Below are 56,585 nucleotides of genomic sequence, written 5' to 3'. Positions count from 1 at the left end.
CAATCGTCTCCAATCATCCGCGCGAGGTCTATGCCGGGCTCGATTTCGGCGGGGTCCCGTTCCACTATCTGCCTGTCACGAAAGAGACCAAGCGCGAGCAGGAGGCGCAGATACTGGACCTCGTCGCCAAGACCGGGGCCGATCTCGTCGTGCTCGCCCGCTACATGCAGATATTGTCCGACGATCTCTCGGCGAATCTGTCGGGACGCTGCATCAACATCCATCACTCGTTCCTGCCGGGTTTCAAGGGCGCAAAACCCTATCACCAAGCCCATGAGCGCGGCGTCAAGCTGATCGGTGCCACCGCGCATTACGTCACGCGCGACCTCGACGAAGGCCCGATCATCGACCAGGACGTCGAGCGCATCAGCCATCGCGACACGCCCGAGGATCTCGTCCGTAAGGGCCGCGACATCGAGCGCCGCGTGCTGGCGCGTGCGATCCGCCACCACCTCGACGACCGCGTCATCCTCAACGGCCGCAAGACCGTGGTGTTCATGGATTGATGTTGCTTCACCTCTCCCCGCAGGCGGCGGGGGACGCGACCTAACGCACCGCGGTGCCGGACGCCGAGCCCGTTGCGCCCTTCTGCGCCTGCTCTTCCTTTTCGCGATCGGCCGCCGGCAACAGCCGCTTGCGCTCGCGCTCCTTCATGTAGGCATCGTATTGCGGCGTGCCGGCCCGCGGCGGGGCGTCCGACGGCAAGCCCCCAGCCCATTGCGGGACATAGTCGCCCATTCCGGATGAGAGCTTTTCGTTGACGGTGCCGCAGCCGGACAGCCCCGCGGAGAGCGCGAGGAGGATCAGGAGGGAACGGAAGGATTTGGGCATTGTACGGGCGCGCGCGAGGTCAGTCGTGTTGGACGCCGGGTCAGGCTGGCGCCGGGAGAGTAGCCTTCAACAGGGTAAAATAGACTTATTCGAGGTAGGTAATTAGCTACCGAGTCGTGCCGGCCCAGGCCTCTCCGATGTTCAAAATCTGCAAATGAAAGACGAAATCCTCCATCCACTCCGCTGGCCGCGTTTCTAGACTGTGGTGAGGGCTCGCGACAAAGCGGCTTGGTCGCGAGCGGGCTTTTTCGTTGACAGGTCCATTTTATTTGTACAATCGTACAAATGACGGTGACCGCGATCGTGATGCCCGGGTTACCCCGCCGTAACCCCGACATCGCTTCCTGCTGTCGGCAATCGGAACGCTCGGCTTGCGCCGAATGGTCGCCAAACGTCCGATTGACAATAAGGGCGCGAAAGACGCCATGTGGCGCGCGACATCACGCGTGCGTGAGCTAGTATTAAGGCAAGGACCGGGCACTCGGTCCGGCGCACAAGAGATCAGGAATGAAGGGGAGGGACGTCTGATGTTCGAACGCAACCAACTGTCTCATAAGGCTGCTTGGGCCGCTGCCGTTGCGGCGGTCGCGGGCCTTGCGGCCGTCGTGCCGGCCAAGGCCGAAGACAGTGTCAAGGTCGGTCTGATCCTGCCGATGACCGGCGGCCAGGCCTCGACTGGCAAGCAGATCGAGAACGCGATCAAGCTCTACATGCAGCAGAAGGGCGACACCGTCGCCGGCAAGAAGATCGAGATCATCCTCAAGGACGACGGCGCGGTGCCGGACAAGACCAAGACGGCCGCGCAGGAGCTGATCGTCAACGACAAGGTCAATTTCATCGCCGGCTTTGGCGTGACGCCGGCCGCCCTCGCGGCCGCGCCGCTCGCCACGCAGGCCAAGATCCCGGAAGTCGTGATGGCGGCCGGCACCTCCATCATCACCGAGCGCTCGCCCTATATCGTGCGCACCAGCTTCACGCTGGCGCAGTCCTCCACCATCATCGCCGACTGGGCGGTGAAAAACGGCATCAAGAAGGTGGCGACGCTGACCTCGGACTATGCGCCGGGCAATGATGCGCTCAACTTCTTCAAGCAGAACTTCACCGCCGGCGGCGGCGAGGTGGTCGAGGAGGTGAAGACGCCGCTCGCCAATCCCGATTTCGCACCGTTCCTCCAGCGCATGAAGGACGCAAAACCCGACGCGATCTTCGTGTTCGTACCGGCTGGCCAGGGCGGCAACTTCATGAAACAATATGCCGAGCGTGGCCTCGACAAGGCCGGCATCAAGGTGATCGGACCCGGCGACGTCACCGACGACGACCTCCTCAACAACATGGGCGACGCCGTGCTCGGCACGGTCACCGCTCACCTCTATTCCGCGGCGCATCCCTCGCAGATGAACAAGGATTTTGTCGCGGCTTACAAGAAGGCCTTCGGCACCCGTCCGGGCTTCATGGCGGTGAGCGGTTATGATGGCATTCACCTCATCTACGAAGCCCTGAAGAAGACCAATGGCGACACCGACGGCACCAAGCTGGTCGAGGCCATGAAGGGCCAGAAGTGGGAGAGCCCGCGCGGCCCGATCTCGATCGATCCCGAGACCCGCGACATCGTGCAGAACATCTACATCCGCAAGGTCGAGAAGGTCGACGGCGAGCTCTACAATGTCGAGTTCGCGACTTTCGAGGCCGTCAAGGATCTCGGCAAGACCAAGAAGTGACGCGCGAAAGCGCGTCATCCCCCGAGCGCGCATTAGCGCGCATCGGGGATCTCGCCCGCCACTCTCGTCATGCCCGGGCTTGACCGGGGCATCCACGCGAGGGCCGAACCAAGAACGTGGATGGCCGGGACAAGTCCGGCCATGACGATAACTCTAAGCTGAGACGATGACCTCAATCCTCACCAACCTGTTCGATGGCGTTGCCTACGGCATGCTGCTGTTCGTGCTGGCCTGCGGGCTCGCGGTCACGCTCGGCCTGATGAACTTCGTCAACCTCGCCCATGGCGCCTTCGCAATGGCGGGCGGCTATGTCTGCATGGTGCTGGTCAATCGGATGGGCTGGCCATTCTTCGCCGCACTGCCGCTTGCCTTCGTCTCCTCTGCTGCGATCGGCATCGTGCTCGAGCGCACGCTGTACCGACACCTCTATGCGCGAAGTCATCTCGACCAGGTGCTGTTCACCATCGGCCTGACGTTCATGTCGGTCGCGGCCGTCGATTACATCCAGGGTTCGTCGCGGGTCTTCATCAACCTGCCGGCTGCGCTCCAGGGCCAGTTCGACGTGTTCGGCGTCGGCATCGGCCGCTATCGGCTGATGATCATCGTGATCTGCGGGCTGCTCACCATCGGTCTCCAGATGGTGCTGGCCAAGACGCGGTTCGGCAGCCGCCTGCGCGCCGCGGTCGATGATCCCCGTGCCGCGAGCGGCCTCGGCATCAACGTGCCGCAGGTGTTCGCCTTTACATTTGCCTTCGGTTGCGGGCTCGCCGGCCTTGGTGGCGCGCTGAGCGCCGAGATCCTCGGCCTCGACCCGTACTTTCCGCTGAAGTTCATGATCTACTTCCTGATCGTGGTCACCGTCGGCGGCTCGTCCTCGATCACTGGGCCATTTCTGGCCTCGCTTCTGCTCGGCATCGGCGACGTCGCCGGCAAATATTACGTGCCGAAGATGGGACCTTTTGTGATCTACACCATGATGATCGTGATCCTGATCTGGCGCCCGAACGGCCTGTTCGGCCGCACGGCCGCGCGTTGAGTTCGCTGATGAGCGCTTCCTCCGACGTCGGCTACCACGCCCAGCGCCAGGCACGTTGGCACTATGGCGAGGCCGCTTTCTGGCTGATCGTACTGGCCTGCGGCTTCGCATTTCCCACGCGCTACCTGATCATGACCGACATCCTGCGGCTGGCGCTGTTTGCGATGTCGCTCGATCTCGTCCTCGGCTATGCCGGCATCGTCTCGCTCGGCCATGCCGCCTTCTTCGGCGTCGGCGCCTACGCGGCGGGGCTTCTTGCGCTGCACGGGATCATCAACGAGCCCGTGCTGGCGCTTGTCGTCGCCGGCCTTGTCGCGATGGTGCTCGGCTTTGCCACCAGCTTCCTGGTGATCCGCGGCGTCGATCTGACGCGGCTGATGGTGACGCTCGGCATCGCGTTGCTGCTGGAAGCGCTGGCCGAACGCTTCTCCAACATCACCGGCGGCACCGACGGGCTGCAAGGCATCGAGATGCAGCCGATCTTTGGTGAGATCCCGTTCGACATGTTCGGCAAGACCGGCTTCTTCTATTCGCTCGCCGTGCTGTTCCTGTTGTTCCTGTTCGCCCGCCGCGTCGTGCATTCCCCGTTCGGGCTGTCATTGCGCGCGATCAAGAACAATCCGCTGCGCGCGGCCGCGATCGGCATCCCCGTCAACCGCCGCCTGATCGCGATCTACACGCTCGCGGCGTTCTATGCCGGCATCGCAGGCGCGCTATTCACCCAAACCACCGCGATCGCCTCGCTCGACGTGTTCGCCTTCGAGCGCTCGGCGGATCTGATGCTGGTGCTCGTCATCGGCGGCACCGGCTATCTCTATGGCGGGCTGGTCGGCGCGGTGCTGTTTCGCATGCTCCAGGAGTTATTCTCCACCATCACCCCGCAATACTGGCAGTTCTGGATCGGCCTCGTGCTGGTCGTGATCGTGCTGGTCGGCCGCCAGCGCCTGCATCGCTGGGTGCTGTATGTGCCCAATCTGGTCATCAGGCAGATAGCCGGGCGCAAGGCCGTCGTCGCCGTGCCGGAGAACGACGCATGACCATCGCGCTCGAAACCCAAAACCTCGAAAAGCAGTTCGGCGGTCTGCGCGTCACCCGTGATCTGTCCTTGAAGATCGAGCAGGGCGCCCGCCACGCGCTGATCGGTCCGAACGGCGCCGGCAAGACCACGGTGATCAACCAGCTCACCGGCGTGCTGAAGCCGAACTCTGGCCGCATCCTGCTCGAAGGCCAGGACATCACGGATCTGCCCGTGCACAAGCGCGTGTTGCGCGGCCTGTCGCGCACCTTCCAGATCAACCAGCTCTATCCCGACCTGACCCCGCTCGAGACCATCGGTCTCGCGGTTTCCGAGCGCCTCGGCCATGGCGGCGACTGGTGGCGGCGGATGGGCACGCGCAGCGACGTCAACGGCGAGATCGCCGACCTCCTGACGCGTTTCCACCTGCTCGACGTCATAAACGAACAGACCGTGACGCTGCCTTACGGCAAGCAGCGCCTGCTCGAGATCGCGGTCGCGATCGCCGCCAAGCCGCGCGTGCTGCTGCTGGACGAGCCCGCCGCCGGCGTGCCCGAGAGCGAACGCCACGACATTCTCGCCGTCGTCGGCAGCCTGCCGCGCGACGTCACGGTGCTGCTGATCGAGCACGACATGGACCTCGTGTTCTCCTTCGCCGACCGCATCTCTGTCCTGGTCTCCGGCGCGCTGCTCACCGAAGGCCCGCCCGAGCAGGTCGCGCGCGATCCGCAGGTCAAGGCGGTCTATCTCGGCGAGGAGGCGGTCAATGTCTGACCTGCTCGCGATCGACTCGCTTCGCGCCGGCTACGGCGAGGCAGTGGTGCTGCCGAATATCAGCCTGCGCCTCGCCGAGGGGCAGGTGCTGGCACTGTTGGGGCGCAATGGCACCGGCAAGACCACGCTGATCAACTCGATCGTCGGCGTGACCCGCCGCTTCTCCGGCACTGTCGGGCTGGCCGGTACCGACGTCACGACCTTGCGGCCCGACCAGCGCGCGCGCGCCGGCATCGGCTGGGTGCCGCAGGAGCGCAACATCTTCCGCTCGCTCACGGTGGAAGAGAACATGACCGCGGTGGCCCAGTCCGGTCCCTGGACCGTCGAGAGGGTCTACGAGATGTTCCCGCGGCTGAAGGAGCGGCGGAGCAACTTTGGCAACCAGCTCTCCGGCGGTGAGCAGCAGATGCTGGCGATCGGCCGCGCGCTGACCCTCAACCCGAAAGTGCTTCTCCTGGACGAGCCGACCGAGGGCCTTGCCCCCATCATCGTCGAGGAGCTCTTGAAGGCGATCGGGACCATCACCCGGGCGGGCGGGATCTGCTCGATCATCGTCGAGCAGAATGCCCAAAAGATTCTGGGGCTGGCCGACCGTGTTGTGATATTGGAGCGCGGAACGATCGTCCACGACGCCCCGAGCGCCGCGCTGAAGGCCGACCCGTCGGTCCTGGAGCGCCATCTTGGCGTCGCCGGAGCGGCCGCCCACTAGAAACTCCCGGGAGTTAAAAGAAATGCAGCGAACCAAAGCCCCCTTCCGCGCCGACGAGGTCGGCAGCCTCCTGCGCCCCGCCAAGATCAAGGAAGCCCGCGCCAGGCTGGAGAAGGGCGAGATCTCGGCCGACGATCTGCGCAAGATCGAGGACATGGAGATCGAGAAGGTCGTGCACAAGCAGGCCTCGATCGGCCTGAAGCTCGCAACCGACGGTGAATTCCGCCGCTCCTGGTGGCATTTCGACTTCCTGGCCAAGCTCACCGGTTGCGAAATGTTCCACCCCGACACGGGCATCCAGTTTGCGGGCGTCGAGACACGGCATGACGCGGTGCGGGTGATCGGCAAGCTCGACTTTCCCGACGACCATCCGATGCTGGATCACTTCCGCTTCCTGAAGAAGGTCACCGACCAGGCCCACGTCACCGCCAAGATGACGATCCCGTCGCCGGCGGTGCTGCACTTCCGCGGTGGCCGCAAGGCGATCTCCAAGGACGTCTATCCCGATCTCGACGCCTTCTACGAGGACCTTGGCAAGACCTATCGCAAGGCCGTGAAGGCGTTCTACGACGCCGGCTGCCGCTATCTCCAGTTCGACGACACCGTGTGGGCCTATCTCTGCTCGCCGGACGAATTGCAGAAGGCGCGCGAGCGCGGCGACAATCCCGAGGGCCTCCAGCAGATCTACGCGCGCGTCATCAACTACGCGCTGGCCGAGAAGCCCGCCGACATGGTGGTGACGACGCATGTCTGCCGCGGCAATTTCCGTTCGACCTGGATTTCTTCAGGCGGCTACGAGCCCGTGGCCGAGACCATGCTCGCCGGCACCAATTACGACGGCTATTTCCTCGAATACGACAGCGACCGCGCCGGTGGCTTCGAGCCGCTGCGCTTCCTGCCCAAGGGCAACAAGGTCATCGTGGTCGGGGTCATCACCTCGAAGTTCGGCGAGCTCGAGAACAAGGACGCGATCAAGCGCCGTCTCGAAGAAGCCGCCAAGTTCGCCCCGCTGGAGCAGCTTGCACTCTCCCCGCAGTGCGGTTTTGCTTCGACGGAGGAGGGCAACGTCCTCTCCGAAGAGGAGCAGTGGGCCAAGCTCAGCCTTGCGGTCGAGATCGCGAAGGAAGTGTGGGGCAACTAAGTTGCCACGTGGCTGCTGTCATGCCCCGCGAAGGCGGGGCATCCAGTACGCCGTGGCTTCTCGGTGAATCACTGACGTCTTGGAGTGCTGGATCGCCCGGTCAAGCCGGGCGATGACACCTGTGGGCGTCGAGCACCAAGCGCGGCGAGCTTAACTACGGCGCCGACCGCATCATCGGCCCCAGCATCTCGTGGACGTCATAGGTCATGACCGCGAGCAGGGCTGCGAGTGCCAGATACGCGCCGCCATATTCGAGCTTGGTCTGGAGCGGCACGCCGTAATAGGCGACGTTTTCCGGCGCGTGAGGATCGTAGCGCCACGCGCTGATCAGTTGCGGGGCCGCCAGGATCGCCACGATGAGGAGCATCGGGCTTGGCCTATAAAGCATCAGTGCAACCAGGATCGGCACGCCGACGAACCAGATCCGCGGGCTGAGGACGGCCGTCACCCGGCCGCCGTCGAGCGGCGAGATCGGCAGCAGGTTGAAGAGATTTAGGAACAGCCCGGCATAGGAGATCGCGAGCAAGAGCCCGCTGTCTTCCGATCTCGCCCAGAGATACACCGCCAGCGCGGCGACGGTGCCGACCACCGGGCCCGCGATCGCCACATAGGCTTCCGTCTCGACGTCGATCGGCCTATCCTTGAGCGCAATCCACGCACCGACGAACGGAATGAAGGCCGGCGCGCCGACATCGAGGCCGCGCTGCCGCGCGGCGACGTAGTGCCCCATCTCGTGCGCGAACAGCAGCGCGATGAATCCCGCCGCATAGCGCCAGCCCCATATCGTCGCGTAGACCGCGAGCGACAGCAGCATGGTGCCGCCGCTGGTGGCGAGCTTTCCCCATTTCAGGCCGGAGAACAGCAGCAGAAAGAGAGTCTTCATGCCGCGCCGCCGGCCGAATCGTCCCGCGGCTTACGACGGAAGAATTTCATAGCGCCGGCACCGAACACGGCCGCGCCGATGAAAATCGCCTTGGCGAATTTGAGCACGAAGGCGAGCAGCACGGCAAGCAGGCCGAGCTTCTTCGCCGCGACGCCGCCGACCAGCGCGAGCAATCCGTATTCGGCGATGCGATCGGTCGAGGCGCTGAAGTCCTCGTAGCGCTTGCCGGATTGATAGGAGAGGTTGGCGAGCAGCTCGTGGGCCGCCGCCTTGTCGGTCGCGATCCGCGTGGAGTCGGAAAGAAGATTCAGGCTGAAATAGCCTTCGCGTCCCAGCGCGTAGGTGTTGTAGTTGACGTCTTTGCGGACGTCATCCGGTGCGCCCTTGTCCTTGCCGAGAACCGACCACACCAGGCGGTGCGACACGGCATCATATTTCGGCGGCTCGATCCAGCCGATCACTTCCATCTCGGGAAATCCGCGCGCGGCACGATCCTTGTTAGACTCGTCGACGCCCTCCTTGAGATTCTTCAGCAGGTCATCGGCATTCCAATCCTTGGCGGCGTCATCCTTGATGTAACCTTCCTTGATGTAGTTGACGACGACCAGCCACCGATCGTTCTGCCGGGTGCCGAGGACAAGACCGACAAAATTCGCATCGTGAGCCGTGTTGCCGAGTGCGCGCATGACCCGCGCCCCTTCGGCCTTCGGCACGAAGAAGTCGCCGGCCGGGATTTTCAAACTTGCCTGGTCGATCAGGGGAACGTCAGCGGGACCGGCGGTGCCAGCATTGCCGGCCGCCTGCCACGCAGCGGCCAGTTCGGCCTTCCGCGCCGCTTCGCTGGACGGAGCCCCTTGAGAAAAGCCGGGTTGCGCCCCGAATATGGCAAGCAGGATCACGCCAACGGCGGCAATGAACTTTCTCACGAAATCCCCCAGCAACCAGTCCACTGATGTTCGATGTTACCGGGCATCTTAAGATAACGATATCCAGTGGGACAGAGCAGCCGCAGGTTGTGTTTGACTATCTAGCTGGCTGTTGCAATTTTAGCGCGTTCGCCGGTGCCTCACTTCTCCGCCAGATAAACCTCGCCCAGCAACGACGAGTTCGACCACGGCACCTGCTTGTTCTTCGTGCTCGAGACCACTTCGGCCCGCACCCGTGTCAGCATCTGCTGCACTTCCAGGCCGGGCGTGCCGAGATGGCGCGAGAGGGCGGCGGAGAACGGCGAGTTGGCGCCTTCGCCGTCGAGTGCGACCTGCCCCGGCGCAGTGGCGAAGGCGATCAGCGTGCCGGCGCCGAGCGTCACGCCGGCTCCCAGGCTCGTTGGCGCTGCGAGGCCCGAGGCACCCTCGATGGCGCGGCTGGCGCCGGCTGATGCAACCTGCTGTGCCATCGGATTATTGCGGCAGGCATCGAAGATCAAAATATTGGTGCGGACCTGGTCGTCGAGGCCAGCCATGATCGTGTCCATGTCGATCATCGCGTCCGTCATGCTCGCGCCCGGCTTGAGTTCGACGTCGACGGGAATGAGATAGTTGCGGCCGTCGACCTGCACACCGTGGCCGGCATAGTAGACCACCACGACCTGCGCCCGCGCCGCCTCCCGCAAGAAGTCACGCGTAATCTTCTGCATCGCCGCGCGGTCGAGATCGACGCCTTCGGACACAGTGAAGCCGATGTCGCGCAGGCTCCTGGCCACGGCGCGCGCGTCATTGGGCGGATTGGGCAGTGCCTTGACATGCGCATAGGCGCCGTTGCCGATGATCAACGCCATGCGCGTGCCGCGCGCGGCCGGAGCAGGTGAGGGGAGCGGCGCCGCACCCGTCTGCTGCGGAGAAGGCGCCTGCGCCGGCTGCGTCACTGGTGACGGGGCATCGCGCGGGATCGACACGCTTGCGTCCGTGACCAGCGACAGCCGCACCTTTGCGGTGGCCTGGTTGGCCTTGCTGCCGGCATCGGAAGCCACGATCGCCAGCGTCGCCTTGTAGTCGTCCCTCGCGTGCGCGTAGTCGCCTTTCGCCTCATAGGCCAGCCCGCGATGGGTGTAGCCCGAGACCAGCACGCTGTTCGGCGGCGTCATGATGTTGGCGGGCGGCTTCTCCTTCGCGAGCCGGATCGCCTCGCTGCCGTCGGCAATCGCGCGATCGTAATCGCCTCTGACACGCCAGATCGCGGTCCGGTTGATCAGTGGCTGCGGCAGCGTCGGGTCGAGCCGGATCGCCTGGTTGATGTCGGCCAGCGCGCCGTCGAGATCGCCAAGTGCCTCCTTCGCGATGCCGCGGTTCTGGAACGAGAACGCCGATCTGGGATCGGCCTTGATCGACATATCGTAATCGGCAATGGCTTTGGCGTAGTCGCCCTTGCCGCGCCAGGCATTGCCGCGATTGTGGAAGATGATGCCGCTCGGCGGGCCCAGCTTCAGCGCGTCGTCGAAATCGGTGATCGCGATCTCGTACTCGCCTCTGTCGTAGTAGGCCGATCCCCTGAGGTTATAGGCCGCCTGGTTCGGCTGGAGCCGGATCGTTTCCGTGGCGTCAGTGATGACCTTGGCGTAATCGCCCTTCTTGTTCCAGCCCACCGCGCGCCAGAAGTAGACAGTCGCGAGCTGCTCGCCTTTGAACACCTTCAGCGCAATGATCTTGGTGCAGGCGTCGATCATCTGGTCCGCCGGCGTGGTGTCGGTGGTGCAGAGCGGCCCAAGCTGGCTGCGCGCCTGCGCAAAAGCGGGCGCCGACCACAGGGTTGCAGCGAGCAGGCAGAGCGCGACGAGGAGGCGGCGCATGGCGGTGGTTCCGTAGAGGAGAGGAACCTGTTTGTTGCCCGGCAAGGGAGGGTGGTTCACGGCCTCGCTGTTGTGCACAACGGCGAACCCGGGCACCTCGATCCCCTATTCCCTCAGTGGGCAGATTTTGCTAGGAGGCTGTACCCAACCACTCTGCCCACCGCGTCCCATTGATGAAAAACGACGAAATCCTGAGCCAAATCACCGAGTTCTGCCGCAAGGCGGACATGGCGGAATCGACGTTTGGCCGGCGCGCGGTGAACGATGGGAAGCTCGTGCACCGCCTGCGCGAGGGCAAGCGCATCACCATCGATACGCTGGACCGGATCCAGGCCTACATGGCGGCATCGATGGCCGGCGGCGTGCCGCCACCGCGGGGACTTCAGGTGCCGCCGGAAAAGCGCGATCCGCGCGGCAATTTCCGCTTTTTCGAGAACCGCCAGAAGTACCTGCTGTTCGTCCACACTTGCAGTGAGAAGCGGGTGATCGCCGAGCGCGTGGCGCTGGAGCTTGCCAGCATCCATCCCCGGCCCCCGGCGTTGCGCGTGTTCGACGCCGGCGTCGGCGACGGCACGGTGCTGGCGCGCGTGCTGCGCTCGATGCACCAGCGCTTTCCGCACATGCCGTTCTATGTCGCCGGCAAGGAGCTCAGCCTCGAGGACCTCCGCCTGACGCTGGAGAAGGTGCCGGATCGCATTTTCGAGCATCCGGCTTCGGTGTTCGTCTTTACCAACATGTTCTACTCGGAGGCGCCCTGGCTCACGCCGGCATCGCCCGCGGCGGCCGCCGCGACCGTCTGGCACGACGTTCCCCTGCGGGGCGCTTCCTCGGGCGAGTTCGAGACGCAGATCGCGGAGCTGAAGCCGTTTTTGGAGCAGAACTGGCGCGCCGCGGTCAGCCCGCGCACGGGCATGCCGCTGTATGAGCGGCCCGTCGTGCTGGTGCTCTACCGCGAAGACCAGCGGTTTCTGCTCGATTCGACCATTCCGCGGCCGGGCCAGACCGAGGCTAATTTCGACCTCGTTATTGCATCCCAGCCATACCGAGCGCTGTCGTCGGTCAATTTTCGGGCAAAACGGATCATTGCGCCCCTGGCTCGGGCCTTGCGGGCAGGCGGCCGCCTGATCGGTATTCACTCCCACGGGCAGGATCCGGGCATGGAAATGATCCAGGCGATCTGGCCTGGAGAAAATCCTTTCTCAGTGAGCCGTCATGAGCTATTGCGCGCAGTGAAGTACGAGCTCGGCTCGGTGGGCCGCGACTTAAATTTTAATGCATATGCGGATAACCGTTCGATCTTCAGGTATGATATGGAAGCTCTGCCCAACGAGGTGACGGGCACTATCGGAACCTCGACGGCCTTTGCAGCGTGGAATGCGGCGGTGTACGTCGCCCAGATCGAGGACGACCGGTTGACAGAAATGACTCAAAACGGCCGGACTCTGGATGCCGCCAGGGACGTGTTGCGCAAGTACAACGGGCTCTGGTTCTACGACGAATCCTACGTGATCTCGCGCCGGCGAGATTGACATAATTCACGGGTAAACATCGCAAACGACCGCCGGCTAGTGGCGGAACTAAGGGGTTACTGATGCGCGCGTCCTATCTCTTCACCAGCGAGTCCGTGTCCGAAGGCCATCCGGACAAGGTTTGCGACCGGATCTCCGATGAGATCGTCGATCTGTTCTACCGCGAAGGGCCGAAAGCCGGCATCGATCCCTGGCAAATTCGTGCCGCCTGCGAAACGCTCGCGACCACCAACAAGGTCGTGATCGCCGGCGAGACCCGCGGTCCCGCATCCGTCACCAACGAGCAGATCGAAGGTGTCGTTCGCGCCGCAATCAAGGACATCGGCTACGAGCAGGAAGGTTTCCACTGGCAGAAGGCCGACATCGAGATCCTGCTGCATCCGCAGTCGGCCGACATCGCGCAGGGCGTCGATGCGCTCCAGCCGGGTGAGGTCAAGGAAGAAGGCGCTGGCGACCAGGGCATCATGTTCGGTTACGCCACCAACGAGACGCCCGATCTGATGCCTGCGCCGATCTTCTACGCCCACAAGATCCTGCGCCTTATCTCCGAAGCGCGCCACTCCGGCCGCGAGAAGGTGCTGGGCCCGGACTCCAAGAGCCAGGTCACTGTGCAGTACGAGAACGGCAAGCCGGTCGGCGTGCGCGAGATCGTGGTGTCGCATCAGCATCTGGTCGAGGACATCTCGTCCAAGCAAATTCGCGACATCGTCGAGCCCTATGTGCGCGAGGCGCTGCCGAAGGACTGGATCACACCGAAGACGATCTGGCACATCAACCCGACCGGCAAGTTCTACATCGGCGGTCCCGACGGCGATTCCGGCCTGACCGGCCGCAAGATCATCGTCGACACCTATGGTGGCGCGGCCCCGCATGGCGGCGGTGCGTTCTCCGGCAAGGATCCGACCAAGGTCGACCGCTCGGCCGCCTATGCGGCGCGCTATGTCGCCAAGAACATCGTCGCGGCCGGTCTCGCCGATCGCTGCACGCTGCAGCTCGCCTACGCCATCGGCGTGGCGCGACCGCTGTCGATCTACATCGATACCCACGGCACCGGTAAGGTGCCGGAGGACCAGCTCGAGAAGGCCGCCGCAGAGGCGATGGATTTGACGCCGCGCGGCATCCGCAGTCATCTCGACCTCAACCGCCCGATCTACGCGCGCACCTCGGCCTACGGCCATTTCGGCCGCACGCCCGACAACGAGGGTGGCTTCTCCTGGGAGAAGACCGATCTCGTCGAGCCGCTCAAGCGCGCGCTCTAGTTTCCGTGCGACACTCCGGGGCGCTCGCGCAAGCGAGCGAGCCCGGGATCCTTAGTCATCACATCGAGATTCCGGGTACGGCTCTTCGGGCCGTCCCGGAATGACCAATTTCAACAACAGGACGCCCGCAATGAACGCGAAGCCCGGCTTCACCGACTATATCGTCAAGGACATTTCGCTCGCCGATTTCGGTCGCAAGGAACTCTCGCTGGCCGAGACCGAGATGCCCGGCCTGATGGCCACGCGCGAAGAATACGGCCCGAAGCAGCCGCTGAAGGGCGCGCGCATCGCCGGCTCGCTGCATATGACGATCCAGACTGGCGTGCTGATCGAGACGCTGGCCGCGCTCGGCGCCGACATCCGCTGGGTCTCCTGCAACATCTATTCGACGCAGGACCACGCTGCGGCTGCGATCGCCGCCGCCGGCATTCCGGTGTTCGCGGTCAAGGGCGAGAGCCTTACCGAATACTGGGACTACACCGCCAAGCTGTTCGACTGGCACGGCGGCGGTCATCCGAACATGATCCTCGACGACGGCGGCGACGCCACCATGTACGTTCATCTCGGTCTGCGCGCCGAGAACGGCGACACCAAGTTCCTGGACAAGCCGGGTTCGGAAGAAGAGGAAGTATTCTTCGCGCTTCTGAAGAAGCAGCTCAAGGAAAAGCCGAAGGGCTACTTCGCCGAGATCGCCAAGAGCATCAAGGGCGTTTCCGAAGAGACCACCACGGGCGTGCATCGTCTCTATGACATGCAGAAGGCCGGCACACTGCTGTGGCCGGCCATCAACGTCAACGACAGCGTCACCAAGTCGAAATTCGATAACCTCTATGGCTGCCGTGAATCGCTGGTCGACGGCATCCGCCGCGGCACCGACGTGATGATGTCGGGCAAGGTCGCGATGGTCGCGGGCTTCGGCGACGTCGGCAAGGGTTCGGCCGCTTCGCTGCGCCAGGCCGGCTGCCGCGTGCTGGTCTCGGAAGTCGATCCGATCTGCGCGCTCCAGGCTGCGATGGAAGGCTACGAAGTCGTGACGATGGAAGACGCCGCGCCCCGCGCCGACATCTTCGTCACCGCGACCGGCAACAAGGACATCATCACCATCGAGCACATGCGTGCGATGAAGGATCGCGCCATCGTCTGCAACATCGGCCACTTCGACAACGAGATCCAGATCGCGGGTCTGCGTAACTTGAAGTGGACCAACATCAAGCCGCAGGTCGACGAGATCGAATTCCCCGATAAGCACCGCATCATCATGCTGTCGGAAGGCCGCCTGGTGAACCTCGGCAACGCGATGGGCCATCCGTCGTTCGTGATGTCGGCGTCCTTCACCAACCAGACGCTGGCGCAGATCGAGCTGTTCGCCAACAACAAGGACGGCAAGTACAAGAAGGAAGTCTACGTGCTGCCGAAGTCGCTCGATGAAAAGGTCGCGCGCCTGCACCTCGCCAAGATCGGCGTCAAACTCACCGAGCTGCGCAAGGACCAGGCCGACTACATCGGCGTGAAGCAGGAAGGTCCGTACAAGAGCGATCATTATCGGTACTGATCTGCCGATTACATCGATCATCGACACGAAGCCCCGGAGTGATCCGGGGCTTCGTTGTTTCGGCGCATGGAATTCAACTCGCTTTGCAGTTGCTGCGAGGCCGATTGCCGATTGACGGCGAGCAGCGACGGGCGGACAATCCTCGGTGGCGGAGGAAACCATGCCCCAAGAACATTTCGACGTGCTGATCGTCGGTGCCGGCTTGTCCGGCATCGGCGCGGGCTATCATCTTCAGACCAAATGCCCAGGCAAGAGCTACGTCATCCTCGAGGGGCGCGACTGCATCGGCGGCACCTGGGACCTGTTTCGCTATCCCGGCGTCCGCTCCGACAGCGACATGTTCACGCTCGGCTATTCCTTCAAGCCGTGGACCGATCCAAAGGCGATCGCGGACGGAGCGCAGATTCTGAATTATGTGCGCGAAACCGCAGCCGAGAACCGCATCGAGAAGCACATCCGCTTCCACCATCGTGTCAAGCGTGCGGCGTGGTCGACGAGTGAGGCGCGCTGGACCGTCGAGGCCGAGCGCATCACGGGCGAGGGCGCGACCGAAACCGTGCGCTTCACCTGCAATTTCCTGTTCATGTGCTCGGGCTATTACAAATACGAGGCGGGGTACACGCCGGAGTTTTCGGGCGTCGCGGATTTCGCCGGCCGCATCGTGCATCCGCAAAAATGGACCGATGACATCGACTGCGCGGGCAAGCGCGTCGTCGTGATCGGCTCGGGCGCGACCGCGGTGACGCTGGTGCCGGAGCTCGCCAGGACGGCTGCGCAGGTCATCATGCTCCAGCGCTCGCCGACCTATGTGGTGTCGCGTCCGGCGCAGGATCCTGTCGCCAACAAGTTGCGCCGCAATCTGCCGACGCGCCTTGTCTATCATCTGATCCGTTGGCGCAACGTGATGTGGGGGATGTTCTTCTTCCAGCTCAGCCGGCGCCGCCCTGCGAAGGTGAAGGAGCTGGTTCTCAAGGGCGTGCAGATGGCGCTCGGCTCCGACTACGACGTCGCGACCCATTTCACGCCGCGCTACAATCCCTGGGACCAGCGGCTCTGCCTCGTGCCGGACGGCGATCTGTTCAAGGCGATCCGCGAGCAGCGCGCCTCCGTGGTCACCAAAGAGATCGACACGTTCACGCACCACGGCATCCGCCTGAAGGACGGCAGCGAGCTTGCGGCGGACATCATCGTGACCGCGACGGGGCTGGTGCTCCAGGTCGTCGGCGGTCTCGAAATCAGTGTCGACGGCCGCGCCGTCGATTTCGCCGATACGCTGACCTACAAGGGCATGATGTATGCCGACGTGCCGAACATGGCTTCGGCGTTCGGCTACACCAGCGCATCATGGACGCTGAAATGCGACCTCACCTGCGAATATGTCTGCCGGCTCATCAACTACATGGATCGGCACAATTTCCGGCAGTGCATGCCGCATAATGACGATCCCACGATCACCGCGCAGCCGTCGCTCGATTTCACCTCCGGTTACGTGCAGCGTTCGGTCGCGAAGATGCCGAAGCAGGGCTCGAAGCAGCCGTGGCGGCTCTACCAGAACTATGCGTTCGACATCGTCTCCCTGCGCTTCGGCAAGGTGGACGACGGCGTGATGCAATATTCCTGATGTTGCTACGTAAGTTACCGGAGCAGGCTCGCGATCGCTTGAGGCGAATCGCGACTTAGGGTAGCATTGTTGCGTTGCAAGAAAATTATTTCCGGCGACGTCTGAGTTCCACGTTGTTGCCGTCTTGAGGAGAGCGCGGAACATGTACGTCCTTGCTCTGGTCACGCAGAAAGGCGGAAGCGGTAAGAGTACGCTGTCCGCTGGATTGGCGGTAGCAGCGATGCAGCGCGGAGAGCGCGTCGCTCTCATTGAAGCGGACGCGCAAGGCACGATCTCGAAGTGGAAAGAGCGGCGAGCTGGTTCGTATCCGCGTGTCGATTGCGTTGCCGATCCCGCCGAAATCGAACCGGTGATATCCCGCCTCCATGCCGAAGGGGTCTGGCTCGCAATCATCGATACAGCCGCCACGAACAATGCCTTGGCAACGCGCGCCATTGCCAGTGCCGATCTTTGTCTCATCCCGGCGCGTCCGAGCCCGGCCGATATCGAAGCCGCAATACCTACGCTGATTGCTATTCGCAGGATCAATCGCCGGTTTGCCTTCATCCTCAATCAGACGCCCACACGGGGTTGCCGGCTGAGTGAAGCTGCCACGTCACTCAACTCGCTCGGCGTGCTTGCGCTCCCCTTCATTGGGCAGCGTAACGACCACCAGGATGCGCTCGGGGCAGGGCTGGGCGTGACCGAATTCGCGCCGGAGGGAAAAGCCGCGGAGGAAATTGTGGCCCTATGGGATTGGATCTCGGAGCGCCTCATCGTGGAGTCGAATGATCATGGGCAAGCCGCGCTCAAGACAGCCTGCTGACGTTGCACGCGCCAGGCGTCGCTCGCTGGTGGAGCTGACGGCGGAAGTGAGCCGCGCCGTCGACGAGGGCTTGGCGATGCCCCCGGGCTCGGTCACCGTCTTCCTCCAAGATGCGCCGCAGATCGCGCAAGCAGCGCCTGCTCCGATGACCGCTCCGGCACAGGAAGCGGCCAGCGTCATCGTTGCAAGCCCTGAACCTCCGAGCAGCACCACCACCGATCTCATCCTGGACATCGCCAAGGATTTTCAGGACCATGCCTTGGACGGCATGAAGGCTGGTGCTCAAGCTGCTCTGGATTATGCCAAGGACATCGCCAAGCCACGGATAGCCGGTGGGACGTCGGAGTCTGGAGGAGCCGCCGCCGCGGAAAGCCACCTTATCGAGGCGATTGGAACGGCAGCTGAGTGTCGCGCCGTCGTGCTCGAACTGATGAAAGTGAATGCTGGCGCGACCTTGGAGTATGCGCGGGAGTTGGGCCGTGCGCGAACGCTGGCGGAGTTGGTTGAGCTGTCGAGCACGCATGCGCGAAAGCAATGTGAGTTGGTCCTGAAGCAAACCGAGTTGCTGAGATTGCTTGCTCAAAACATGACAAAGCCCGGTGCGAGGTAGCGCCACTCGCCTGCGTGGCACGCGCAGCATCATCCTTTGCGTCCGCAGATCAATTCCACCAGCTCGCAAGCGTCAGCAGGGCCGACAGAGCGCCGAGGCCATACCAGGTCTGCTGCAAGCCCTGCGTAGCGTGCCGCGCGGATCATTCTGTCCGGGCCGCGCGGCGGCGCCGGAATTCCGGCACGGGCAGGCCGCCCCAGCCCCAATTGCCCGTGTCGACTTCCTCAATCACGACGAAGGTGGAATCGAGCGGCTTGCAGAGGATTTCGAGCAGCAGCTGGCTCGATCCCTCGATCAGCGCAGCCTTCTCCTCCGTGGTGAGCGACGCCGCTCCCGGCGTCGTTCCCTCGCGGGTCACTTGAATGGTGACGATGGGCATCGTGTTTCTCCTGCGTTCAGTGGCCGGCGCTCTGGCCGCCGTCGACATGCAGGATTTCTCCGGTGACGAAGCTGGCCTGCTCGAGATAGAGCACGGCATCGACGATGTCGGACATCTCGCCCATATGGCCCATCGGGTGCAGCGCGCCGAGCTGAGCGTGCGTCGCGACCGGATGCATCGGCGACTTGATGATGCCGGGCGACACCGCGTTCACGCGAATACCGCGCTTGGCATACTCTATCGCCAGAGATTTCGTCGCGGCGTTCAACCCGCCCTTGCTCAGCGAGGCCAGCACCGAGGGCACGTTCGAATTGGCCTGATCGACCAGCGTGGTGGTGATCTGGACGACGTGGCCGGAACCCTGCTTCTCCATCTCGGCGATGGCAAGCTGCGTGACGTGGAAGAAGCCTGCAACGTTGGTGCCCATCACCGCTGCATAGTCCTCCGCGGTGTACTGCGTGAACGGCTTTGCGACGAAGATGCCGGCGTTGTTGACCAGCGTATCGACCCGGCCGAAGCGGGTGACGGCTTGCGAGACCATGCGCTCGGCGGTGCTCCGGTCGGCGATGTCGCCGGCAATGGCGAGGACATCGTCATCGCCCGATGGCTTGATGGAGCGCGCCGTTGCGACGACGCGATAGTTGCGATCGCGAAAACCCTTGACCAGGGCGGCGCCGATGCCCTGCGATGCGCCGGTGATGATGGCGACCTTCTGCTCGATACCCATGACGGGCTCCTGTTGTTGCCTTGAGAACTGCGCCAGGAGCGGCTGGCTTGCCCACCGAGGTACGCCGCGCCGGCCCGGCTGCGAATATGCGCTGTCCGGCAGACACTCTTTCGCGGCGCGAACGAATGCCGAACCGGCGCCCGGCGGTGGTTGTCGTGGCAGGAGCGAACGCCTAGCTTGAATCGGATCTCCATGGGGCTGGTGGGAGACGTATGGATCGTCTGGATGCGATGAAGGTGTTCGTCCTTGCGGTGGACGAGGGCAGCCTCGCGGGCGCGGGACGCAAGCTCGGCCGTTCGCCGGCGGCAGTGAGCCGCGCCATTGCTTTCCTGGAGGAGCGGGTCGGTGCCGAGCTGCTGCACCGGACGACACGTTCGATCAAGCTGAGCGAGGAGGGCGAGCGCTATGTCGCGATCTGTCGCCGCGTGCTCACCGAGTTGGAGGAGGCCGACGACACCGCGGCCGGACCGCGCACGGCACCCCGCGGCCTGCTCACGATCACCGCCCCCGTGGTGTCGGGCGAGATGGTGCTGCGGCCGATCCTCGATGCGTTTCTCGACGCCTGTCCGACCGTGTCGGCAAAACTCCTGCTGTTCGATCGCGCGGTCAATCTGATCGAGGAGGGTGTCGACGTCGCGCTTCGCATCGGCCATCTCGCGGATTCGGCGATGGTCGCGATGCGGGTCGGCGAGATCAGCCGCGTCGTGGTGGCATCACCGCGCTATCTCAAGCAGCACCCGCGCATCACCGAGCCCGGCGATCTCGCCAAGCACCAGATCGTCGCGATGGCGCACCTTCCCAATTCCTGGACCTTTGCGCCGCAGGCCGGCTCGTCAGCTGCCCGCACGGTGCAGTTCACGCCGCGCCTCGTCGTCAACAGCACCTATGCGGCGGTGGCCTCGGCCGTCGCCGGGCGCGGTGTCGCGCGAATGTATTCGTACCAGGTGGGCGAGCAGGTCGCGCGCGGCGAGCTCGAGATCGTGCTGGCCGGCGACGAGGATCCGGAGATGCCCGCGCATTTGATCTGCCCGCAGGGCCGGCTCTCGGTGCCCAAAGTGCGAGCCTTCACCGATTTCGCCGTGCCAAGGCTGAAGAAGCAGTTTGCGCTGCTGAAGAAGAGCATCGGTGCGCGTTGAGCCGCTGCGCGCTCGGCAATGCGTTGTTTTGCGTATACGGCCGCTCGGCTGAATCGGCGATGCTGCCCGAACGGTTAACGCCGGATTAACCGCGGAGTCCTAGCCTGTCTCGGCCGGGGTTACTCGCAAGGCCGAGGTGAGCCCAATGGAAGCCCAGAAAATAGCGGTCGACGCCGTCGTCGCGCTGACCGATTGCGACCGCGACGCCGTCATCGCCTTCATCCGCCGCTTCTATCTCGCCGGCGTCACCGACCCCAAGCGCCTGACCTTCAAGGGCCTCCAGGCGCTGTCGCGGGTCTGATTCGGCTCGTTTCGGCCTCAAGTTCCCGTCCTGATCTCCCGAGCGTGATTGCAACCCAGCGGTGAATATCTTGCCGCTCGGGCCGCGTCGGGGTAGATCACGTCCCCGGTTGGATCACCGGGGATCGGGGAGATGTTAAAACAGCTTTTTGCGCCGCAACTCGTCATTCTCTATGTGCTGGCGGCATCGACGATTTACATCCATTTCCGCGGCAAGCAGCGGCTGCGCTTCGCGCGCCAGCTCGGCGATCACTCCACCTATCTCTCGCCCTACAATGTGCTGATGTATGCGGGCTCGGCGGTGCCGAACAGGCCGGTGATCCCGGTCGATCAGTTTCCGGAGCTGAAACCGCTCAGCGAGAATTGGGAGACCATTCGCGATGAGGCCGTTCGCCTGTTCGACGAAGGCTTCATTCGCGCGGCGGCGAAGAACAACGATTGGGGTTTCTACTCGTTCTTCAAGAGCGGCTGGAAGCGGTTTTACCTGAAATGGTACGACGACTTCCTGCCCTCGGCGCGCACGCTGTGCCCGAAGACGGTGGAGCTGCTCAACTCGATCCCGATTGTGCATGGCGCGATGTTTGCGATGCTGCCGCCGGGCGGCAAGCTCGGCGCGCATCGCGATCCCTTCGCAGGCTCGCTGCGCTACCACCTCGGCTTGGTCACGCCGAACTCGAACAAGTGCCGCATCCTGGTCGACGGCGTCGAATGCGTCTGGCGCGACGGCGAGGCCTTCATGTTCGACGAGACCTTCATCCACAGCGCGGAGAATGCCACCGACGTCAACCGCATCATCCTGTTCTGCGACGTCGAGCGCCCGATGAAGTACGGCTTCATGACCGCGATCAACCGCTGGGTCAGCCACCACATCGTCAAGGCGTCGGCAACCCAGAATGTCGACGGCGAGAGTGTCGGCGTGCTCAACAAGGTGTTCGGCAAGCTCTACGAGATCCATCTTGCGAGCCGCAAGGTCAAGGAATGGAATCGCAACGTCTACTACACGCTGAAATATTCGCTGACGGCGCTGATCCTCGGCCTGATCGTGATGTCGGCGCTGCGGTGATCGCGTCTAGTGATGGTGCTTGTGTCCTTCGGAGCTATCGGGGCGTTGGTAACCTCGAAGCTCCGCGTATCGCTGCATTTGGCTCTGATCGAGCAAGGCGGTTGTCGACAGATGATATTTGAGGTGGCTTTCGCGGAGCAGTGCCTGGGTTTCCGCAATAGCAACGAGGGTCGCTTTGAGGGACTCCGACGTCACGACACGGGCAGAGAAGAGCCGGTCCAACTCCGTTTCCTGCTCGACTAACTTGTTACCCAGCGGGACTGCCTCTTGCTTCATGGCATCGATGAGGCGCTGAACCTCGATGCGCTGATCCGCGGTCAAGTCAAGCCGATCACCGAACTCAAGAACATGGCTCGGACCGGGATATCCATTGAGTTCGGCGGCAAGCGCCAGGCCCATGCCACGTCCAGCTCGAAGATCGTCGACCTGCTGGTGCGACAGCGCCTTGATGGGGCGCTGCTCAAGGCCAGCATAGGGCTGACTGGATTGCGAGCTGGCGGCGTTGCACGAGATGATTAGTGTGGCCGCGAGCAGGAGAAGGCGTCTCATGAGTCTGGCTCCATGAAATCGGCCCGGGTCCATTGATCGATCTCCACCGGTGCTCTCCACATATCTTGCTGGACGGCTCGCCCCATGGCAACAAAGATTGCTGCGATTGAGTTGCCGAATATGGAGCAGGCGATGGCCTCCTTGCCGACCGCGAATACCGAGATCACGCAGTTCTTTCGCCAATGGCTGGAGACCTTCGCGGGCTATGTCCGCGAGGTCGACTATGCCTCGGCACGGCCGCTGTTCCATCCGGATGTGCTGGCCTTCGGCACGCACAACGACGTCATCCCCGGCCTCGACCAATGGGTCACGACACAATGGGACAACGTCTGGCCGAAGACGGCCGACTTCCGTTTCGTCATCGACCAGGCCTCGATCCTGGCATCGCCTGACGGCACGATGGCGACCGTGATCGCGCCGTGGACGAGCACGGGCTATCATCCCGATGGCAGCGCGTTTCCGCGCCCCGGCCGGGCCACGATGGTATTTTCAAGAAATGGCGATGGTTGGCTCTGTGTGCATTCCCATATGTCGCTCAATCGCGGTGTGCCGCAGGCAAGCCACGCCGATCGGCCGGTGAAGGCCTGGTAGATCGGCATCGTCCGCCATCGAAATGCAAAAGGCCCCGGACAGGTCCGGGGCCTTATTTTCGAGCCGCCGTAAGCCTTACTCCGGCTGACCGATCGAGACCTTCAGCGTGCCGACGCCGTCGACGCCGCATTCGAGCTTGTCGCCGGGCTGGAGCTGCGACACGCCGGCCGGGGTACCCGTCATGATGATGTCGCCGGCGGCGAGCTTCACCTGTTGCGAGAGCTGCCAGATGATCTCGGGCACGTTCCAGATCAGCTCAGTGAGATCGCCCTTCTGCGCTTCCTTGCCGTTGACCGTGAGCCAGATCTTGCCCTTGGCGGGATGGCCGATCTTCGATGCCGGCTGCACCGCGGAGCAGGGCGCCGAATAGTCGAACGACTTGCCGATCTCCCAGGGACGCTCCTTCTTGCGCGAGGCGATCTGTAGGTCGCGGCGGGTGAGGTCGATGCCGACGGCATAGCCGTAGATATGGTCGAGCGCCTTGTCGGCGGGAATGTTGAGCCCGCCGCTCTTCATCGCGACGACCAGCTCGACCTCGTGGTGCAAATCCTTGGTCAGCGGCGGATAGGGAATGGTGGCGCCATCGGGCACCAGCATGTCGGCGTGCTTGGCGAAGAAGAACGGCGGGGCGCGCTCGTCATTGCCCATCTCGCGGATGTGCTCGAGATAGTTGCGGCCGACGCACCAGATGCGGCGCACCGGATAACGGCCGGACTCTCCGACGACGGGAAGCGACGGCTGAGTTGGGAGCGGAATGACGTAGGAGGCGGCGTTCATGAAGCGGTCTCGCTGCTCGTGAGGTGAAGGGAATTCTATGCGGTTGCGCTGATCGGCGCCAGAGCGCCGGCGTCGTGATGCTGCAGGCGGAAGAACGAGGCGTAGCGCCCGCCGCGGCGGAGCAGCTCGTCATGCCGGCCCTGCTCGACGATCTCGCCGCCCTCGACCACCAGGATCGCGTCGGCGTGCATGATGGTGTGCAGGCGGTGGGCGATCACGATGGTGGTGCGGTTCTGGCAGAGATGCTCGATCGCCTCCTGGACCTGCCGCTCGGACTCGGAATCGAGCGCGGCGGTGGCCTCGTCGAGCAGGATGATCGGCGCGTTCTTGATCAGCGCGCGCGCGACCGCGATGCGCTGGCGCTGGCCGCCGGACAGCTGCGTGCCGTGCTCGCCGACCGGCGTGTCGTAGCCGAGCGGGAAGCCCATGATGAAATCATGCGCGCAGGCCGCCTTGGCGGCATTGATGATTTGTTCTTCGGTCGCGCCGGACCGGCCGAAGGCGATGTTGCTGCGGATGGTGTCGCGGAACAGATAGACGTCCTGGCCGACATAGGCGGTCTGTGCGCGCAGCGATTTGCGCGAGATCGCGCCGATCGACTGGCCGTCGATCACGATCACTCCTTGCATCACCTCGTAGAAGCGCAGCAGCAATGCCAGCACCGTCGACTTGCCGCCGCCGGAGGGGCCGACCAAGGCGGTGACCTTGCCGGGCTCTGCAACAAAGCTCATACGGTTGAGCACGGTCTCGCCGCTGCGGTAAGCGAAGCTGACGTCGTTGAACTCGATCCGGGCGTCGGACAGTCTCAGCGCCGGCTTGTCGTCGTCGGAATGCTCGCTCGCGGGGCTGTCGACGACTTCGAGCAGCATGCGGGCGCCGACGAGCTGGCTGTTGAGGTCGATGTTGAGCCGCGCCAGCCGCTTGGCCGGCTCGGTCGCCATCAGGAAGGCGGTCATGAAGGAAAAGAACGCGCCGGGCGTGGCGTTGAGCGCGACCACGCTGTAACCGCCATAGAGCAGGCAGCCGGCGACCGCGAAGCCGCCGAGCATCTCCATCAGCGGGTTGGAGCGGTTGGCGACGCGGGCCATCTTGTTGGCGTTGCGCTCGACGATCGCGATGTTCTCGTCGATGCGGTTCTGCATGGTGTCTTCGAGCGTGAACGCTTTCACCGTGCGGATGCCCTGCAGCGATTCCTGCATCGTCTCCAGGATGTCGGCGGTGCCGGTGAACTGGTTGTAGGCGAGGCCCTTGATGCGTTTGACCAGCTTGCGCAGCACCAGCATCGCCGGCGGCACGGCGACGAGGCCGATGAACGACATCACCGGGTCCTGCCACACCATCACGCCGATCATGGCGAGCAGCATCATGAGGTCGCGCCCGACGGCGTTGACCAGCATGTTGAGGACATCGGTGATGGACTTTGCGCCGGCCGTCAGCCGCGCCAAAAATTCCGACGAATGCCGCTCTGAGAAGAAGCCGACGCTCTCGCGCATCAGCTTGGCGAACAGCTGGCGCTGGTTGGTGGCAAGGATGGCGTTGGAGATCTTGGTCAGGATCACCATGTGGCCGTAGGTCGCCACGCCCTTGATGAACAGCAGGATCACCGTGAACCCTGAGAACATCGCGATGCCCGGGATGTTCTTGTCGACATAGGCCTGGTTGATGACCTGGCCGAGCACGTAGGTCGCGCCCGCGGTCGAGCCGGCGGCAAGCGCCATCAGCGCGAAGGCGACGAGGTAACGCCGCCAGTAGAGGATCCCTTGTTCCGTGACCAGGCGGCGAATCAGGACCGCTGCCGCATAGGGATCGTCGGTGATTTTCTTTGGGAACTGGGCCATCCGTAGTCCATTGACGGCACAGGGAAAAGCCTGCCCGCGCGTCAGGGATCGAACGGCCTCTGTGCCCGCTAAAGCTACGCTTTTCAAGCCCAATTAAGGGCTTGCGCCCGGATGGAATCTAGGCCGAGGCGGCGTGGCGGAGTTCGCCGTGGCGCTCGCGGAACAGCTTGTCCTCCCACGCCAGCGCGTGCGCGGCGATGGTCTCGAGGTCGTCGTATTGCGGCTTCCAGTCGAGCAGGCCGCGGATGCGGCTGGTGTCGGCGACCATGGTCATGATGTCGCCGGGCCGGCGCGGGGCGTATTGCACGGCGAAGCTGCGGCCCGAGACCCGGCGCACCGCGTCGATGGTCTCGAGCACCGAATAGCCGCGGCCATAGCCGCAATTCAGCGTCGTCGAGGCGCCGCCATTGCGCAAATAGGCGAGCGCCGAGCGATGCGCCTGCGAGAGGTCCGTGACATGGATGAAGTCGCGGATGCAGCTGCCGTCCTGGGTCGGATAGTCGGTGCCGAACACGTCGATCTTGGCGCGCTGGCCGGTCGCGGCTTCCACCGCGATCTTGAGCAGATGCGTGGCGCCGGCGGTGGCGAGGCCGATGCGCGCCTGCGGATCGGCACCCGCAACGTTGAAATAGCGCAGGGTCACGTATTGCATGCCGTAGGCGGCGGCGACGTCGTGCAGCATGATCTCGGTCATCAGCTTCGACGAACCGTAGGGAGACAGCGGCCGTGTCGGCGCATGCTCGGGCACCGGTACCAGGTCCGGATTGCCGTAGACCGCCGCGGTCGAGGAGAAGATGAAGCGGTTGATGCCGCGCTTGACTGCGACGTTGAGCAGGTTGCGTGCGGTCGTGAAATTGTTGCGGTAGTAGCCGAGCGGATCGCGCATCGAATCCGGTACGACGACCGAGCCGGCGAAATGAATGATGCTCTCGATGTTGTGCTGGGCGATCACGCCTTCGAGCAGGTTCTCGTCGCCGGCATCGCCAATGAACAGCGGTACGCCTTCGGGCAGATAAGCCGAGAAACCGGTGGAGAGATCGTCGATCACGACGACGTCCTCGCCGGCTTCCGCCAGCGCCAGGACCGTGTGACTTCCGATATAGCCGGCGCCGCCGGTGACTAGCACAGTCATGGTCTCACCCGTCTTCGATCAACGCTCCAACTTAACGTTTACGTGGTGAAGAGGGGGTATCGGCGCGGGTGAACTGGTCACTATGCTTAATGTTGCGTATAGGGGGCCAACGAAGCGGAGCATGACGTGGCGAACTCCCCCGGCGATCTCGAAGTGATCGTGCCAAATCTGCACAGGCGCTATTCGGGGGTCACCGCGACCAACCGGATGGTGGCGCCGCGGTTGGCGAAACTGTATCGCGCAAGCTGGTTCGGCTCCGACGCGCCGGACGGGATCGCGCGACTGAGCAGCGCCGATCTCCTGAAGTTGTGGCGCCGCAAGGCGCCGGTGATCTGGCACGCGCGCCGCAACAACGAGATGATTGCAGGCGTGCTGTTGCGCGCGCTCGGTTGGCCGCTCAAGCTCGTCTTCACCTCCGCGGCGCAGCGGCATCACAGCTGGATCACGCGCTGGCTGATCCGGCGCATGGACGCGATCATCGCGACATCAGATCTTTCGGCCTCGTTCCTGAAAGTGAAGGCGACGGTGATTCCGCACGGCGTCGACACCGCCGTCTATGCGCCGCCGGCAGATCGCACTGCTGCCTTCGCTGAAACCGCGCTGCCGGGTCGTTACGCAATCGGCTGCTTCGGCCGCGTGCGCGCGCAGAAGGGCACCGACGTGTTCGTCGATGCGATGTGCCGCTTGCTGCCGCGCTATCCGGATTTCACCGCAATCATCGTCGGACAGGTCACGCCCGAGCAGATACCCTTTGCGAACGACCTGAAGAAGCGGATCGAAACCGCCGGCCTGCAATCGCGCATCGTCATCACCGGCGAGTTGCCGATTGAGGCGGTGCAACGCTGGTATCAGCGGCTGACGATCTACGCCTTCACCTCACGTAACGAAGGCTTTGGCCTGACGCTGATCGAGGCGATGGCGGCGGGCAGCGCGCTCGTCGCCGCGCGTGCCGGCGCGGCCGAACTCGTGGTCGAGGATGGCGTAACAGGCGTGCTGATCCCGACGGGCGACGTGGACGCACTGGTTGCCGCTCTGGAGCCGTTGATGCGCGATGTAGCCACGGCAACCGCGATGGGCGAGCGCGGTCGGGCACGGGTGCTTGCGCAATTCAGCCTCGATGCGGAAGCGGCGCGGATCGGCGAGGTCTATCGGCCGCTGTTCTGAGCCACTGCCGTCGCGTCCCCCAAACAAAAACCGCGAAAACAACCCCATGCACAGTAGCCGGGGACAACGAAATCAATGGCTTGGCGGCCATCTCGAAACTGCGGATTTTGCGAAGTCAATTTGACTCGTCGGGCAAAACACCGGCATGATGTCATCATCGGCGCAGCCTCCACGGCCTTCAGGTCATGGCCCGCGACCCAGCCTCACCCAGCACCCGCTGCGCAATCTCCACCACCTCGCTCGCCGCGATATCCCGCATGCAGCGGTGGTCGTTCATGCGGCAGATCGTGCTCTGGCAGGGCTGGCACGACAACACGCTCTTGTTCTGGACCACGGTCGCGGCGAGGCCGTTGAGGGGGGCCCAGAGGTAGGGGCTGGTCGGGCCGAAGATGCCCATGGTCGGCGTGCCCAGGGCGGCGGCGATGTGCATCAGCCCGGAATCGTTGGAGATCGCGACGCCGGCCGCCGCCATGGCCAGCACGCCGTTGCGCAAATCGTTGCCGGTGAGGTCCCGGACCCCTGGGCCGCCGGCCGCGACGATCTCCTGGGCCAGGCCCTTTTCTCCGGGGCCGCCGACCACCCAGACCTCAAGGCCGCGCTCGGCGAGCAAGCGGGCGGCCTCGGGATAGTAGGTCCAGCGTTTTGAGACCCCGACCGAGCCGGGGGCGAGCGCTACGGCCGCGCCGGCGCTGAGGCCATTGGCCTGCCGCCAGCGGACGATGTCCTCGGCCGGAACCCGCAACTGCGGCGCCGGCCATTCCGGGGGCAGGGGGGCGCCCTCAGGCTGGGCCAGCGCGGCGTTCTTATCGATGAAGCGGGGCAGTTTCTTTTCGCCCCAGCGCCAGCGGTTGAGCAGGCCGAAGCGGAACTCGCCGACGAAGCCGACCCTTTCCGGAATCCCGGCCAAAGCGGGCGCAATGGCGGCCTTCCAGGTCCGGGGCAGCACCAGGGCGGTGCCGTAGTTCCGCTCGCGCAGAAGCTTTGCCAGGCCGAGCTGGCGGCCCACGGCGAGCCGGCTGCGCGGCAGGTCCCAGACGATCCCTTGGCGCACGCCGGGCATGTAATCGACCAGGGGGGCGCACAGGGACGTCGTGAGCAGATCCACCGGCCGGTTCGGCCAGCGCTCCTTCAGGACCCGGATCACGGTGTGATTCCGGACGAAATCGCCGATCCACATGTACGGGACGATCAGGATCGGGCGAGTGTCGCTCCGATCTGTATCTCCGCCAATTTGTGAATCTTTGTTCATTCGTTAAATAGGACCGGGTGCGCTCTGATGTGGCGGTTCGGTTAGCCGCTCCGGGCCGGCAGGTAAAGCCAGCTGAACGGCAATCCCAAAACCGCTTACACTTTGGCGGATCATGCGCTAGGGCAGGACCGGGCCGCAAAACTTCGGGCAGGCGAAATCTGGCAGGGAAGTTGGAATGTTGCTGGTGACCGGCGGGGCCGGTTTTATCGGATCGAATGTCGTCGCCGCGCTGAACGAGGCCGGCCGCAGCGACGTCGTCGTCTGTGATTTCCTCGGCAACGACGGCAAATGGCGCAACCTCGCCAAGCGCCAACTTGTGGATATCGTCCCGCCGGTCGAGCTGCTGGACTGGCTCAACGGCCGCAAGCTCGACGCAGTGATCCATCTCGGGGCGATTTCCGCGACCACCGCGACCGACGGCGACCTCGTGTTCGAGACCAACTTCCGCCTGTCGATGCGCCTCCTGGACTGGTGCACGGTGAATGCGGTGCCGTTGATCTACGCCTCCTCGGCGGCGACCTATGGCGACGGCGAGGCAGGATTTGACGACGACGCCTCGGTCCCCGCGCTGAAGAAACTGCGGCCGATGAACCTCTACGGCTGGAGCAAGCACCTGTTCGATCTCGCCGTCGCCGAGCGCGCAGCGAACGGCGGGCAGCTGCCGCCGCAATGGGCCGGCCTGAAATTCTTCAACGTGTTCGGCCCCAACGAATACCACAAGGGCTCGATGATGAGCGTGCTGGCGCGCCGCTTCGACGACGTCAAGGCGGGCCGTGTCGTGCAATTGTTCAAGTCGCATCGCGAGGGCATCGCCGACGGCGATCAGCGCCGCGATTTCATCTATGTCGACGACGTCGTGCGCGTCGTCATGTGGCTGCTGGCGACCTCATCGGTGTCCGGCATCTTCAATGTCGGCACCGGCAAGGCGCGCAGCTTCAGGGATCTGATGTTAGCTGCCTATGCCGCGCTCGGCGCCAGGCCCAACATCGAATACATCGACATGCCCGAGCAGATCCGCGGCAGCTACCAGTACTTCACCCAGAGCGAGGTCGATCGCCTCCACCGCGCCGGCTATAATGGCGGTTTCACGACGCTCGAGGACGCGGTGAAGGCCTATGTCGGGGATTATCTCGACCGGCCCGACCGCTTCCGCTGAGGCCCATCACCATGCCGACGCCCATTCTCGATTTCGATGCCCTCGCGCAAGCCATCTCAGGCCGCACGGTGCTGTGCATCGGCGACATCATGCTGGACGAGTTCGTCTATGGCGAGGTGTCGCGGATCTCGCCGGAAGCGCCGGCGCCTGTCATCGCGGCACAGCGCAGCGAGATCCATATCGGCGGTGCCGGCAATGTCGCGCGCAACGTCGCTTCCCTCGGCGCGCGCTGCATCTTCGTCGGCCTCGTCGGCGCGGACGATGCGGGCAGGCAGCTCGCCTCGGCGCTTGCGGAGCAGGGTGCAATCGAAAGCGTGCTGGTGTGCGATCCCTCGCGCCCGACCACGCGAAAGGTCCGCTTCGTCTCCGAGCATTTTTCCACGCACATGCTGCGTGCGGATTGGGAACAGGCACAACCCGCCTCCGATACGATCGAGACCAAGCTGATCGAAGCGATCCTGCCGCAGATCGCGCGCGCCGACGTCGTGCTTCTCTCCGACTACGCCAAGGGCGTGCTGACTGCCCGTGTCATCCGCCACACGATCGACGCCGCGCGAAAGCTCGGCAAGCCCGTGATCGTCGATCCCAAGAGCCTGAACTGGGCGATCTATCGCGGCGCGACGCTGCTCACGCCCAATCGCAAGGAATTTTCGGAAGCGACCCGAAGCCGCGCCGACACGCCGCAGAGCATCGTCGATGCCAGCGAGGACGTGATGCGGCTTGCCGATTGCGAGGCGATCCTGGTTACGCAAGGCGAGCACGGCATGACGCTGGTGCCGCGCAACGGCGAGGCCGTTCACGTCCCGGCTTTCCCGGTGAAAGTGCGCGACGTCTCCGGCGCCGGCGACACCGTTGCCGCGGCGCTCGCGGTCTCGCTCGCCACGGGCGCGGACTGGGACACGGCGTTGCGCATGGCCAATGCCGCCGCCGCCGTCGCCGTCGGCAAGCAGGGCACCGCCAGCGTGAGTGCGGCCGAGCTGAAGCGAAAGATCTTGCCGCATGCCTATCTCGCGGCCGAGGAGAAGATCGTGCTCGAGCCTGATACGCTCGACGCGCAGCTCGCGGAATGGAAGCAGCAGGGTCAGCGCGTCGGCTTCACCAATGGCTGCTTCGACATCCTGCATCCCGGCCACGTCAAGGTGCTGACCGCGGCGCGCGCCGCCTGCGACCGCCTGATCGTGGGCCTCAACAGCGACGCCTCGGTGCGGCGGCTGAAGGGCACCGATCGCCCCGTTCAGGACGAGCGGGCGCGCGCTGAAGTGCTGGCGGCGCTGGAAGCCGTCGATCTCGTCGTCATCTTCGAGGAGGATACGCCGATCGACCTGATCACTCGGATCAAGCCGAGCGCGCTGGTCAAGGGGGGCGATTACACCCGCGAGCAGGTGGTCGGTCATGAGGTCGTCGAGGCCGCGGGCGGGACGGTCGTGCTGGTCGACATTCTCCAGGGCTTCAGCACGACGGCGCTGGTTCACCGCGCGCGGGGAGAGGGCAAGTGACGACGCTCGCCGGGGAGACGACCGGCCAGGCGCTGTGGCGGCGTCTGCGCAGTCCGGCGGCCTGGTCCGAGACGGTCGATCTGTTCGCGATCCTGACCGCGGCCTCGCTGCCATGGTCGACGTCGCTTGCAGGGATCTTCAATGCCCTGATGCTGCTCTGCATGGTGCCGTTCCTCGACGTCCGCGAGCTCCTGCAATCGCTCAAGCGTCCGATCTGCGCGGCGCCGATTGCGCTGGTCCTGCTCGCGCTGGTCGGGACGCTGTGGTCGGACGCGGCCTGGGGCGCGCGCTTCTACGCGGTCAATCCGACCGTCAAGCTGCTGGTGCTGCCGGTCCTGCTCTATCATTTTGCGCGCTCGCCGCGCGGACATTGGGTGTTCGTCGCCTTCCTGGTGTCCTGCGCGCTATTGTCGGTGATGTCCTGGCTCGTCGCCTTCTACCCGGACCTCGCGCTCAAATCCGACCGCGTCGAACGCGGCATCTTCGTCAAGAACTACATCGACCAGAGCCAGGAGTTCGCGCTCTGCGCGGTCACGCTTGCCTATCCGATCGTCCAGTTGCTGCGCCAGAGGCGCTACTGGATCGCCGGGCTGCTCACGGCGCTTGCGCTCGGCTTCTTCGTCAACATGGCGTTCGTGGTGGTATCGCGCACCGCGCTCGTCACTGTTCCGATCATGTTCGGCGTGTTCGCGTTGCTTCATCTGAGATGGCGCAGCATTGCGATCATCTCCGCCGCCCTGCTCGTGGGCGCGGTTCTCGCCTGGCAGGCCTCGCCGCAATTGCGCAAGACCGCCGACACCTTCACCAGCGATTACGCACGCTATGTAGAAAAAGGCGAGCCGACCTCGGCCGGCTTGCGGCTCGAATTCTGGCGGAAATCCCTCGGTTTCTTCGCGGAGGCGCCGATCAAGGGGCACGGCACGGGCTCGACGCGCGGATTGTTCGAGCGGGTCGCGACGTCCGGCGCTCAGAACCAGGCGTCCGCCGAGGTGATCGGCAACCCGCATAACCAGACGCTGAACGTTGCCGTGCAATGGGGCATCATCGGCGTCGCCGTTCTCTACGCCATCTGGATCCTGCATCTGCTGTTGTTTCGCGGTGACGGGCTCGCAAACTGGGTCGGCCTCCTGGTCGTGGTCCAGAACGTCTTCACCTCGCTGTTCAACTCCCATCTGTTCGACTTCCACGAGGGCTGGATGTACGTCATCGGTGTCGGCGTTGCCGGCGGCATGGTGATCCGGGCCCAGCAGGCGGAGGCGAAGGCGGCAGAAGCCGGTTCCTGAACGGCCGCGCGGATGGCAAGCTTTTACTGGCAAGCCTTTAACTGGCAAGCCTTTACTGGCAAGCCTTGACTGGCATGTCTTGCCGAGATGGGTTATCAGCGCGGTCAGGTTGCACCTAACTGGATTTTCATCGGTCAGCGGATGACGCGTCTTTCGCATCTCACCTTGCGCAATTTCCTGATCGCGCTCCACGACCTGCTGGCGACCACGGCGGCGCTGTTCGCTGCCTTCTATCTGCGCTTCGAGGGCGGCGATGGTTTCTTCGACCGCCTGCCGCTGCTGATCCAGATCCTGCCCTATTTCCTCGCCTTCAGCGTGGTCGTGTTCTTCGTCTTCAACCTGACCACGACGAAATGGCGCTTCATCTCGCTGCCGGACGCGCTCAACATCATCCGCGTCGCGACCGTGCTGACGGTTGCGCTCCTGGTGCTCGACTACATCTTCGTCGCCCCCAACGTCCGCGGCGCCTTCTTCCTCGGCAAGGTGACGATCGTCCTCTACTGGTTCCTCGAGATCTCCTTCCTCAGCGCGTTGCGCATGGCCTACCGCTATTTCCGCTATACGCGGGTGCGGCGTCGGGCCCGCATCGGGGATGCCGCGCCGACGCTGCTGATCGGCCGCGCTGCGGATGCCGAGGTGCTGTTGCGCGGAATCGAGAGTGGGGCGATCAAGCGCATCTGGCCCGTCGGCGTGCTGTCGCCGTCGAGCTCCGATCGCGGCCAGTCCATCCGCAACGTCCCGGTTCTGGGCGGCGTCGATGACATCGAGGATGTGGTCGCCGACTTCGCCAAGCGCGGCAAGCCGATCGCGCGCGTCGTGATGACGCCGACCGCTTTTGAGCCGGAGGCCCATCCCGAATCGATCCTGATGCGGGCGCGCAAGCTCGGCGTGATCGTGAACCGCATGCCCTCGCTCGAGAGCGGCGATACGCCCCGGCTCACGGCGGTCGCCGTCGAGGACCTGCTGCTGCGGCCGAGCGAGACGATCGACTATGCGCGGCTCGAGGCCCTGATCGAGGGCAAGGCGGTGATCGTGACCGGCGGCGGCGGCTCGATCGGTTCCGAGATCTGCGAGCGTGTCGTCGCGTTCGGCGCCGCGCGCCTCCTGATCGTGGAAAATTCCGAGCCGGCGCTCTACGCGGTCACGGAAGCGCTCGCGGCGCACGGCACGGCCGCTTCGATCGAAGGGCGGATCGCCGACATCCGCGACCGTGAGCGCATCATGCGCCTGATGGCCGAGTTCAAGCCGGACATCGTGTTCCATGCCGCCGCGCTCAAGCACGTGCCGATCCTCGAGCGCGACTGGAGCGAGGGCGTCAAGACCAACATCTTCGGCTCGATCAACGTTGCCGATGCCGCGCACAGCGCCGGTGCCGAAGCCATGGTCATGATCTCGACCGACAAGGCGATCGAGCCGGTGTCGATGCTCGGCCTCACCAAGCGCTTCGCCGAGATGTATTGCCAGGCGCTCGACCATGATCTTGCGACGGGCCACGGCGGCGCCAGGCGGTCGATGCGGCTGATCTCGGTCCGGTTCGGCAATGTGCTGGCGTCGAACGGCTCGGTGGTGCCGAAGTTCAAGGCCCAGATCGATGCCGGCGGTCCCGTGACGGTCACGCATCCCGACATGGTCCGCTACTTCATGACGATCCGCGAAGCCTGCGATCTCGTCATCACGGCGGCAACGCATGCGCTCGGAACGCAGCGTTCGGACGTGTCGGTGTACGTGCTCAACATGGGCCAGCCGGTGAAGATCGTCGATCTCGCCGAGCGCATGATCCGTCTCTCGGGCCTGCAACCCGGCTACGACATCGAAATCGTGTTCACGGGCATGCGGCCCGGCGAACGCCTGCACGAAATCCTGTTCGCCTCCGAGGAGCCGACCCGCGAGATCGGCGTCGCCGGCATCATGGCCGCGCAGCCGAACGAGCCGCCGATGCAGACGCTGCGCAAATGGATTGCGGCGCTGGAGCAGGCGATCGCGCGCGACGATCGCGCCACCATCAGGACCATCCTGAAGGACGCGGTTCCGGAATTCGGGTCGACCGCGGCCTGATCATGCAGCCTCGAGGCAAGATCGTCGTCGCGAGCCAGCATTACCCGCCTGATCCGAGCACGACGGCGGCGATCATGGCCGAGATCGCCTGCCGCATCGCCGGGGATCACGAGGTCGTGGTGTTGTCGGGCTCATCAGGCGCGTTGCCGGCGTCGCAGACCGGCCCGGGCAAGCCGCGCGTCGTCGCCGTCAAGAACCGGATGGCGGGCAAGGCGGCGCTGCTGCGGCGTGGCGTCTCCGAGCTGCTGTTCGCGGCGCGCACGTTCCTGGCGTTGACACGGGAGCTGAGGCGAGGTGACGTCGTGCTCACCGTCACCGCACCGTTCATGTTGCCTTACGCGGTTGCGGCGGCGGCAAGGCTGAAGGGCGCGCGCTCGGCGCTGATCATGCACGACCTCTTTCCCGACGTGCTGGTGATGGCGGGCCTGCTCAAGCCCGGTTCGATCGTGACCATGACGATGCGCGCCGCCAACAGCCTGATGTTCCGCGCGCTCAATGCCGTCATCACCATCGGCCGCGATGCGGAACGGCCGCTGCTGAGCTATTCCGGCATGACGCGGAACAAGATCCGCTTCATCCCGAACTGGGCGACGCTCGTGCCCGCACCCCGGCCGGTGACGGCGGATAATCCGTTCCGCAAGGCGCTCTCGGCGGGTTTCGTCGTCGGCCTGTCGGGCAATCTCGGCTTCACCCATGATCCGGAGATCGTATTCGAGGCAGCGCGCCTTTTGAAGGACGAGCCGGGTATCCACTTCCTGCTCTCCGGCTGGGGCATCGGTTTCGAGCGGCTGAAGCAGTTGCAGGCCGAAGCGAAACTCTCCAATGTCTCCTTCGTGGCGCGGGTCGAGGATTGCGAGCTCGAGGCATTCCTGGCGTCCGCCAATCTCTGGATCATTCCGTACCGGAAGGACGTTGCGGGGGTGTCGGTGCCGAGCCGGTTCTACAATCTGCTGGCGGTCGGCCGTCCCGTGGTGCTGGTCTCCGAGCCGGAGGCCGAGGCCGCGTTGACGGTGGTGGAGAACGGGCTGGGCTGGGTCGTGACGCCCGGCCGTGCCGATCAACTGGCCGAGGCGATCCGCGCGGCGTCTCGCTCCGACGTTGTCACTATTGCGGAGCGCGCGGTGAAGGCGGCAGCGAAGTTCGATCGCGTCACCGCGATGAACGCCTATGCCGCCCTGATCGACGAATTGTTGCGCAACCCAGAACTGGCGGAGCAACGATGAACGAACGCAAGCCAATCGTGCTGGTGACGGGTGCCAGCGGTTTCGTCGGCCGTCATGTCGTGCCCGAGCTGGCGCGCGCGGGGTGGTCGGTCCGCCGCGCGGTGCGCAGATCAGAAGACATGGACGACGAGGTCGTGATCGAAACGATCGGCCCCGAAACCGACTGGCAGGCCGCGCTTCAAGGCGTCGACGCAATCGTTCATCTCGCCGCGCGGGTTCATCACAAGCACGAGGAGCATGCGGTCCAGCTCTACCGCAACGTCAACATCGCGGGCACGCTGCACCTGGCGCGCAGTGCGGCGACGGCCGGCGTGCGCCAGTTCATCTTCGTCAGCACCGTTCTCGTGCATGGCCGCAGCAACGAGGGCCGCGCGCCGTTCAGCGAGGACGATATCCTGACGCCGCGCGGCCTCTACGGCATGTCCAAGGCCGCGGCCGAGGCGGGCTTGAAGACGCTGGCGCGCGACAGCGCCATGAAGATCTCGGTGATCAGGCCGCCGCTGGTCTATGGTGCGGGCGCCAAGGGAAATTTCGCGCTGCTGACGCGTGCCGTGAACCTCGGGCTGCCACTGCCCTTTGCCGCGATCCGCAATCACCGCGCCTTCCTTGCCGTGCAGAACCTGTCGTCGTTCATCCTGCGCCGGCTCTCTCATCCCGATCCCGCCAGCAATTTCGAGATCTTCCTGGTGGCCGACAGGGAGCAGGTCTCGACGCCCGAATTCATCGAGCGGCTGGCGAAAGCTGCCGGCAAGAACTCGCGGCTGTTCGGCATGCCGCCGGACTTGCTCAGCACGCTGCTGAGCATGATGGGCCGGCAGGATACGCATGACAGCCTGATCGGCTCGCTCGAGCTCAACCTCACCAAGGTGACCGCAACCGGCTGGCAGCCGCAGGTCTCCCTCGACGAGGGCTTGCGGCTGGCGCTGTCGGCTCAGGACGCCTGAGGGCGGGAGAAGCGCCGCAGCACGAATCCGATCGCGATCGCGCCGGCGAGCAGGGAGAGGATCGTGATCGTCATCGAGCCGGCGCGCACGGTGACGATGGCAAGCAATGCCAGCACGAGGTTGAGCGCGAACACCTCGCGAATCACTTGCGGGACCGTGAAGGCGTTGTCGGTGGCGCCCTGGTAGAAGTGCGAGCGATGCGCCGACCAGAATTGTTCGCGGCGCGCGATGCGGCGAAACAGCGTGATGGTGGCATCCGCGAGGTAATAGGCCGGCAGCAGCAGCGCCGCGGCGGGCTGCCCGCGCCAGGCGAGCTCGAGCAGGCACCAGCCGAGCAAAAGGCCGATCGGCAGGCTGCCGACGTCGCCCAGGAAGACTTTTGCGAGCGGCTTGTTGAACGGCGCGAAGCCGAGCATGGCGCCGCACAGGGTCGCGGCGATCAGCGCGGCCGGCCACGACAAATCGCCGAGCAGTCCCAGCAGCAGCAGCGCCGCGGTGACAGGCACCACTTCCGCCACCGTCATCAGGTCGAGCCCGTCCATGAAGTTGACGAGGTTCACGAACCAGATTCCGGCGACCACGATCAGGCTGCGCTCCAGCGCAAGCGGCAGCGCCGGCACGATGCGCGCGTCCTCGGGCGCGGTGAACACGACAGCGCCGACGGCTGCGGCCTGCAGCACGAGGCGCACGAGCACCGGCAGCGACATGATGTCGTCGGCAAATCCGACCAGGGCGATCAAGACCGTCGCAGCGACCAGCGCCGGCGGAATCGCGACGTTCGCCCAGGCCGCCCAGGCTGATGCGACCAGCAGCGTCGCTGATATCACGGCGATGCCCGCACCCTGCGGGGTCGGGATACGATGCGAGGACCGCGCGTTGGGTCGCGCCAATGCGTAACGCTGGAGCAGGGGGCGGCTGGTCCAGGTGATGACGGCCGACACCAGCGCGGCGATCGCAACGGCAAGCAGCGAGGGTACGGCGCCGAGCGCGTCAACGGCGGCGTTCACTCCGGCACCCCGAGCGGCGCCGACCCCTGCGCGGCTTTCTCCGCGCTGAGGATCCAGACCAGGCCGCCGACCGCGCCCACGATAAAGTACACGGCGCCGAACAGCAGCGAGACGTTGACGCCCTCGTTTGCGGCCAATCCCGCGAAGCCGAACGCGAGGCCCATGGTGGCTTCACGCACGCCCCAGCCGGCGATCGAGATCGGCATCATCGTGATCAGCATCACCGGCGGCACAAGCAGAAAGACGTCGCTGAAGCCGACCGGCGCCGCGATCGACTGCACGACGCACCAGGCGACCACGACGGCCAGCACATGCACGGCGAGCGACAGGATCACGACGGCCGGTCCGCGCGAGCGGCTGAAGATCACGCGGTTGGCGATCACGGCACAGGCGTGAATGTGATGGGTGGCCCACCAGGTTCTCAGCCAGCGCCATTTCAGCGCGCCGAAGACCAGGAAGCCGAGACCACCCGCGAGCGCCGCGAGGTCGACGAGCAGCAGCGCCGAGCGCCCGTGCGGATCGGAGATAAGGGTGTAGCTCCAGGGCAGGCTCGCGACGATGATGATCGCGAGCGCGATCAAGCCGATCGCGCGGTCGACGAAGATCGAGTAGGTCGCAGCACGCCAGCCGGCGCCGGCGCGCGCGACGAGCCACAGCCGGACCGCATCGCCGCCGATCGCCGACGGCAGGGTCTGGTTGAAGAACGATCCGATCACGTTGTAGCGCATGGCCCGGCCGAGCTCGAGCGGGGCGCCGCATGCGGCGCTGATCTCGCGCCAGCGCAGCACGCCGACGAAGATTTGCAGGAACGTGATCGCGATCGCCAACCCGATCCAGAACAGGCTGGTCACGGTGAAACGCGAAAACAGTTCGGACAGATCGACCTTGCGCAGCGCCAGGTAGAGCAGCGCTCCGGAAATCAGGATCTTGGCCGTCGACAGCAGGATTCGGCGCATTTCGCCCGCATGAACCAGGGTTTGAGCAACCCGACGCAGGGCGCCGAATTCGGCCGCTTTGGTATGGTTTTGGCGCCGATCTTGCAATAGCGGTTATTAGGAGCTCTCATGAGCAACCCTCACGCAGGGCGACGGGGCTATTGCGACCCCTTCGATGCGGCGGTTAAAGAGGCGCCGCGGGCGAATGATCGAGCGACGGATCGGGCGAAGGATTCCTTGGGAACAGGATGACGGATCAGGCGATTTTGGTCACGGGCGCCGCCGGTTTCATCGGCTTTCACGTCGCCCGGCAGCTTTTGGGCGAAGGCCGGCCGGTCGTCGGGCTCGACAATCTCAACAGCTATTACGACCCGGCGTTGAAGCAGGCGCGCCTTGCGCTGTTGCGCGGCGATTCCCGTTTCTGCTTCGTCGAGGCTGATCTCGCCGACCGCGAGACCATCGCGGCACTGTTTGCGCGACACCGATTTGCCAAAGTCGTCCACCTCGCGGCCCAGGCCGGCGTGCGCTACTCGATCGAGCAGCCGCACGCCTACGCCGATTCCAATCTCCAGGGCTTTCTCAACGTGCTGGAGGGCTGTCGGCACAATGGCTGCCGTCATCTCGTCTACGCCTCGTCATCCTCCGTTTATGGCGCCAACACAAAACTGCCATTTGCCGTGCAGGACCGGACCGACCATCCCGTGAGCCTCTACGCCGCGACCAAGAAGGCGAACGAACTGATGGCGCAGTCCTACAGCCATCTCTACCGGCTGCCGGTCACGGGCCTGCGCTTCTTTACCATCTACGGCCCCTGGGGTCGGCCCGATATGGCCATGTTTCTGTTCGTGAACGCCATCATGGCCGACAGGCCGATCCGGCTCTTTAACCATGGCAAAATGCGTCGCGACTTCACCTATATTGACGACGTCACTCGTGTAGTATCCAAGCTGATTGATCGAGTGCCCGCGGATGACCCGGCTGCCGCAAATGCGCCGTCTAAGGTCTACAATGTCGGCAACCACCATCCGGAAGAGCTGATGCATGTCGTCGGACTTCTGGAGCAGGAGCTGGGTCGGACGGCGGTCAAAGAATTGCTGCCGATGCAGCCGGGAGACGTTTTGGAAACGTTCGCGGATGTCGAGGATCTGATGCGCGACACCGGCTTTGCACCGTCAACGCCGATCGCGCTCGGGGTTCGTAATTTTGTCACCTGGTATCGGGACTACTTCAAGGTTTGAAATGACGATGGACAAACGCATTATCCCCCTGATCATGTGCGGCGGTGCCGGAACGCGGCTGTGGCCGGCCTCGCGCGAGGTGCGCCCCAAGCAATTCCTGCCGCTGTTCGGCACGCGCTCGACCTTCCAGGACACGCTGCTGCGCGTCTCGGAGGCCTCGCTGTTCGATCGTCCGATCGTCATCACCAATGCGTCCTATCGCTTCATGGTGCTCGAGCAGCTCGCCGAGATCGGCATCGAGGCCGACGTGATCCTCGAGCCGATGCGGCGCGATTCCGGTCCGGCGATCGCCGCAGGCGCGGTGTTCGCGCAGAACCGCTCGACTGAAGCCATCGTGCTCGCGCTCGCCGCCGACCACGTGGTGCAGGACAATGCCGCCTTCGTCGCGGCGTGCCGCGAAGGCCTCACCGCCGCGAGCGCCGGGCGCATCGTCACCTTCGGCGTCAAGCCGGAGCGGCCGGCGACCGAATACGGCTATATCAGCCCGGGCGAGGCGATCTCCGGCACGGTGCACGCAGTCGCGCGCTTCGTCGAGAAGCCGGATGCCGTGAAGGCGGCCGACTACGTCAATTCCGGCTATCTCTGGAACAGCGGCAACTTCATGTTCCCGGCCACTGTGTTGCTCGACGAATACCGCAAGGTCGACGCGGCGAGCGTGGAGGCGATTTCCAACGCTGTTACCAATGCCGGCCGCGATCTCGGCTTCGTGACGCTGGAGCCCGAGGCGTTCGGCGCGGCCAAGGCGATCTCGATCGACTATGCGGTGATGGAGAAGACCTCGCGCGCCGCGGTCGTGCCGGTGTCCTGCGGCTGGTCCGACGTCGGCTCCTGGCACGCGGTGTGGGAATTGTCGGAGAAGGACGCGCAAGGCAATGCCGCGCACGGCACCGCCGTGTTCGAAGATTCCCGCAACTGCAATGTCACCACCGACTCTGCACTGGTCGCACTCGAAGGCGTCGACGATCTCATCGTGGTGGCGACTGCAGACGCAGTCCTCGTCTCGCGCCAGAAGGATGCCAACGGCCTGAAGCGGCTCGTGACCAAGCTCAAGGCGGTCGCACCGAAGGTCACCGAGGAGCATCTCAAGGTGCATCGGCCCTGGGGCAGCTACCAGTCGGTCGACAATGGCGAGCGCCACCAGGTCAAGCGCATCGTGGTGAAGCCGGGCGGACGTCTATCGCTGCAGAAGCACCATCATCGCGCCGAACACTGGATCGTGGTCCGCGGCGCAGCCCGCGTCACCGTCAACGAGACCGTCAAGACGGTGCACGAGAACGAGTCGATCTACATCCCGATGGGCGCGGTGCACCGGATGGAGAACCCCGGCAAGATCATGCTGGAACTGATCGAGGTCCAGACTGGAAGCTATCTCGGGGAAGACGACATCATCCGGATTGAAGACGATTATCAAAGGTCGTAACCAGCACGCTCCGAATCACGCGACCCGGGCCAAAAGAGTGGTCTCTTTCAGAGGCTTAAGGCCCGGGAACGTGTAACTTTTTGAATCAAATCGTGTCCGGCCCGTGAGGGTGGCATTCGCCACAAATGTGGCGTCCGTGCTAGAAGCGCCCGGGGATTTGCGTTGAATCGGGGTTTGCTCAAATGAGTTCCAAAGGATCTGCACCGGCAAAGGCCGGCTTGCGCGTCGGCGTCATTGGCGCCGGCGTGATGGGCAGCAACCACGCGCGCGTGCTTAGCGGTTTGCCCGGCGTCAGCCTCGTCGGGGTCGTCGATCCTTCGCCGGCACATCGCACGCGCGCCATGGAACTGGCCAATTGCGCGAGCTTCGAGACGCTCGACCAGCTCTTCGCCGAGGGCGTCGATGCCGTCACCATTGCGGCGCCGACCCATCTGCATCACGAGGTCGCGCTCGCCTGCATCGCCAAGAACATCCACGTACTGGTCGAGAAGCCGATCGCCTCCACGGTCGCAGAGGGCCGCGAGATCGTCACTGCTGCGCAAAAGGCCGGCGTGACGCTGATGGTCGGCCATGTCGAGCGCTTCAATCCGGCGGTCGCCGCCGTCAAGCAGGCGATCGCGGGCGAGGATATTCTCTCGATCGCGATCACGCGCGTCGGCCCGTTCCCGCCGCGCATGTCCAATGTCGGCGTCGTCATCGATCTTGCCGTGCACGACATCGATCTGATCCGCTGGTTCACCGAATCCGACATCGTCGAGGTGCAGCCGCAATTGTCGAGCGCGATCGCCGAGCGCGAGGACATCGCGCTGCTGCAGTTCCGCACCGCCAACGGTGTGCTCGCGCACATCAACACCAACTGGCTGACGCCGTTCAAGGCGCGCAGCGTCACGGTCGCGACCCGCGGCAAATACGTGATGGGCGATCTCTTGACGCGCCAGGTCACGGAATGCTTCGGCTTCAAGCCTGACGGCAGCTACTCGATGCGGCATCTGCCGGTCGGCCATGACGAGCCGCTCCGCGCCGAGCTGATCGCGTTCCTCAAGTCCGTGCGTAACGGCGAGACGCCGGCGGTCACGGGCGACGAAGGCGTCGCCAGCCTCGAGATCGCCACGCAGTGCCTGGAAACGCCGTCGCGGCCCGCGGCCACTGCTTCCGCCCGCAAGGGCCCGCGCCGCGTCGTCGGCTGATCCCTTTCCATGCCGACCACTCAAGAAGGCACCATGAACCAGCATCTGCGTTCCGAACCCATTCCCTTCGTCGACGTCGCCTCGCAGCGCCGCCGGCTCGGCGACTCGCTCGATGCCGCCGTCAAACGCGTTCTCGACCATTGCCAGTTCGTCAACGGCCCCGAAGTCGCCGAGCTCGAGAGGCAGCTTGCGGCCTATTGCGGCGCCAAGCACGTCATCGGCTGCGCCAGCGGCACCGATGCGATCCTGATGGTGATGATGGCGAAGAATGTCGGGCCGGGCGATGCCGTGCTGTGTCCGTCCTTCACCTTCATCGCGACGGCTTCGCCGGTGGCGCGGACCGGCGCGACGCCGGTCTATGTCGACGTGGACGAGGCGACCTTCAACATGAGCCCGCAATCGCTGAAGCGCGGCATCGCGACCGCCCGCAAGGCCGGCCTCAAGCCCGTCGCGGTCATTCCGGTCGATCTGTTCGGCCAGCCGGCCGATCACGACGCCATCGCCGACATCGCCAAGGCCGAAGGCCTGTTCGTGCTCGACGACGCCGCGCAGGGTTTTGGCGCGAGCTACAAGGGCCGCAAGCTCGGCACGTTGGCACTCGCCACCGCGACCAGCTTCTTTCCCGCAAAACCGCTCGGCTGCTTCGGCGACGGCGGCGCGATCTTCACCGATGACGACGAGCTCGCGGCGACGCTGCGCAGCATCCGCGTGCACGGGCAGGGCGTCGACAAATACGACAATGTCCGCCTTGGCCTCACCGGCAGGCTCGACACCATGCAGGCCGCCATCCTGATCGAGAAGCTGAAGATTTTTGACGACGAGATCGCCGCCCGCAACCGGGTTGCCGAACGCTATGCGCGCGGGCTCAGCAACGTGGTCACCGTGCCGCGCCTTGCGCCCGGCAACACCTCGGTCTGGGCGCAGTACACCATCCGCCTGCCCGAGGGCACCGACCGCGACGGCTTTGCCGCCGCGCTGAAGGCCCAGGGCGTGCCGACGGCGATCTATTACGGCAAGTCGATGCATCAGCAGACGGCCTACAAGCAGTACCCGGTCGCCGAGGGCGGCCTGCCAGGCTGCGAGAGCCTGTCGCAGGACGTCATCAGCCTGCCGATGCATGCCTATCTGACCGAGGCCGATCAAGAGCGAATCATCGCGGCCGTGCGCGGCGCGATTGCAGGCTGATCTTGCTTCTGTTTCTTCACCTCTCCCGCTTGCGGGAGAGGTCGGATCGCGCAAGCGATCCGGGTGAGGGCTCTCTCCTCTGGGGGTCTCAATTGCGGGAACACCCTCTCCCCAACCCTCTCCCCCAAGCGGGAGAGGGGGCGCACCTTTGTCGCGGCTTGCACCTAGACCAAATCTCGCCATGCTCTAAAACAGACGCATGCTCGGACGTATCTTCACGGTTGGCGGATATACGCTGCTCTCGCGGCTGACGGGATTTGCCCGCGACATCATGCTCGCGGCGATCCTCGGCGCCGGCCCCGTGGCCGACGCTTTTTTTGTGGCCCTGCGGCTGCCCAACCATTTCCGTGCGATCTTTGCCGAGGGCGCCTTCAACGCGGCCTGGGTGCCGGCCTATGCGCATGTCCATGGCGAGCGCGGGGAGGCGGCGGCAAGAGGGTTCGCCGACCGCATCTTCACGCTGCTGCTGGCCTCGCAGGTGGTGCTGCTGATCGTCGCCTGGCTGTTCATGCCGCAGGCCATGAGCATTCTGGCGCCCGGCTTTTCCGAGGACGCCGAGCAGCGCAGGCTCGCGATCGAGCTGACCCGGATCACCTTTCCCTATCTGCTGCTGATCACGCTGGTGACGCTCTACGGCGGCATGCTCAACGTGATGCAGCGCTTCGCCAGCGCCGCGGCCGCCTCGATCTTCCTCAACATCTCGATGATGATGACGCTGGCGCTCGCCGCCTGGTTTCCCAGCGCGGGCCAGGCCGCCGCCTGGGGCGTCCTGATCTCGGGCTTCCTGCAATATTTCCTGCTGGCGGGTGATCTCGCCCGCCATGGCGGCCTGCCGCGCTTTGCGCCGCTCAAGCTCGACGAAGACGTCCGCGGCTTCTTCAAGGCGCTCGGCCCGGCGACATTGGGCTCGATGGGCACGCAGGTCGCGTTGTTCGCCGACACCATCATCGCAACCTTCCTGCCGGCAGGCGCGCTGTCGGCGCTGTATTATGCCGACCGCCTCAACCAACTCCCGATCGGCGTGATCGGCATCGCCATCGGCACGGTGCTGCTGCCGGAGATGTCGCGGCGGATCACCGCCAACGACCATGACGGCGCGATGAAGGCGCAGCGCCGCGCGTTCGATTTCACGCTGCTGTTCTCGATCCCGTTCGTCGCCGCCTTCATCACCGTGCCCGACGCGATCATGCGTGCGCTGTTCGCGCGCGGCGCGTTCTCCAAGGCCGACGCTGCCGTCGCCGGCGCCACGCTCGCGGCTTACGCCATCGGGCTCATTCCTTTCGTACTGATCCGCAGTGCCGTGGCGACGTTTTACGCCCGCAAGGACACGGTGACGCCGGTGCGGGCGTCGCTGACCGGCATCGCGGTCAACGTCGCGCTGAAGGTCGCCCTGATGGGATCGCTGGCCCAGATCGGCCTGGCGCTGGCCACCGCCGTCGGCGTCTGGACCAATCTGCTGATGGTGCTCTTCTTTGGCGTGCGGCGAGGCTTTCTCGTGCCGGACCGCGCCTGGCTGTTGTCGCTCGCGAAATTCCTGCTGACCGGCCTCATCCTGGCCGCCGCCTTCTGGCTGATCGCGCGCTTCAGTGGTGTCTATTTTGCTTCGATGCCTCTCCGGGACGAATTGACGCTCGCGCTATTGGCCGTCGGGGGCACGATCATCTACGCGCTCGTGATCCTCGCGCTGTTCGGCCGCAACTGGCTGGTCTCGCTGGTGCGCGGCTAGGCGAGCTTCATTAGACGGACGCGCCGGAGCGGGCGCTCGCTCCCAGAGTGTAATTAACATCCGCACATCTCTTGATTTTGTGCGATTGCCGTGATATTGGCACCACATGATCAAATCCGTGCGCAAACTCAACTGCATTCACATGACCCGCTTCGGCTGGGCCGTGGAAGGAGTCGCGCGCTAGGAATTCGACGACGACATCTTTTCACCAGGCCCCGCCGGCATCGGACGGGGCCTTTTGTTTGGCCACGCTCCCTGCCGGCACAACAGCAGGAGCATCCGATGCCACCCCAACAGACGAACACCGCACCCGCGACCGAGCGCGGCGCCGCGGCGCTGCGCTCCGACATCGCATTGGCGAGGAGCATTTTCAGCCTAATCAGGCTGTACTGGCGCGCGTTGCAGGAGCGGCGCTGGCGGCAGGGCCCACGAGTCACCTTGCAGGATCTGAGTGACAGGGAGCTGATGGATATCGGCCTGACGCGTGGCGAGATCGACTACATCACGCCGGAACGGGCTATCGATAGGCTGAGAGATCGCGCGACGGATCTATGGGGCCGTGGCGTGATGTAAGTGATGATAATGCCCTGCCGATACGATCCTAGCTGAGACATGAGAAGGACGGCGATCATGACGCCACATTCGGCCGTTGCCCAGGGGGACGCGGAAATCCGACGATTGACTGTCGACGATCTCAAGATCTTTCGCGAGATGCGCGCGGAGGCGCTTCAGCGGCATCCTCAATCGTTTTATTCGCCCGAAGAGGACGAAGGCGGCGATGCCATGATGGCGGCTTATCGCCATTGGCTCAGCGGCACTATTTTGGGCGCATTTGAATGCGGGAGCTTGATCGGAGTCGCGGGTTTTTATGTGTCATCGGACAAGAGAACACAGCACAGGGGGCACATCTACACGGTCTATGTAACGGAAAATAGTCGAGGCAGAGGTGTCGGAGATCGGCTCATCAAAGGAGTTCTTGCCCATGCCGAGGCATGCGTCGAACAGGTGCATCTTGCCGTGCTGGTGACAGCAACCGCTGCAATCAAGACCTACATGCGCAACGGGTTCGAGGTATACGGTACAGATCCTCGTGCCGTTCGGGTCGGCGGCGCCATGTATGACAAGTATCTTATGATCAGGAGATTCAGTCATTAGCGTCTGCCTGGCGTGGCCAATCGGGAACGTTGGCAGGGTCCGGCTCGCGTTGAGGAGGGCACCGGGATCTCGAACTTCTGCGGTGTATGAGTGACCTCGGGTCTCGTTGTGCAAACCTGATGTGACGGGCAGGTCGTTCTTGTTCCGTCCTGCAACAACGTGCCTGCCTAAAGCCGTTTGCCTTGCTACTTTTTCCACGGCAATATGCCGGCAAAACAACCATGCGGACACGGAGATCAAATGGCAGCCCCCATCAAGTTCGGCGTCGGCCAGAGCGTCCTGCGCAAGGAGGACGACGCGCTGATTCGCGGCAAGGGCCGCTATACCGATGATTATGCGCCGCAGGCCGCACTTCGTTGCCTGATGCTGCGCTCGCCGCATGCGCATGCCAAATACACCATCGATGCGAGCCGCGCCCGCACCCTTCCCGGCGTCGCGCTGATCCTAACCGCCGATGACGTCAAGGATCTCGGCAATCTGCCCTGCCTGTTCAATCTCGAGACAGATCCCTTCACCGGGCCGCCTTACCCGATCCTCGCCAAGGACGAGGTGCGCCATGTCGGCGATTCCATCGCCTTCGTCGTGGCTGAGACCATCGACCAGGCCCGCGACGCGATCGAGGCCATCGACGTCAAATGGAGCCCGCTGCCGGCGGTGACCGGCGTCGTCAACGCCGTGAAGAAGGGCGCAGCCTTGGTCTGGCCGGACAAGCCGGGCAATGTGCTGTTCGACGTTTCGATTGGTGACAAAGCTGCGACCGAAGCTGCGTTCGCCAAGGCGTATACGGTCGCCGAAATCTCCATCGTCAATCCGCGCGTGGTCGCGAGCTTCATGGAGGCGCGCGCCGCCGTGTGCGAATACGACGCCAAGCGCGATCATCTGACGCTGACGGTCGGGAGCCAGGGCAGCCATCGCCTGCGCGATATCCTCTGCCAGAACGTGCTGAACATCCCGACCGACAAGATGCGCGTGATCTGCCCGGACGTCGGCGGCGGCTTCGGCACAAAGCTGTTTCCCTATCGGGAATACGCCCTCTTGGCAGTGGCCGCGCGAAAGCTGAAGAAAGCGGTGAAATGGGCGGCCGACCGCACCGAGCATTTCATGGGCGACGCGCAGGGCCGCGACAACGTCACCACCGCGAAGATGGCGCTGGCCGAGGACGGCAAATTCCTCGCGATGGATTGCGACCTGATGGGCGACATGGGCGCGTATCTGTCGACCTTCGGGCCCTACATTCCGCATGGCGGCGCCGGCATGCTGCCGGGGCTCTACGACATCCAGGCGTTCCACTGCCGGGTGCGCACCATCTTCACCAACAGCGTACCGGTCGATGCCTATCGTGGCGCGGGGCGGCCCGAAGCGGCCTATGTCATCGAGCGCCTCGTGGACGCATGTGCGCGCAAACTCGACATGACGGTGGATGCCATCCGCCGCAAGAATTTCATTCAGCCGAAGGCGCTGCCCTACAAGACCGCGACCGGCAAGGTCTACGATTCCGGCGACTTCGCCGCGCATCTCAAGCGCGCGATGGAGATCGCCGATTGGAAGGAGTTTGGAAAGCGCGCCAAGGCGGCCAAGAAGAACGGCCTGATCCGCGGCATCGGGCTTGCGAGCTATGTCGAGGTCTGCGGCACCATGGGCGAGGAGACCGCCAATGTGCGGATGGATCCCAATGGCGATATCACTGTCCTGATTGGCACCCAGTCGAGCGGGCAGGGCCATCAGACCGCCTATGCGCAGATCGTTGCCGAGCAGTTCGGCGTTGCGCCCGAGCGCGTGCACGTCCACCAGGGCGACACCGACATGATCGCCACCGGCCTCGGGACCGGCGGCTCGGCTTCGATCCCGTCAGGCGGTGTCAGCGTCGAGCGTGCGACCCGCGAGCTCGGCGCGCGGCTCAAGGAGATCGCGGCGCAGGCGCTGGAAGCCAGCGCCGGCGACCTCGAGATCACCGATGGCCTGGTGCGCATCGCCGGCACCGACCGTTCGATCTCGTTCGCCGATCTCGCCAAGCGTCCCGGCGTCGATCCGTCGAAGCTCAACGCGAGCGCGACGTTTGCCAGTGCCGACGGCACCTATCCGAATGGCACCCATGTCGCGGAGGTCGAGATCGATCCGGCCACCGGCATCATCAAAATCGTCAACTACGTGATCGTCGACGATTTTGGCAAGACGCTCAATCCGCTGCTCTTGGCAGGCCAGGTGCATGGCGGCGCCATGCAGGGTATCGGCCAGGCGCTGATGGAGCAGGTGGTCTATGGCGCGAGCGACGGCCAGCTCATCACCGCGACCTTTATGGATTATGCGCTGCCGCGCGCTGCGGACGGACCTGCCTTCGTGTTCGAGACTGCCAACGTTCCCTGCAAGACCAATCCGCTGGGGGTGAAGGGGGCGGGCGAGGCCGGGGCGATCGGCTCCTGTCCGGCCGTCGTCAACGCCATCGTCGACGGGCTCTGGCGCGAGTACAAGATCGACCACATCGACATGCCGGCGACCGCGGAGCGGGTGTGGATCGCCATCAACGAGCACCATCGCCGTCACAGCCTCTGAGGTCCGATCTCCGCGGCGGGAATAAACCCCCGCCGCCGGGTTCTAACCATGAATGGCCTCTTCCCCCCAAACCGTCTTGCGAGCCGGAGATACAAGCCGATGAAACGAACGTGGATTGTCGCGGGCACCCTGCTTCTGGGTGCGGGCGCCGTGATGGCGCAGCAGGAGATTGCCGTCCAGCAGGACAATCTGATGCGCTCGCAGGCCAAGAGCATGTACGGCGTCATCCTCAAGATGACGAAGGGCGAATTGCCCTACAACCAGAAGGCCGTCGACGAGGCGATCGCCAGTCTCGAGGCCGACGTCGCCAAGATCGCCAAGACCTTCGAGGTCAATCCCAAGCAGGACGTGGTGAACGCCACCTACGGCGCCTCGCCAAAGGTCTGGCAGAACAAGGCCGATTTCGACTCCAAGATCCCGCCGGTGCAGAAGGCGATCGCGGAGGTCAAGGGCAAGATCACCGACGTGGCGAGCCTGAAAGCCGCCTACACCGCGATGAACGACCGCTGTACCGACTGCCACGAGACGTATCGTCTGAAGCTGAAGTAGCACGCGTTTTTTCACGCTCGTCAGACTATAAGCGCGGACGAAAACTTTCGGGGTTACAATCAGGTATTGGGCAAGTGGCCACGGCGATGTTGGGAGTTGCCCCGGTCGCCCCCCAAGCTTTTCAATCCTTTGTCTCAGCCACGGCTCATTTGTCGGCCTCAGGCCGGCAGCGAGGGCCGCAGCGTGCTATGGGGCGCTTGCCTGGATAATCCGCGGTCGATGCAAGTTGAGCTCCTGCAACGCCTCCTGGTCGCTGTCACGGCCCGATCAGTGAGGTACTTCCGGCGTTCGGACGATAACCCGGGCGGGCGCCGGCGGTGCCGCTGTTCAAGCTGGGTGATCCGATCCTGAAAATTTGCCATGCCGCGCCTCAATGGAAGGGGTCCAGCCGGTGAGCGAGAGGAAGCCATCGCGAGGCCCGACCTTTCCCGATGCCTGCAATTCGGCAATTTGCCGGTCACTGTCGGCACGATCAGCGGCCTTGATGAAATGCATTTGCCGACCAACGATGGGCTTCTGCTGCTCAGCAGGGCAATACGCTTTTCGATCACAGAGGCCATGCGGGCCAATCCTCCACCATCTTAAGCGTATCCGGATCTGTGGCGGGATCAGCTCGCAGGGCGACCAGCGCCGCGGCCTGGCCGCCTAGATCTGCAATCCGGCTCTTTCGTCGTGGGGAACGGCTCAAAGGCGCGGCTGAGAGTTTCGGGCGTCATGCCGCTACCGGTGTGGGTCACGCAGATAACGACATACTGGCTAGGCGGCAATTCGGGATTTTCGGGACTAATCTTCGGACGAGACGTCCACACTTCGACGGTCAGCTTGCTCTGGCGAGGTGGCCTTCGGAACGATGCACTGCACAGCATGTTGTCGTCTGGCCAACGACCTTGTGGTCGACCAAATCATCCTTGGAGCGTCAGATGAGCAAGCGTAAGCCGGCAATGACGTCAAAGCATGCCCGCGGCCCCAGAATAGTCGCGAAGGCCCAACGGGCCGCTCAAGCTGTTGTCAGAAGCCCGAAAGCGAATGTTCCGCGGCCCGTGGGCGCAGACTCGAATGAACCGTCTGCAAAGCGTACAGAGGACTCACAACAAGACGCCCTCGTTGAGAGTCAGCTTCTTGTTAAAAATCCGGAGACAGTCTTACAAGCTGACTTCAAACAGATGACGGAGAACGATTCAAAGAAAGAGATTGATTTTCTTTCCTCAGCCAACGCAAACATGCGGGCTTATCAAGCAATGCTACTGGGAATGGCACAAGCCAACATGCAATTGGCTTTCGAATACGCTCAAAGGCTTGCCACGATTAGGGCGCCCCTTGAATTGCCCTGTGTAGTTGCAGAATTCACAAGCAAGCGGATCGCCATGTTCCGGAAGCATTCGACAGAGATGGTTGAAGCAAATACCAAGCGATGGATCTCCTAAGAGCAAGGTCACAATATCGGTTTCTTGGCGGACGGCCAAAGGACTTGTGGTTGTCGGGCTTAGCAGTCACGCAATTGGGTACATCAAGTATCTCCTACGCGACTAGTACGCCGTGACAGCGCGAGGAACGTTTGAGGTCTCTGGAATACTGGATTCCCCGCCTGCCGCCTACGCTAAGGCTTCGGCGCCCCTCGGCCGCAGCCCTGGCGTAGCCTTGGCGTAGACGGGTCGCGGGGAATGACAGCGGTGGGAGGGGCGCAGCAAATTCTGCTCGCATGGCCTGACGGATCACCGTCAGAGTGGTTATGTCTGCTCGCGCCGTTGCGGCGTTGATGCCTCACGACATCAGGAGTTCCAACGCGCGGCGCGGATCCCAGTCAACAGCGAGACAAGCCATGGTAAAACCGTTCCCGTCGAAGACGCACATCGGCAACCATATGCTGCATCCCGAAACGCTGATGCTGACCTATGGCTATGATCCGCAACTGTCTGAAGGCGCCGTCAAGCCGCCGGTGTTCCTGACCTCGACCTTCGTGTTCAAGACGGCCGAGGATGGGCAGGACTTCTTCGATTTCGTGTCCGGCCGGCGCGAGCCGCCGGAAGGCATGGGCGCGGGCCTGGTCTATTCGCGCTTCAATCACCCCAACAGCGAAATCGTCGAGGACAGGCTCGCGATCTATGAGCGCACCGAGAGCTGTGCGCTGTTCTCATCCGGCATGGCGGCGATCGCAACCACGATCCTGGCTTTCGTCCGCCCCGGCGATGTCATTCTGCACTCCCAGCCGCTCTACGGCGGGACGGAAACCCTGTTGACGAATACGCTTGCGCGTCTGTCGATCGGTGCCGTCGGCTTCGCCGATGGCGTTGACGAAGCTGTGGTCAGCCAGGCCGCGGAAGAGGCCATGCCCAAGGGCCGGGTTTCGATGATCCTGATCGAAACTCCGGCTAACCCGACCAATGGGCTGGTCGACATCGCGATGATGCGCCGTGTCGCCGAAGTCATCGGAAAGACCCAAGGACACATTCCGATCATCGCCTGCGACAATACGCTGCTCGGACCGGTGTTTCAGCGGCCGATCGAGCACGGCGCGGATATTTCCTTGTACTCGCTCACGAAATATGTCGGCGGTCATTCAGATCTGATCGCGGGCGCCGCGCTCGGCTCGAAGGCGGTCGTGAAAGGCATCAAGGCGCTCCGGGGCGCCATCGGCACCCAGCTCGATCCGCATTCCTGCTGGATGATCAACCGGTCGCTCGAGACGCTGAGCCTGCGCATGGAAAAGGCCGATGCGAATGCACGCGTCGTGGCGGACTATCTGCGCGATCATCCCAAGGTGGCCAAGGTGCACTATCTCGGTCATCACGAGGCGGCTTCGCCGGCCGGACTTGTGTTCGCGCGGCAATGCTCGGGTGCCGGATCCACGTTCTCGTTCGACATCGTCGGCGGCAAGGCGGCGGCCATGAAATTCCTCAACGCGCTGCAGATCCTCAAGCTGGCGGTGAGCCTTGGTGGAACGGAGTCGCTTGCGAGCCTGCCTGCCACCATGACTCATTCCGGCGTTCCCGCCGACATCCGCCGGAAGATCGGCGTGCTCGATTCCACGATCCGGCTGTCGATCGGCATCGAAAACCCGTCGGATCTGCTTGCCGACCTCGCGCAGGCGCTGAACGCGGCCGAACCTGACGTGTGACGCCTGCGGCCGGGATCGCGCCTTGTGCGCGGCTTCGGATTGACCCGGCCCAAACATCGAAAAGGCCGGACGCTGCCTCCAGCGTCCGGCCTTCGCCGACGAAGCAGCCGTGAGACTTACTTCGTCACCTGACCGCGGATCTCGCCGCCCGGATTGGCCGCGGTGTGGATGTTGACGTAGAGCTTGCCGGCGAGCAGATCGGCGGCCTGCGCGTCGGTCAGTGTCGCCGAGCCCTCGGCCGGGCTGGACGTCGCATTCGGAATCGCGACCGCGACGCCGGCGTTTTTGCCGGCCTCGGCAGGTCCGTGGAAATGGGCGGCCGTGGCGGGGCCGGACAGGCCGGAATAGGTGACCTTCCAGGACAGCTTCTTGCTGGCGGCGTCGTAGTCCAGATCGGCCGTTCCGGTGCCGCTGCTGGTCGTTGCGGGCACCTCGGACTTGGCGTCGAGCGTTGCTTTCAGCTTTTCCGCGTTGGCCGAACCCGCAAAGGCAACGGCGCCGAGCACTGACATGGCGATGACGGTCTTGTTCATGACTCTTCTCCCTGCTGAAACCCGTTTGGGCTGCCAAACTTCCAACAGCCGGCATTTCAGTTTATTCCCGTTTCAGGCCGCGGTGGGCTAAATTCTTCGTGGCTGGAGCGACGAAGACATCGGTCATAAGGTTCGCCGCGACGACGAAAGGACCGCATATTGCGACGAACAATCTCCGTGGCGCTGCTCGCCGCACTCGCCGCAGCCGGCGTCTATTGGTGGCTCAGCGCGCCGGTGGTGGCGGCCGCGGGCACCGCGCCTGCCCACGTCCCTGATCTTGCCAATGGCGAGGTGATGTTCAACGCCGGCGGCTGCGCCTCATGCCATGCCGTCCCCGACCGGCCCGATCGTGCCAGGCTCGGCGGCGGCGTCGCGATCAAGTCGCCGTTCGGAACGTTCTACGCGCCGAACATCTCCTCCGATCCGACCTACGGCATCGGCAAATGGAGCGACGCGGAATTCGTCAACGCAGTGATGCACGGGGTCTCGCCGGACGGACAGCATTATTTTCCGGCCTTTCCCTACACGTCCTATCAGCATGCCAGGCGCGAGGACGTGCTCGATCTCTTCGCTTATCTGAAAACGCTGCCGGCCGTTGCAGGCAAGGTGCGTGACCACGATATGCGCTTTCCGTTCAATATCCGGCGCAACGTCGGCATCTGGAAATTCCTGTTCATGGACGGCAAGCCCTTCGTCGCCGACAGCGCGAAGTCGCCGCAATTCAATCGCGGCGCCTATCTCGTCAACAGTTTTGGCCATTGCGCGGAATGCCACAGCCCGCGCAATGCGCTTGGCGGCATCATCGCCGGAGAACGCTTCGCCGGCGGGCCCAATCCGGAAGGCGAGGGATGGGTGCCCAACATCACCCAGAAGCACCTTGGCGAGTGGAGCGCGAAGGATATTGCCTATTTCCTGAAGACCGGCGAACTGCCCGACGGCGACAGCGTCGGCGGCGCGATGACGCGGGTGATCAAGAACACCTCGCAATTGTCGGACGACGATCTCGCGGCGATGGCGGACTATGTCAAATCGCTGCCGCCGGTGGACGGTCCGCCGCGCCCGAAGCGCAAGGAGGGTGGCGCCTGAAGCCAACCCTTTCCAATTGACACGCCGGGACTGCGCCCGCATCCTTTGTTGCCGGTTGGGAATTGGAAGTGCGCCACGATGGGGTGTCGAGTTCTTGCGTGGCTGTGGCTGATCGTTTCGACTTGTGATTTTGCAGGGGCAGACGAGGCGGGCCGCACGGTTCAACCGTTCGGTTGAGATGGCGCCAAAACTCCCGACCGCGCTGAAGCCGCGTTATCTCACGCTTTTCAGGGCCGCCCTCGGCCAGGGGCAGACCGCAATCGACGCCTATCAGGCCTGGCGCGCGTCCGAGCCGCACGATGCGGCGGACGAGGTCGTCTACCGCACCATGCCGCTGCTCGTCGCCACCGCCGACAGGGCCGGGATCGCCGACGCCGACACCAAACGCATGCGCGGTGTCGTCAAGCACGTCTGGCTGTCCAACGCGACGCGGGTCCGCGATGTCGTCGAGGCCTGCGCGGCGCTGAAGGCCGCCGGCATCGCCGCGCTGCTGATCAAGGGCGGCGCGCTGTTTGCGCGCGACGAAAGCTACATGGCGAAGCGCATGACGGGAGATTACGATCTCCTGGTCCGACGCAAAGAGGCGCCCCGCGCGATCGAGGTGCTGCGGCAGGCTTCGTTCCGCAGCCACGGCATGCGGGTGGAGCTGTTCTCGGAGTCCGATTTCGACCGCGACATCCATGCGGTCGCGATGTCGCGGGCCGGGCTCGGCCGGGCCATCGACCTGCACTGGCGCGCGCTGTTCTGGCTCGACGACGAGAGCTTTACCGAGGAGCTGTTTCGCACCGCCGAGACAGCGACGCTGCTGACGCATGAGGTGCTGATCCCCGGCCTTGCCGAGCATCTGGCGATCGCGGCGATGCGGCCGGAGCCGGCGGACCAGAAGGAGATGGTGTTCCGCGCGCTCGAGGTCGTGCATGTCCTGGAAAGCGCTGGCAACAGGGTCGATTGGGATCGCTTTCGCGCGCTCGTGACGCGGTACGGCGGCAGCCTGTTCGCCGCGCAATTGCTCGATCTCGTCGCACGGGAGATGCCGGCTCTGGTGCCGGACGGTCTGGTGGAGGGATTGTGGCGCTACGGTCCGCCGGGGAAATCCGTCGAGATCGCCGTCCGCGCGGTGCCGTGGGCGCAGCGTACGCAATGGCAGCAGTTCGGGGTCGCCTTCTTCACGTCGCTGCGCGCGCAGTTCAAGGCGCCTTTCCGCTTGCTGGATTGGCCAAAGCTCCCGGGCGCCGCCATGGCCGCATTCGATGCCAGTGCCGTGCACTTTCCCCTGTTTCGGAAAACGATCCTGAAGCGGGTCTGGCAGCAGGCCGCACGCGCGACGCATCCGCTGCGAGGACACGACGTCTGGTTCGGGCAGGGGTTTTCCATTCCGGAGGACGAGGGGCGGTGGACCGACCATCAGTTCGCGGTCATCGAAATGCCGATTGACGGGCAGCCGCATGCCGCCGTCGCGCTTGCGGTGATACCGTTCCTGCCGCCGGGCACGGAGAGTTTTCGCTTCGCGGCCTATGCCGGCGCGGGTGAGGTGTTGCAGATCGCCGCGGGGCGCAACGATCCGATGCC

The 56,585-nt window shown here is 64.2% G+C and carries 52 protein-coding genes (2 of these 52 running past the window's edge); 37 read left to right on the top strand and 15 right to left on the bottom strand.

From position 1 onward, the window contains the following. A protein-coding gene (purU, locus tag QCM77_RS02705; protein ID WP_279681859.1) for a formyltetrahydrofolate deformylase crosses the window boundary here: on the top strand, positions 1-506 show its 3' portion. The gene continues 358 nt to the left of window position 1, outside the view; only the last 506 of its 864 coding nucleotides appear in the window; its start codon lies beyond the left edge, outside the window; it ends in the stop codon at positions 504-506. Positions 507-546: 40 nt separating this feature from the next. On the opposite strand, the gene QCM77_RS02700 is transcribed toward purU, so the two are convergent. Continuing rightward, positions 547-831, bottom strand: a complete 285-nt coding sequence (locus QCM77_RS02700) for a hypothetical protein (protein WP_279681857.1) — start codon at positions 829-831, stop codon at positions 547-549. A 527-nt stretch (positions 832-1,358) separates the two neighbouring features. Here QCM77_RS02700 and QCM77_RS02695 point away from each other — a divergent pair. The 6 genes from QCM77_RS02695 to QCM77_RS02670 all read left to right on the top strand — a co-directional run bounded on the left by QCM77_RS02695 (position 1,359) and on the right by QCM77_RS02670 (position 7,224). Next, the gene (locus QCM77_RS02695) at positions 1,359-2,549 is read left to right on the top strand and encodes an ABC transporter substrate-binding protein (protein WP_279663079.1); all 1,191 of its coding nucleotides are present in this window, start codon (positions 1,359-1,361) and stop codon (positions 2,547-2,549) included. A gap of 166 nt (positions 2,550-2,715) precedes the next feature. After that, on the top strand, positions 2,716-3,585 hold the full coding sequence (locus QCM77_RS02690; protein WP_007612509.1) for a branched-chain amino acid ABC transporter permease: 870 nt from the start codon (positions 2,716-2,718) through the stop codon (positions 3,583-3,585). Between the two features lie 8 nt (positions 3,586-3,593). Next, the gene (locus QCM77_RS02685) at positions 3,594-4,622 is read left to right on the top strand and encodes a branched-chain amino acid ABC transporter permease (protein WP_279681856.1); all 1,029 of its coding nucleotides are present in this window, start codon (positions 3,594-3,596) and stop codon (positions 4,620-4,622) included. After that, positions 4,619-5,374: an ABC transporter ATP-binding protein gene (locus tag QCM77_RS02680; RefSeq protein WP_279681855.1), complete on the top strand. Its 756-nt coding sequence runs from the start codon at positions 4,619-4,621 to the stop codon at positions 5,372-5,374. The genes QCM77_RS02685 and QCM77_RS02680 overlap by 4 nt, the downstream gene beginning before the upstream one ends. Continuing rightward, positions 5,367-6,083: an ABC transporter ATP-binding protein gene (locus QCM77_RS02675; protein ID WP_279663083.1), complete on the top strand. Its 717-nt coding sequence runs from the start codon at positions 5,367-5,369 to the stop codon at positions 6,081-6,083. The genes QCM77_RS02680 and QCM77_RS02675 overlap by 8 nt, the downstream gene beginning before the upstream one ends. 22 nt (positions 6,084-6,105) lie before the next feature. Continuing rightward, positions 6,106-7,224 (top strand): cobalamin-independent methionine synthase II family protein, encoded by a 1,119-nt coding sequence (locus tag QCM77_RS02670; RefSeq protein ID WP_279681853.1) that lies wholly within the window; start codon positions 6,106-6,108, stop codon positions 7,222-7,224. A 154-nt stretch (positions 7,225-7,378) separates the two neighbouring features. Here the strand turns inward: QCM77_RS02670 and QCM77_RS02665 are convergent, their stop codons facing one another. The 3 genes from QCM77_RS02665 to QCM77_RS02655 all read right to left on the bottom strand — a co-directional run bounded on the left by QCM77_RS02665 (position 7,379) and on the right by QCM77_RS02655 (position 10,892). Next, entirely contained in the window at positions 7,379-8,107 is a 729-nt protein-coding gene (locus QCM77_RS02665; RefSeq protein WP_279681852.1) for a site-2 protease family protein, read from the bottom strand. Then, positions 8,104-9,033, bottom strand: coding sequence for a DUF2167 domain-containing protein (locus QCM77_RS02660; RefSeq protein WP_279681850.1), 930 nt, complete (start codon positions 9,031-9,033; stop codon positions 8,104-8,106). Before QCM77_RS02660 ends, QCM77_RS02665 begins: the two co-directional genes overlap by 4 nt. A 140-nt stretch (positions 9,034-9,173) precedes the next feature. After that, positions 9,174-10,892 carry a caspase family protein gene (locus QCM77_RS02655; protein WP_279681848.1) on the bottom strand — a complete coding sequence of 573 codons (1,719 nt, stop codon included), beginning with the start codon at positions 10,890-10,892 and terminating at the stop codon, positions 9,174-9,176. A gap of 173 nt (positions 10,893-11,065) precedes the next feature. Between QCM77_RS02655 and QCM77_RS02650 the strand changes: the two genes are divergently transcribed. The 6 genes from QCM77_RS02650 to QCM77_RS02625 all read left to right on the top strand — a co-directional run bounded on the left by QCM77_RS02650 (position 11,066) and on the right by QCM77_RS02625 (position 18,268). Next, positions 11,066-12,421 (top strand): hypothetical protein, encoded by a 1,356-nt coding sequence (locus tag QCM77_RS02650; protein ID WP_279681846.1) that lies wholly within the window; start codon positions 11,066-11,068, stop codon positions 12,419-12,421. A 62-nt stretch (positions 12,422-12,483) separates the two neighbouring features. Beyond that, the gene (gene metK / locus QCM77_RS02645) at positions 12,484-13,680 is read left to right on the top strand and encodes a methionine adenosyltransferase (RefSeq protein WP_279663087.1); all 1,197 of its coding nucleotides are present in this window, start codon (positions 12,484-12,486) and stop codon (positions 13,678-13,680) included. A gap of 130 nt (positions 13,681-13,810) precedes the next feature. Beyond that, positions 13,811-15,232: an adenosylhomocysteinase gene (gene ahcY, locus QCM77_RS02640; RefSeq protein WP_027566812.1), complete on the top strand. Its 1,422-nt coding sequence runs from the start codon at positions 13,811-13,813 to the stop codon at positions 15,230-15,232. A 160-nt stretch (positions 15,233-15,392) separates the two neighbouring features. Beyond that, positions 15,393-16,853, top strand: a complete 1,461-nt coding sequence (locus tag QCM77_RS02635; protein WP_279681844.1) for a flavin-containing monooxygenase — start codon at positions 15,393-15,395, stop codon at positions 16,851-16,853. A 142-nt stretch (positions 16,854-16,995) separates the two neighbouring features. Next, entirely contained in the window at positions 16,996-17,658 is a 663-nt protein-coding gene (locus QCM77_RS02630; RefSeq protein WP_279681843.1) for a nucleotide-binding protein, read from the top strand. Beyond that, positions 17,621-18,268 carry a phasin family protein gene (locus QCM77_RS02625; RefSeq protein WP_279663092.1) on the top strand — a complete coding sequence of 216 codons (648 nt, stop codon included), beginning with the start codon at positions 17,621-17,623 and terminating at the stop codon, positions 18,266-18,268. The genes QCM77_RS02630 and QCM77_RS02625 overlap by 38 nt, the downstream gene beginning before the upstream one ends. 142 nt (positions 18,269-18,410) lie before the next feature. On the opposite strand, the gene QCM77_RS02620 is transcribed toward QCM77_RS02625, so the two are convergent. Together QCM77_RS02620 and QCM77_RS02615 are read right to left on the bottom strand one after the other, a co-directional pair. Then, complete coding sequence (locus QCM77_RS02620; RefSeq protein ID WP_279663093.1) at positions 18,411-18,647, bottom strand: tautomerase family protein; 237 nt, start codon at positions 18,645-18,647, stop codon at positions 18,411-18,413. Positions 18,648-18,663: 16 nt separating this feature from the next. After that, entirely contained in the window at positions 18,664-19,374 is a 711-nt protein-coding gene (locus QCM77_RS02615) for an SDR family NAD(P)-dependent oxidoreductase (RefSeq protein ID WP_279681842.1), read from the bottom strand. Between the two features lie 212 nt (positions 19,375-19,586). Here QCM77_RS02615 and QCM77_RS02610 point away from each other — a divergent pair, with 212 nt between their 5' ends. From QCM77_RS02610 to QCM77_RS02600, 3 genes are all read left to right on the top strand, one after another. Continuing rightward, the gene (locus tag QCM77_RS02610; RefSeq protein ID WP_279681840.1) at positions 19,587-20,510 is read left to right on the top strand and encodes a LysR family transcriptional regulator; all 924 of its coding nucleotides are present in this window, start codon (positions 19,587-19,589) and stop codon (positions 20,508-20,510) included. Positions 20,511-20,655: 145 nt separating this feature from the next. Next, the gene (locus tag QCM77_RS02605; protein WP_279681838.1) at positions 20,656-20,811 is read left to right on the top strand and encodes a hypothetical protein; all 156 of its coding nucleotides are present in this window, start codon (positions 20,656-20,658) and stop codon (positions 20,809-20,811) included. Between the two features lie 132 nt (positions 20,812-20,943). Next, the gene (locus QCM77_RS02600; RefSeq protein ID WP_279663096.1) at positions 20,944-21,873 is read left to right on the top strand and encodes an aspartyl/asparaginyl beta-hydroxylase domain-containing protein; all 930 of its coding nucleotides are present in this window, start codon (positions 20,944-20,946) and stop codon (positions 21,871-21,873) included. 6 nt (positions 21,874-21,879) lie between these two features. Here the strand turns inward: QCM77_RS02600 and QCM77_RS02595 are convergent, their stop codons facing one another. Continuing rightward, positions 21,880-22,422, bottom strand: a complete 543-nt coding sequence (locus tag QCM77_RS02595; protein WP_279681837.1) for a hypothetical protein — start codon at positions 22,420-22,422, stop codon at positions 21,880-21,882. A gap of 132 nt (positions 22,423-22,554) precedes the next feature. Here QCM77_RS02595 and QCM77_RS02590 point away from each other — a divergent pair, with 132 nt between their 5' ends. Continuing rightward, complete coding sequence (locus QCM77_RS02590; RefSeq protein WP_279663135.1) at positions 22,555-23,013, top strand: YybH family protein; 459 nt, start codon at positions 22,555-22,557, stop codon at positions 23,011-23,013. 75 nt (positions 23,014-23,088) lie between these two features. Here QCM77_RS02590 and QCM77_RS02585 read toward each other — a convergent pair whose 3' ends face one another. The 3 genes from QCM77_RS02585 to galE form a co-directional block, all read right to left on the bottom strand. Continuing rightward, complete coding sequence (locus QCM77_RS02585; protein WP_279663098.1) at positions 23,089-23,790, bottom strand: fumarylacetoacetate hydrolase family protein; 702 nt, start codon at positions 23,788-23,790, stop codon at positions 23,089-23,091. A gap of 35 nt (positions 23,791-23,825) precedes the next feature. Further along, positions 23,826-25,628, bottom strand: coding sequence for an ABC transporter ATP-binding protein (locus tag QCM77_RS02580; protein WP_279663099.1), 1,803 nt, complete (start codon positions 25,626-25,628; stop codon positions 23,826-23,828). A 118-nt stretch (positions 25,629-25,746) separates the two neighbouring features. Then, the gene (gene galE / locus QCM77_RS02575) at positions 25,747-26,760 is read right to left on the bottom strand and encodes a UDP-glucose 4-epimerase GalE (RefSeq protein WP_279681835.1); all 1,014 of its coding nucleotides are present in this window, start codon (positions 26,758-26,760) and stop codon (positions 25,747-25,749) included. Between the two features lie 126 nt (positions 26,761-26,886). Between galE and QCM77_RS02570 the strand changes: the two genes are divergently transcribed. Beyond that, a complete protein-coding gene (locus QCM77_RS02570) occupies positions 26,887-27,924 on the top strand; it encodes a glycosyltransferase family 4 protein (protein ID WP_279681832.1) in 1,038 nt (345 codons plus the stop codon). A 178-nt stretch (positions 27,925-28,102) separates the two neighbouring features. Here the strand turns inward: QCM77_RS02570 and waaF are convergent, their stop codons facing one another. Continuing rightward, entirely contained in the window at positions 28,103-29,173 is a 1,071-nt protein-coding gene (waaF, locus tag QCM77_RS02565) for a lipopolysaccharide heptosyltransferase II (RefSeq protein ID WP_279681830.1), read from the bottom strand. 175 nt (positions 29,174-29,348) lie between these two features. Here waaF and rfaD point away from each other — a divergent pair, with 175 nt between their 5' ends. The 6 genes from rfaD to QCM77_RS02535 all read left to right on the top strand — a co-directional run bounded on the left by rfaD (position 29,349) and on the right by QCM77_RS02535 (position 37,330). Next, positions 29,349-30,329: an ADP-glyceromanno-heptose 6-epimerase gene (gene rfaD, locus QCM77_RS02560; protein ID WP_279681828.1), complete on the top strand. Its 981-nt coding sequence runs from the start codon at positions 29,349-29,351 to the stop codon at positions 30,327-30,329. 11 nt (positions 30,330-30,340) lie between these two features. After that, positions 30,341-31,825: a D-glycero-beta-D-manno-heptose-7-phosphate kinase gene (gene rfaE1, locus QCM77_RS02555; RefSeq protein ID WP_279663104.1), complete on the top strand. Its 1,485-nt coding sequence runs from the start codon at positions 30,341-30,343 to the stop codon at positions 31,823-31,825. Further along, on the top strand, positions 31,822-33,108 hold the full coding sequence (locus tag QCM77_RS02550; protein WP_279663105.1) for an O-antigen ligase family protein: 1,287 nt from the start codon (positions 31,822-31,824) through the stop codon (positions 33,106-33,108). The genes rfaE1 and QCM77_RS02550 overlap by 4 nt, the downstream gene beginning before the upstream one ends. Before the next feature lie 141 nt (positions 33,109-33,249). Beyond that, on the top strand, positions 33,250-35,163 hold the full coding sequence (locus QCM77_RS02545) for an SDR family NAD(P)-dependent oxidoreductase (protein ID WP_279681826.1): 1,914 nt from the start codon (positions 33,250-33,252) through the stop codon (positions 35,161-35,163). Positions 35,164-35,165: 2 nt separating this feature from the next. After that, entirely contained in the window at positions 35,166-36,386 is a 1,221-nt protein-coding gene (locus QCM77_RS02540; RefSeq protein ID WP_279663107.1) for a glycosyltransferase family 4 protein, read from the top strand. Continuing rightward, entirely contained in the window at positions 36,383-37,330 is a 948-nt protein-coding gene (locus tag QCM77_RS02535) for an NAD-dependent epimerase/dehydratase family protein (RefSeq protein ID WP_279663108.1), read from the top strand. Before QCM77_RS02540 ends, QCM77_RS02535 begins: the two co-directional genes overlap by 4 nt. On the opposite strand, the gene QCM77_RS02530 is transcribed toward QCM77_RS02535, so the two are convergent. Together QCM77_RS02530 and QCM77_RS02525 are read right to left on the bottom strand one after the other, a co-directional pair. Then, positions 37,318-38,337, bottom strand: coding sequence for an MraY family glycosyltransferase (locus tag QCM77_RS02530; RefSeq protein WP_279681824.1), 1,020 nt, complete (start codon positions 38,335-38,337; stop codon positions 37,318-37,320). The genes QCM77_RS02535 and QCM77_RS02530 overlap by 13 nt on opposite strands. Beyond that, positions 38,334-39,293, bottom strand: a complete 960-nt coding sequence (locus QCM77_RS02525) for a lysylphosphatidylglycerol synthase transmembrane domain-containing protein (protein WP_279681822.1) — start codon at positions 39,291-39,293, stop codon at positions 38,334-38,336. Before QCM77_RS02525 ends, QCM77_RS02530 begins: the two co-directional genes overlap by 4 nt. 227 nt (positions 39,294-39,520) lie before the next feature. On the opposite strand from QCM77_RS02525, the gene QCM77_RS02520 reads away from it, so the two are divergent. From QCM77_RS02520 to QCM77_RS02480, 9 genes are all read left to right on the top strand, one after another. Beyond that, positions 39,521-40,510: an SDR family NAD(P)-dependent oxidoreductase gene (locus tag QCM77_RS02520; protein WP_279681821.1), complete on the top strand. Its 990-nt coding sequence runs from the start codon at positions 39,521-39,523 to the stop codon at positions 40,508-40,510. Positions 40,511-40,517: 7 nt separating this feature from the next. Further along, complete coding sequence (locus tag QCM77_RS02515) at positions 40,518-41,930, top strand: mannose-1-phosphate guanylyltransferase/mannose-6-phosphate isomerase (RefSeq protein ID WP_279681820.1); 1,413 nt, start codon at positions 40,518-40,520, stop codon at positions 41,928-41,930. Positions 41,931-42,112: 182 nt separating this feature from the next. Further along, positions 42,113-43,117, top strand: a complete 1,005-nt coding sequence (locus QCM77_RS02510) for a Gfo/Idh/MocA family oxidoreductase (RefSeq protein WP_279663114.1) — start codon at positions 42,113-42,115, stop codon at positions 43,115-43,117. Positions 43,118-43,126: 9 nt separating this feature from the next. Beyond that, positions 43,127-44,302: a DegT/DnrJ/EryC1/StrS family aminotransferase gene (locus tag QCM77_RS02505; protein ID WP_462804282.1), complete on the top strand. Its 1,176-nt coding sequence runs from the start codon at positions 43,127-43,129 to the stop codon at positions 44,300-44,302. A 199-nt stretch (positions 44,303-44,501) separates the two neighbouring features. After that, positions 44,502-46,028, top strand: coding sequence for a murein biosynthesis integral membrane protein MurJ (gene murJ, locus QCM77_RS02500; protein ID WP_279681818.1), 1,527 nt, complete (start codon positions 44,502-44,504; stop codon positions 46,026-46,028). 282 nt (positions 46,029-46,310) lie between these two features. Beyond that, a complete protein-coding gene (locus QCM77_RS02495; RefSeq protein ID WP_279681817.1) occupies positions 46,311-46,601 on the top strand; it encodes a YjiS-like domain-containing protein in 291 nt (96 codons plus the stop codon). Positions 46,602-46,658: 57 nt separating this feature from the next. Beyond that, positions 46,659-47,183 (top strand): GNAT family N-acetyltransferase, encoded by a 525-nt coding sequence (locus QCM77_RS02490; RefSeq protein ID WP_279681816.1) that lies wholly within the window; start codon positions 46,659-46,661, stop codon positions 47,181-47,183. Positions 47,184-47,423: 240 nt separating this feature from the next. Continuing rightward, positions 47,424-49,733, top strand: coding sequence for a xanthine dehydrogenase family protein molybdopterin-binding subunit (locus tag QCM77_RS02485; RefSeq protein ID WP_279681815.1), 2,310 nt, complete (start codon positions 47,424-47,426; stop codon positions 49,731-49,733). A 99-nt stretch (positions 49,734-49,832) separates the two neighbouring features. Beyond that, on the top strand, positions 49,833-50,282 hold the full coding sequence (locus tag QCM77_RS02480; protein WP_279681814.1) for a cytochrome c: 450 nt from the start codon (positions 49,833-49,835) through the stop codon (positions 50,280-50,282). 327 nt (positions 50,283-50,609) lie between these two features. Here QCM77_RS02480 and QCM77_RS02475 read toward each other — a convergent pair whose 3' ends face one another. Next, positions 50,610-50,777 (bottom strand): hypothetical protein, encoded by a 168-nt coding sequence (locus tag QCM77_RS02475; protein WP_279681812.1) that lies wholly within the window; start codon positions 50,775-50,777, stop codon positions 50,610-50,612. A gap of 425 nt (positions 50,778-51,202) precedes the next feature. Between QCM77_RS02475 and QCM77_RS02470 the strand changes: the two genes are divergently transcribed. Both QCM77_RS02470 and QCM77_RS02465 read left to right on the top strand, forming a co-directional pair. After that, positions 51,203-51,706, top strand: a complete 504-nt coding sequence (locus tag QCM77_RS02470) for a Phasin protein (RefSeq protein WP_279681810.1) — start codon at positions 51,203-51,205, stop codon at positions 51,704-51,706. Between the two features lie 395 nt (positions 51,707-52,101). Next, a complete protein-coding gene (locus tag QCM77_RS02465; protein WP_279681809.1) occupies positions 52,102-53,397 on the top strand; it encodes a cystathionine gamma-synthase family protein in 1,296 nt (431 codons plus the stop codon). A 116-nt stretch (positions 53,398-53,513) separates the two neighbouring features. On the opposite strand, the gene QCM77_RS02460 is transcribed toward QCM77_RS02465, so the two are convergent. After that, on the bottom strand, positions 53,514-53,930 hold the full coding sequence (locus QCM77_RS02460) for a CHRD domain-containing protein (RefSeq protein ID WP_279681807.1): 417 nt from the start codon (positions 53,928-53,930) through the stop codon (positions 53,514-53,516). Positions 53,931-54,086: 156 nt separating this feature from the next. Here QCM77_RS02460 and QCM77_RS02455 point away from each other — a divergent pair, with 156 nt between their 5' ends. Together QCM77_RS02455 and QCM77_RS02450 are read left to right on the top strand one after the other, a co-directional pair. Next, a complete protein-coding gene (locus QCM77_RS02455) occupies positions 54,087-55,016 on the top strand; it encodes a c-type cytochrome (protein WP_279682067.1) in 930 nt (309 codons plus the stop codon). A 178-nt stretch (positions 55,017-55,194) separates the two neighbouring features. Next, positions 55,195-56,585, top strand: partial view of a nucleotidyltransferase family protein gene (locus QCM77_RS02450; protein ID WP_279681805.1) — the 5' portion only. It continues 193 nt past the right edge of the window; the window shows 1,391 of its 1,584 coding nt (coding positions 1-1,391); its start codon is at positions 55,195-55,197; its stop codon lies beyond the right edge, outside the window.

The sequence above is a fragment of the Bradyrhizobium nivariense genome (assembly GCF_029846695.2).
Classification (GTDB): Bacteria; Pseudomonadota; Alphaproteobacteria; order Rhizobiales; family Xanthobacteraceae; genus Bradyrhizobium.
Note: the sequence above shows the minus strand (reverse complement) of the source record. Positions and strands in the feature narration are given on the sequence as shown.

What these genes read in the sequence shown, in the direction of transcription:
- QCM77_RS02485 (WP_279681815.1), top strand. Translation starts at nt 47,424, where the DNA reads ATGGCAGCCCCCATCAAGTTCGGCGTCGGCCAGAGCGTCCTGCGCAAG.
- QCM77_RS02475 (WP_279681812.1), bottom strand. Translation starts at nt 50,777, where the DNA reads ATGCATTTCATCAAGGCCGCTGATCGTGCCGACAGTGACCGGCAAATT.
- QCM77_RS02580 (WP_279663099.1), bottom strand. Translation starts at nt 25,628, where the DNA reads ATGGCCCAGTTCCCAAAGAAAATCACCGACGATCCCTATGCGGCAGCG.
- QCM77_RS02460 (WP_279681807.1), bottom strand. Translation starts at nt 53,930, where the DNA reads ATGAACAAGACCGTCATCGCCATGTCAGTGCTCGGCGCCGTTGCCTTT.
- QCM77_RS02545 (WP_279681826.1), top strand. Translation starts at nt 33,250, where the DNA reads ATGACGCGTCTTTCGCATCTCACCTTGCGCAATTTCCTGATCGCGCTC.
- QCM77_RS02490 (WP_279681816.1), top strand. Translation starts at nt 46,659, where the DNA reads ATGACGCCACATTCGGCCGTTGCCCAGGGGGACGCGGAAATCCGACGA.
- QCM77_RS02595 (WP_279681837.1), bottom strand. Translation starts at nt 22,422, where the DNA reads ATGAGACGCCTTCTCCTGCTCGCGGCCACACTAATCATCTCGTGCAAC.
- QCM77_RS02695 (WP_279663079.1), top strand. Translation starts at nt 1,359, where the DNA reads ATGTTCGAACGCAACCAACTGTCTCATAAGGCTGCTTGGGCCGCTGCC.
- QCM77_RS02610 (WP_279681840.1), top strand. Translation starts at nt 19,587, where the DNA reads ATGGATCGTCTGGATGCGATGAAGGTGTTCGTCCTTGCGGTGGACGAG.
- QCM77_RS02600 (WP_279663096.1), top strand. Translation starts at nt 20,944, where the DNA reads ATGTTAAAACAGCTTTTTGCGCCGCAACTCGTCATTCTCTATGTGCTG.
- QCM77_RS02620 (WP_279663093.1), bottom strand. Translation starts at nt 18,647, where the DNA reads ATGCCCATCGTCACCATTCAAGTGACCCGCGAGGGAACGACGCCGGGA.
- QCM77_RS02505 (WP_462804282.1), top strand. Translation starts at nt 43,127, where the DNA reads ATGCCGACCACTCAAGAAGGCACCATGAACCAGCATCTGCGTTCCGAA.
- QCM77_RS02465 (WP_279681809.1), top strand. Translation starts at nt 52,102, where the DNA reads ATGGTAAAACCGTTCCCGTCGAAGACGCACATCGGCAACCATATGCTG.
- QCM77_RS02650 (WP_279681846.1), top strand. Translation starts at nt 11,066, where the DNA reads ATGAAAAACGACGAAATCCTGAGCCAAATCACCGAGTTCTGCCGCAAG.
- QCM77_RS02480 (WP_279681814.1), top strand. Translation starts at nt 49,833, where the DNA reads ATGAAACGAACGTGGATTGTCGCGGGCACCCTGCTTCTGGGTGCGGGC.
- rfaE1 (WP_279663104.1), top strand. Translation starts at nt 30,341, where the DNA reads ATGCCGACGCCCATTCTCGATTTCGATGCCCTCGCGCAAGCCATCTCA.
- QCM77_RS02510 (WP_279663114.1), top strand. Translation starts at nt 42,113, where the DNA reads ATGAGTTCCAAAGGATCTGCACCGGCAAAGGCCGGCTTGCGCGTCGGC.
- waaF (WP_279681830.1), bottom strand. Translation starts at nt 29,173, where the DNA reads ATGAACAAAGATTCACAAATTGGCGGAGATACAGATCGGAGCGACACT.
- galE (WP_279681835.1), bottom strand. Translation starts at nt 26,760, where the DNA reads ATGACTGTGCTAGTCACCGGCGGCGCCGGCTATATCGGAAGTCACACG.
- QCM77_RS02535 (WP_279663108.1), top strand. Translation starts at nt 36,383, where the DNA reads ATGAACGAACGCAAGCCAATCGTGCTGGTGACGGGTGCCAGCGGTTTC.
- QCM77_RS02540 (WP_279663107.1), top strand. Translation starts at nt 35,166, where the DNA reads ATGCAGCCTCGAGGCAAGATCGTCGTCGCGAGCCAGCATTACCCGCCT.
- ahcY (WP_027566812.1), top strand. Translation starts at nt 13,811, where the DNA reads ATGAACGCGAAGCCCGGCTTCACCGACTATATCGTCAAGGACATTTCG.
- QCM77_RS02630 (WP_279681843.1), top strand. Translation starts at nt 16,996, where the DNA reads ATGTACGTCCTTGCTCTGGTCACGCAGAAAGGCGGAAGCGGTAAGAGT.
- QCM77_RS02520 (WP_279681821.1), top strand. Translation starts at nt 39,521, where the DNA reads ATGACGGATCAGGCGATTTTGGTCACGGGCGCCGCCGGTTTCATCGGC.
- QCM77_RS02665 (WP_279681852.1), bottom strand. Translation starts at nt 8,107, where the DNA reads ATGAAGACTCTCTTTCTGCTGCTGTTCTCCGGCCTGAAATGGGGAAAG.
- QCM77_RS02700 (WP_279681857.1), bottom strand. Translation starts at nt 831, where the DNA reads ATGCCCAAATCCTTCCGTTCCCTCCTGATCCTCCTCGCGCTCTCCGCG.
- QCM77_RS02615 (WP_279681842.1), bottom strand. Translation starts at nt 19,374, where the DNA reads ATGGGTATCGAGCAGAAGGTCGCCATCATCACCGGCGCATCGCAGGGC.
- QCM77_RS02675 (WP_279663083.1), top strand. Translation starts at nt 5,367, where the DNA reads ATGTCTGACCTGCTCGCGATCGACTCGCTTCGCGCCGGCTACGGCGAG.
- murJ (WP_279681818.1), top strand. Translation starts at nt 44,502, where the DNA reads ATGCTCGGACGTATCTTCACGGTTGGCGGATATACGCTGCTCTCGCGG.
- QCM77_RS02690 (WP_007612509.1), top strand. Translation starts at nt 2,716, where the DNA reads ATGACCTCAATCCTCACCAACCTGTTCGATGGCGTTGCCTACGGCATG.
- QCM77_RS02625 (WP_279663092.1), top strand. Translation starts at nt 17,621, where the DNA reads ATGATCATGGGCAAGCCGCGCTCAAGACAGCCTGCTGACGTTGCACGC.
- rfaD (WP_279681828.1), top strand. Translation starts at nt 29,349, where the DNA reads ATGTTGCTGGTGACCGGCGGGGCCGGTTTTATCGGATCGAATGTCGTC.
- QCM77_RS02495 (WP_279681817.1), top strand. Translation starts at nt 46,311, where the DNA reads ATGCCACCCCAACAGACGAACACCGCACCCGCGACCGAGCGCGGCGCC.
- QCM77_RS02515 (WP_279681820.1), top strand. Translation starts at nt 40,518, where the DNA reads ATGGACAAACGCATTATCCCCCTGATCATGTGCGGCGGTGCCGGAACG.
- QCM77_RS02470 (WP_279681810.1), top strand. Translation starts at nt 51,203, where the DNA reads ATGAGCAAGCGTAAGCCGGCAATGACGTCAAAGCATGCCCGCGGCCCC.
- QCM77_RS02590 (WP_279663135.1), top strand. Translation starts at nt 22,555, where the DNA reads ATGGCCTCCTTGCCGACCGCGAATACCGAGATCACGCAGTTCTTTCGC.
- QCM77_RS02685 (WP_279681856.1), top strand. Translation starts at nt 3,594, where the DNA reads ATGAGCGCTTCCTCCGACGTCGGCTACCACGCCCAGCGCCAGGCACGT.
- QCM77_RS02655 (WP_279681848.1), bottom strand. Translation starts at nt 10,892, where the DNA reads ATGCGCCGCCTCCTCGTCGCGCTCTGCCTGCTCGCTGCAACCCTGTGG.
- QCM77_RS02525 (WP_279681822.1), bottom strand. Translation starts at nt 39,293, where the DNA reads ATGCGCCGAATCCTGCTGTCGACGGCCAAGATCCTGATTTCCGGAGCG.
- QCM77_RS02585 (WP_279663098.1), bottom strand. Translation starts at nt 23,790, where the DNA reads ATGAACGCCGCCTCCTACGTCATTCCGCTCCCAACTCAGCCGTCGCTT.
- metK (WP_279663087.1), top strand. Translation starts at nt 12,484, where the DNA reads ATGCGCGCGTCCTATCTCTTCACCAGCGAGTCCGTGTCCGAAGGCCAT.
- QCM77_RS02605 (WP_279681838.1), top strand. Translation starts at nt 20,656, where the DNA reads ATGGAAGCCCAGAAAATAGCGGTCGACGCCGTCGTCGCGCTGACCGAT.
- QCM77_RS02680 (WP_279681855.1), top strand. Translation starts at nt 4,619, where the DNA reads ATGACCATCGCGCTCGAAACCCAAAACCTCGAAAAGCAGTTCGGCGGT.
- QCM77_RS02670 (WP_279681853.1), top strand. Translation starts at nt 6,106, where the DNA reads ATGCAGCGAACCAAAGCCCCCTTCCGCGCCGACGAGGTCGGCAGCCTC.
- QCM77_RS02635 (WP_279681844.1), top strand. Translation starts at nt 15,393, where the DNA reads ATGCCCCAAGAACATTTCGACGTGCTGATCGTCGGTGCCGGCTTGTCC.